Source organism: Streptomyces spiralis, assembly GCF_014654675.1.
GTDB classification, from domain to species: domain Bacteria; phylum Actinomycetota; class Actinomycetes; order Streptomycetales; family Streptomycetaceae; genus Streptomyces; species Streptomyces spiralis.
This window is the reverse complement of sequence record NZ_BNBC01000013.1, coordinates 136,832-192,115: the sequence shown is the minus strand read 5'-3', so window position 1 is coordinate 192,115 and position 55,284 is coordinate 136,832. Positions and strand designations below refer to the sequence as shown.

The window sequence follows — 55,284 nt, the reverse complement described above, 5'->3', positions numbered from 1 at the left end:
GGCTCGTACGGCTCATCGCCGATCATCGTCAGCGATCCGGTGAACCCCTGCTCGCGCAGCGTCTCCGCCGCACGCAGACCGGCCAGCGACGCACCGACCACGACAACGCGGCCCTGACGCCGCAGGACCTCGACGTCCGTGTCAGCCGACATGAGGCTGCACACCCTTGGTCGGCTCGTCGGAGTAGTCGACCAGGATGGCCTGGACCGGGCAGGCGGCAGCGGCCTTCTCCACCCGGTCCTTTTGTGCCTCGTCGAAGCGGGGCGAGAACAGCAGCGCTTCTTCCCCGTGGAGGGAGAAGACGTCCGGGGCGAGAAAGACGCACTGGGCGAATCCCTGGCACCGGTTGAGATCGACGACAAGCCTCATCAGGAACCCGCTCCCCGCGCGGGCCGCGGTCCCCGCAAGTTCCGCAGCCGTCTGCGCTCGGTCCATACGGTGGTCGGCATGCCTCTTTCAGGATGGGCCTCCGCGCAGGGCACTCGCAAGGCGAAGGCTGCCGGGCAGGCCGATGCATACCCGACCGGCCAGCCGCAGGGGAGACGAGGCCCTGTCGGCCGCTTGAACGCCGGACGGACGGGGCGCGACGCGGGCGGCCGTATGCGCCGGCTCCCCTCCGGCCGCCGCGACACCCATCGCATCTGGCAGGCTCCGGTCCCGATTGCCCGCCTCGCTGAGGTGGACGTTCTGTGGGACGGTGACGCGGGAACTCCCGGACAGGCGCCGAACGACGCCTGTCGTGACAAGCCGGCGGCTACGGGGGAGGGGCTGTGGTTGCGGGAGGGAGGGCCTGCTCGGCCCAGACGGTCTTGCCGTCGAGCGTGTAGCGGACGCCCCAGTTCTGTGCGAGTTGGGCGATGATGAACAAGCCGCGCCCGCCTTCGTCGATGGTCTTCGCGTGGCGCAGCCGTGGCGCGAGGGAATTGCTGTCATGGACTTCGCAGGTGAGGGTGCGGTCCTTGATGAGCTGCAACTGGACAGGCGGGGTGCCGTAACGGACGGCATTGGTGACCAGCTCGCTGACGATCATTTCGGTGGTGTAGGCGGTCCCCTCATCGACTCCCCAGAGAATGAGCTGGTGGCGGACGTGGGCACGCGCCGCAGCAACAGCTTGGGGATGGGCGTCGAGATACCACGCGGCGAGCCGGTCGGCGGGGAACGGGTGAGTGCGGGCGAGGAGGAGGACGACGTCGCTGTGGCGGGTGTCGGTCCGCAGCCGGTAGAGCACGTCATCGCACAGATCCTGCAGTGGCCGCTCAGGATGGGCCAGTACCCGTTGGAGGGTGCCCAGTGACGGTGAGGTGCGCAGCAATGACGCGGTGTAGAAGGCGAGGACGCTGCCGTCGGTGACAGAGACGGTGGTGGCTGCGAAGGGGGGTCCCTCGGCAGTGCCCAGAGGAGGTCCGGCCGGCAGGTCGGGCATCTCGGTGGTCCCGTCGGGATGGGCGATGACGGGTGGGGGATGGCCTGCCAGGGCGATGGTGCAGGTCTGGGCGAGCGGGTCGTGGACCGCGTACGAGCAGCTTCCGGTGAGGGGCATGGGGTCGCTGGACGGCAGGGCTGCGCGTTCCCCGGCGAGGCTTATGACGGTGTCGTTGAGGCGGGCGAGGAGCTCGTCGGGCTCCAGGTCAAGAGCGGCCAGGGAGCGGGCGGCGGTCCCTATCTGTCCCATGGTGGTGGCCGCATGGAGGCCTTGGCCGGCGACTTCGCCGACCACCAGTGCAGTGCGGGCGCCGGACAGGGCGAACGTGTCGAACCCACTGCCTCCCCCCACCTCGCCCGGCACGTGCAGGTGCGCGGTTTCCATGGTGGTCTGCGGGTCAGGGTGGGGCAGCAGCAGGTGACGCTGGACCGTCAGAGCGATGGTGTGTTCGCGGGTGTAGCGGCGGGCGTTGTCGATGCACAGCGCGGTGTGTGCGGCCACTGCGACGGCGAGGGTGACATCGCCCTTGTCGTACACGTCGGCCTGGTCGGTGCGGTACAGGCTCAGCAGTCCCAGCACGGTTCCACGCAGCGTCAACGGTGCCGTGATGAGGAGACGGGCACCGGATGCGCGGATCGCCTCGGCGCGTGGCGGGTCGGCTGCCAGCCAGGGCGTGTCGGGGCCCAGGGGGACGAGACGGGGCTTGAGGTCGGCCAGCGTCTGGGCGTAAGGCGTCGAGAACGGCAGGGCGCGCACGTCGCCCACCGGATGTGCCTCGATCTGCTCCTCGCCGCCGCTGTGACCGAAGGCGACGCGGCGCAGTGGCGCCTCCGGTCCCAGAGGGCTTGCCGGAGGTTCCTCGCCGCGCACCACGGCGTCCACCACTTCCACCACGGCGATGTCGGCGAGGTCCGGCACCACTGCCTGCACCAGTTCCTGGCAGGTGGCGACCACGTTGAGGGTCCGCCCCACGTGCTCGCGCACCGAGCCGAGGACACGTATGCGGGCGCCCACCTTTTCGCGTTCGGTGACATCGAGCATCTCCGTCAGCACTCCCCAGATCCTCCCCTGCGAGTCCTCCAGCCGAGATGCTGAGACGGAGAACAGGTACTCCGGCCCCGGCGCACCCTTCGGACGTACCGCCACGAGGCGTCCCTCTTCGTGGGCGCCGCTCTCCAGCACGCTGTGCAGCATCGCCTCCACCTCACCGGGTGCGGAGAGGTCATACACGTCGGTGACGTGTCGACCCACGATCTGTTCCGTAGGCGCCTGGTGCAGAGCCGGCCTGGTGAGATTGATCCGCAGGATGCGCAGCTCCGTGTCCAAGATCAGCAGGCCGGTGGGCGACCGGTGGAACAAAGCTTCCAGTACTGCAGCGCCCTCACCCGGCGAGACGGCTTCGTTTTGCGCCACCGCAACCCACCTCCACCATCCAGCCTGCACCTGGGCCCTGTACGCCGCTCCCCGTCTCGCGAGACGTCTCGGACGTGGCGCCGTCGTTGCGGCCCAGCCGGCGATCGTCGAACGCTCGGCGGCGCATTGCCACAGTGCAAGGGACTGGGCCTTACCGGGCTCGCGGGACATCCCAGCGGGAACGTGGTCAGGGGCCCTTCGTTTTCACCTCGCGGCATCTACGACGAGTCAAGCGGTTTCCAGGGACAACGGGCACCTCGACAGCTGCATCGATCGTGGAGGCAGCGCCGGTAGCGTGGCCCGTCGGGACCGAGCATGCCTGTGCGCTCGGACAAGGCCGGTCAAGACCGCCCGGGCTCTGCCTGGGTCGACGGCGGACGGGATGGGAGCCGGGGTGAGTGGTGGGATGGGAAGACTGGGCCGGTGACAGCCTAGGACGCGACGGGGGATGATCCGCTCATGCGCATACGACGGGAGGCTCGCTGGGTCTTGCGGGGGCTGTGGCTTGCGTGTCTGGTGTTCTCCATCTGGTTCTTCGCGGAGATGATCACGCTGTTCCTGCAGGCCGAGTCCTGGTGACGCGGCAAGATGTCGTGCCACTCCCGTGCCAGAACGGGCGGGGACTCACGGGGAATCGGGGGTCGCCATGTGCGTACCCCCCCACGCCACCCGGGGCAGGGAATCCACAGGTCACACAGGTGATCGCAGCAGACGCCTTCGCTTGGATGGACCAGCCCGCCGAGCGGAGCTGACCGTTAGGACTGGAACGGAGAACCGTCGCCCTGAGTGTCCAACTGCGTGACAACGCCGACGTACACACGCGAACAAGCGCGGACGCCTGCGGACCACCCGCCGAGGTGAGAGGCACCCCGGCCCGAGGCCGAGACCAAGCGCAAGTTGCTTCGGGACGAAGAGGTCTGATCGCCATCTGGTCCTTCAACGTCGCACAACCGTACGGACTTGCCCAGGGATCAAACCAGTAACCTCAGTTCATGGCCGACAACACACCGCACCGGCGTCGACTCGCGCCCACCGTGCTCATCGTCTGGCCGGCCCTGTCACTTGCCGGATGGGGTCTGGCCCGAGTCCTCGGAGGACCGGAGGACCTCGCCGACTCCGCCGTGAGGGTGGGCGCGCTCATCGGCGCCGTGGCGGTGGTCGAGAGGGTGCGCCAGTGGCGGAGACGCCATCGATCCAGTAGGCGCTCTGTGCAGCAAGAACCACAGCGACCCGCACCAGGTCCCTGACATCCAAGCCTGACATCGACGACACCAGACGCGGGCGCACGCGACCGTATTTATCCTGTCGCGAAGACGGCGAGTATCACCAAGCACACGGCTGCTGGATCGAACTCCTAAAGCGGGTGCCACAGGTTCGAATCCTGCCGGGGGCACCAGCCAAAGGGCCCCGAACCGATCATGGTCCGGGGCCATTGACATCTACCTCACCCAGAAGGCCCTCACCTGTTCAAGCACCCAGCACGCGTGTCACCGACGTCCCGGGACAGCACATCTAGGGCCTGCCCGTCGGTCATCACCCAACACCAAGCGGCGGCGCACCCCTCCCTGTCCGCTCATCCCCAGGGCTCGACGCTCACCACGGCCTCGACCGGCACTGCCCCGTACACGTGCGGGAACTCCTCGCCGTTCGGCGGCATGGCCTCGTACCTCAGCGGGACATCGAGCCGGGCCGGGTCCACGACCAGCACCACCAACTCGTCGGGGCCCTCATAGTCGCCGTAGAGGAAGGCCGCGATACGCGGGAGCTGGTCGCGGGTGGCGAAGTGGACGAACCCCTCCTGTTGGAGTGTGCGGCCGCGGGTGGACATCTCGTAGGTGCCGGACTCACGGGCCGTCTCCCACAGAGAGCGCTCGGTGATGTGCACGATGTGCTGAGGTTTCGGCATGCGGCCACGCTACGGACCCGGCCCTGCCATGCGCATCTGTAAATTGCGCCGGTCCGGCGCGCTGAGGGACCGAGTGACGGTCGACGCCGTCAACCAGGAAGGAGTGGGAGACGCAGAAGTGGCGTCCCCTCTCGCTTCCCGTCTCATTCACCGTCGTTCGGGGCCGACCGCGACGGTGCGCCTAGGTTGGTCAACTTCGTCGGTGGTCCGGCATGCACGCGGTGAACGGCCTCAGACATCCCACCGCAGCCCACCCACGGCTGACCTCGCTCATCAGTCCCATGCGTTGAAAATCACTCCGCCCAACGAGGCGATGCCGTAGAAGCGAATTTGGCGCCACTCGCCTTGCGTGAGCACCGAGGTGTCCAGGTCGGAAAGAGGCGTGGTGAGCCGCTGGGGATCAAGTACCACGAACCCAGCGTGCGTGAAGGTGTCGGCCCAGGGTGGCGGTGCGACGAACTCCTCGCTGTACCAGTCCCTGCGTTCCTGAGCGAACGCGATCCAGGGGTGATAAGCGTGGCAGAGGATGATGCGCTCGCCCGTGGCATCGACGACCGACGCGGTGTGGAACGTGCGAGGGTATGCCTGCGACTCAACCTGGCCCACCGTGCCTCCAGCGGCGCGAGCGGCTGCGTACAGAGCACCTCGGAAAGTCCGCAGGTCGGTTTCGGGAAGTGGACCTTCCTTCGGCCGGTAGAAGCCTGTCGCTCCCCGCGGCAGCCCGAAGCGCGTGTTCTCGTCGTCGACCATTTGGTCATATTGCCGCCTGCCGTTGACCGGCGTTCCCGTGCCTCTGTAAGGAACACAGGAGCAGCCGCAGGCTCGCCGGGCCGAAGGGGTGGGGAGCGTGCCCCTCCCGTGCCCGATCGAGCGGGAAATCACGGGGACACCGGGCGACCACGGTACGGGGACATGCAGACTGCGCCCGACCGATCCACCAGTTCAGGGGCCGTTGAGCAGGGCGGTGGGTGTGGGATTTGAACCCACGGTGGCTCGCGCCACGACGGTTTTCAAGATCAGGAAGCCGCATAGCCGGCCCGGGCCGGCCGTCGCGGTCGTCAGTGATTGGGGACCTACGGTCCAGTTTCGCCTCACCAGGTCTCCGAAACCCCAGGTCAGTGGCATGAAGCGGTTGTTCCCGTCCGAATCTGTGCCGACGGCCACAGCGAACGGGATGCACGTAGGCTCATACTGAGGCATGACAAAGCCTGCTGCGCCGAAGCGTCATCTGCCTACCAGCCCCTTCAAGGCTCCGGTCACACCGGCTCCCAAGCACTTCGCCGTGGGCGACCAAGTCACCCACGACATGTACGGCCTCGGCCGAGTCATCGGCATCGAGGACGGAATCGCGGCGCTCGTGGATTTCGGCTCGGCGCAAATGCGGATCTTGAGCCCGTACGCCAAGATGACCAGACTGTAGGACCGCTGTGCCCGGTCACGGCACACCAGGCCCCTTCAGGGACCTGTACCGAAAGAGAGTCCTCTCATCGATCTGACGTCGCTGTTTTCCGCCCCGGAAGGGCGGCCCCGCTGCTCCGCTGCAGCATCACCGCCTCCGACGACCAACCCCTTCCAGGCCCCTGACTTCGGGGAAGACGAGGCCGTGCCACTCGACGCACAGGAGTCCTCCTCGGGCCTACGCGCGGCGCGGCCCAAGGAGGCTTAGGTCCACGAGCGAGGGCGGCTCCGGCAACTGGCCGCGGGCCGTCTCCCGTGCGGCGGTGAAGACTGCGGCGGTGAAGACTGCGGCCGTCTCAGTTTCCGTCTCGTTCAGCCCCGTTCACCATCGTTCGGACGAGGCCGTATGCCAGGTCCTTCCCATAGCCGGGCCACCCATGAGCGCAGGCGAACGGCCCTGTACGCGCCCCGACCAGGCACCAACAGACTTGGAAAAGGCCTTGCGGGGCCCAGAGCTGCCAAACCGTGAACTGGTCAAGGCGCTGATGGACGAGGTAGCGCCCGCGCCCCGTCGTTCGATCACCGGACGCAGCGGAGCCAGTCCCACCATTCCATTGACCTGGCGAACAGGTGGACGGTCTTCCAGGGCCTCATTCGGGGCGAAGAGCTCGCCGTACCACTGCCGGGGGCACAGCGCATCACCGCTCCGACCCGGATATCGCTCGACGAGACAGGTGATCAGCGACCAGAAGACCGTGCGTGCTCAGGCAGTCACGCTGTCGAGCTGCCGCCTTGGCAGAGCTCCCGAGCCGTGAAACGCTCGATATGCGGCATATCTGCTTCCCGCACCCGTTCCTCCCCCGCACGCCGATCTCGAACGAGTGAGCCGGGCCTCCTGTCCCGAGTCCGTCCGGAACCATGCTCCCGTTCAGGAGTGAGGAAGAGCCATGAGGACGACCGAGCACGTGCACGACCGCGACGACCACAATGATCCCACCTTGTACCGCACTCCTGCGGATGCCGTCGCCGCGCCTCCGGAGACGCTCGCCTATGTCGTCGGATTCGACCCGACCGCACAGCGCGCGGACGCCTTGTTCACCGTTGACACCGACCCGGCGTCACCCGCATACGGCCGCGTGGTCTCGCACGCCGAGCTACCCGACCTGGGCAACGAACTGCACCACTTCGGCTGGAACGCCTGCTCGAGCGCGCTGGCGCACGCCGGCCATCACCACGCCTCGCGTCGCTACCTCATCGTCCCGGGACTGCGCTCGTCCCGGCTGCACGTCTTCGACACCGCCCCCGATCCCTCCCGCCCCCACCTGGTCAAAGTGATCGAGCCCGGGGAACTGGCCGCGAAGGCCGGATACTCGCGCCCGCACACACTGCACTGTGGTCCCGACGGAGTCTTCCTGTCCGGCCTGGGCGGCGCGGACGGTGCGGACGGGCCCGGCGGCGTCGCGCTCCTGGACCACGAAAGCTTCGAAGTCCTGCGCGCCTGGGAGAGCGACCGCGGGCCGCAGCGGTTCGCCTACGACGTCTGGTGGCATCTGCGCCAGAACATCGCCATGACCAGCGAGTGGGGGTCCCCCTCGATGATCGAGGACGGCCTCGTCCCCGAGCTGCTGTTGGGTCGCCGGTACGGCCACTGTCTGCACTTCTGGGAGCTCGACTCGGGCCGGCACCTGCAGCGTGTCGATCTGGGGGACGAGAACCAGATGGTGCTGGAACTGCGCCCCTCGCACGACCCCGAGGCGACGTGGGGGTTCACCAACACCGTGGTCAACGTGGAGGACCTGTCGGCATCGGTGTGGCTGTGGGACCGGGAGGGCGAGGACTTCGCGGTCCGCAAGGTGATCACCATCCCGGCCGAGCCCGCGCAGACGGAGGACCTGCCCCCAGCGCTGCGGCCGTTCGGCGCCGTGCCCCCGTTGATCACCGACATCGACCTGTCCGTGGACGACCACTGGCTGTACGTATCCGCGTGGGGAACCGGCGACCTGCTCCAGTACGACGTGAGCGACCCGCTCCATCCCAGGCAGACCGCGGCCGTGCGTCTCGGCGGCATCGTCGGTCCGCAGCCGCACCCCGCCGAGCCGGACGTTCCGCTGACGGGCGGAGCACAGATGGTCGAGCTCAGCCGCGACGGGCGGCGCGTGTACCTGACCAATTCCCTGTACGCCTCCTGGGACGACCAGTTCTATCCCGCGGGCATCGACCCTTGGATGGTCAAACTCGACGCCGACACCTCGCACGGAGGACTCTCCGTCGACAGCCGCTTCTTCCCGCGCGGCGCGGACTTCCTCGGCCTGCGCGTGCACCAGACGCGCCTGCAAGGCGGTGACGCCTCCTCGGATTCGTACTGCTACCGCCGCTGACCGAGCCGGTTCGCCCCGGCAACCGCCGTGGCCCTGGTGCCCCTGGCCACTGCGGTGGGCGCCTTGCCGGCGCGCCGGGGCTCGGAGCGGTCGGCACTCCTCCTGGCCGCTGTGTCAGGGATTTCGCTGATCACCGCAGGCCTCGATCTGGTCGACGCATGCCGGACAGCAGCGGGTGGCGCTCGCTCGGCTCATCGTCAAGGGGCCTGCCCTCGTGCTCGCCGACGAGCCGCCCGGCGCCCGGCGCCCGCCTCGGCCGCGCAACCTCACGACCGCTTCCCGCGCACAGCGCCGGGTCGTAGTACCCCGGTACCACCCGCCCCGTGGACTTCAGGCCCCGGTACCACCGGATCGGGCAGGTCACGGACTTAGCGTGACGGAGGAGGCGTCAGGCGCTTCGGGCGCCGGAGTCCGAAAGAGAGAACGCGAATGATCGAGGCACAGCAGCTCACCAAGAGGTACGGGGAGAAGACGGCCGTCGACGGTCTCGACTTCACCGTGAAGCCGGGTACGGTGACCGGATTTCTCGGCCCCAACGGCGCGGGCAAGTCCACGACGATGCGCATGATCGTCGGGCTCGACGCGCCGACGAGTGGGTCCGTCACGGTGAACGGACAGCATTACGCCCGACACCGGGCACCGCTCCAGGAGGTCGGGGCGCTGCTGGAGGCGAAGTCGATCCACCCGGGCCGCTCGGCCCACAACCACCTCCGGGCGCTCGCGCTGACCCACGGCATTCCGCGCCGCCGGGTCGACGAGGTCGTGGAACTCGCCGGTCTCGGCAGCGTCGCGAAGAAGCGGGCCGGCGCGTTCTCCCTCGGCATGGGCCAGCGGCTCGGCATCGCGGCGGCCCTGCTCGGCGACCCGCAGACGGTGATGCTGGACGAGCCGGTCAACGGACTGGACCCCGAGGGCGTCCTCTGGATCCGCAATCTGCTCACCTCCCTCGCGGCCGAGGGGCGCACCGTGTTCGTCTCCTCGCATCTGATGAGCGAGGTGGCGCTGGTCGCGGACCACCTGATCGTCGTGGGTCGGGGCCGGCTGCTGGCCGACACGACCGTGCGGGACCTGGTTCGCGAGGCGGGCGGCGACACCGTGAAGGTGGCCACGGACGACCCCGCGCGGCTGCGGGACGTGCTGGCCGGGCCGGGCGTGGAGGTCACCGGCCGCGTCGGATCCGAGGAGCTGCAGGTCACCGGGGTGTCCGCCCGGGAGATAGGGCTGAAGGCGGCCGAGCACGGGATCCCGCTGTTCGAGCTGACCACGAAGGCGGTGTCGCTGGAGGAGGCATTCATGGAACTGACCAGGGACGCCGTGGAGTACCACGGCTCCACGACCGGCACCGAGACCTCCAGGAGCGCGGCATGAGCACCCTGACGGCAACCCCCGACACCTCCGAGGCCGCCCTGGCCGCCCCGTCCCGGCCCGTCTACCGGGTGACCGGACGGCGCGTGCTGTCCTCGGAGTGGGCCAAACTCTGGTCCCTGCGCTCCACCTGGATCACCCTCGGCCTGGGCTTGCTGTTCCTCGTCGCCTTCGGCGTCATCGCCGCGAGCCACTACAAGTCCAACCTCGACTCCGGCCGGCACATGGACGGCGACTTCGCCTCCGCGACGGCGGTGAGCCTGTCCCTCTTCGGCACGAACTTCGCCCAGCTGGCCCTCGGTGTGCTCGGCGTGCTGGTCACGGCGGGCGAGTACTCCACCGGCATGATCCGTTCGACCCTGGCCGCGGTGCCGCGCCGACTGCCCGTGCTCTGGTCCAAGGCGGCGGTGTACGGACTGGTCGCGCTGGTGATCGCGACCGTCGGCGCGTTCGTCGCCTTCCTCGTCGGCAGCCGGATCGTCTCCGGCACGCCCGCCGCCATGGGCCTCGGCCATGCCGGCGTCGTCCGCAGTCTCCTGGGCGCCGGGCTCTACCTGGGCCTGGTCGGCGTGATCGGCGCCGCCCTGGGCGCGCTGCTGCGGTCCGTGGCCGGCGGCATCTCGGTCCTGGTCGCCGCCCTCATGCTCGTACCCGGGCTGATCTCCCTGCTGCCCAGCTCGTGGCAGGGCGACATCAGTCCTTACCTCCCCAGCCACGCGGGCGAGTCGATCTTCGCGCTGACCCATGACTCGACCACCCTGTCGCCGGGCGCCGGACTCCTGGTCTTCCTCGCCTGGACAGTCCTGGCGCTGGCCGGAGCGGCGTACCGGCTGCTGCGCAGCGACGTCTGAGCGGCAGCCACCCGCATCATGGTCCGGTGACCACCATGACCATCGAAGACCTCAGCGGGATGGGACCGCTGGTCGCCCGGCTCGGCCGGGCCGGCCAGCGGTTCCGGCATGCCGACCGGGCCCGTCCGTGGGTGCTGGACACCGCGGTGGTGGCCCTGGTCCTCCTGCTGTTCTGCCTGCCGGACCTGCTGCACGCGGTCGGCTCGATCGACGGGGACCACGAAGGCCCGCGCCGCTTCCGTCTGGTGTTCACCCGGTTGCCCGTGGCGGGCATGCTGGCGCTGCAGGCCGGGCTGGTGCTGCCGCTGCTGTGGCGGCGGCGGGCGCCCGCCGCCGCCTTCGGCGCCGTCACGGCCGTGTTCGTCCTCCAGTGGTCCCTCGGCGCCGCACTCCGTGCGGACGTCGCCCTCTTCGTCGCCCTGTACAGCCTGGCCCTGCACGGGCGGCTACGACAGCTCCCCTGGGCCTGCGCGGTCAGCGCGGGTGCGCTGGGCCTGGTCGCGGCGCGGGTGTCGGCGGCGGTGTCGGTCTGGGACGCGCTGTTCTTCCTGCTCAGCACGGCGACCGCGGCACTCGCGCTCGGCCTGGTGATCCGCATCAGGCGGGCGCAGCTGGCCGGGCTGCGCGACCGTGCTGCGCGGCTGGAGATCGAACGCGACCAGCGGGACCGACTCGCCGTCGCCGCGGAACGGGCACGAGTGGCCCGGGAGATGCACGACATCGTCGGCCACAACCTGTCCGTCATCATCACCCTCGCCGACGCGGGAGCCTATGCAGCCGGCGCCGCACCGGAACGCGGCAAAGAGGCCCTGCACCTCATCGGGGACGCCGGCCGTCAGGCCCTGGGCGAACTGCGCCGGGTGCTCGGCGTACTGCGCGAGGCGGACGGTCCGCCGGCCGAGCCAGCGCTGAGCCCGCAGCCCGGCCTCACCGACATCGACGCGCTGTGCGAGGCAGTGCGCGCCGCCGGCCTGGAGGTCGTCTACCGTACGGCCGGAGACATCGACGCCCTCGACAGCGGGGTGCAGCTCACGGTCTACCGCATCGTGCAGGAAGCACTGACGAACAGCCTGAAACACGCCGGCGCCGGCGCGCGTGCGAACCTGGCGGTCGTCGTGGAGGACACGCGGCTGACCATCACCGTCCAGGACTCCGGCCCGCCCGACCCGGCCGGCCGTCCCCGCACGGCGAACGAGGAAGGACACGGCCTGGTGGGCATGCGAGAACGAGCGGCGCTCTACGGAGGGCGCGTCAGTGCGAGCCCCGCGGGTGCCGGCTGGACGGTACGGGTCGACCTCGACCTCACTCCCCAGGACGGTGCCCGGTGACCACCGTGCTCGTCGTGGACGACCAGCCGCTCCAGCGGTACGGCTTCCGCATGCTCCTGGACTCCGTGCCCGAGACGGAGGTCGTCGGCGAGGCCGCCCACGGAGCCGAAGCCGTGCGCAAGGCCGCCGAACTGCGCCCCGACGTCGTCCTCATGGACGTACGCATGCCCGGCATGGACGGCATCGAGGCCACCCGCCGGATCGTCGCCGCCGGCGACCGCTCCCGCGTCCTCGTCCTGACCACCTTCGACATCGACGAGTACGTGTACGCGGCCCTGCGCGCCGGGGCCAGCGGCTTCCTGCTCAAGGACGTCCGCCCCGAGGAACTCCTCGCAGGCATCCGCGCGGTGGCCGCCGGAGACGCCGTGATCGCCCCCGCGCTCACCCGCCGCCTCCTCCAGGAGTTCGCCCGCCTCGTCCCACCCGCCGGCGACGGCTCCGCCCAGGACCCGCGCCTTGCCTCCCTCACCGAGCGCGAACGCGAAATCCTCGTCGCCATCGGCAAGGGCTGGAGCAACAGCGAGATCGCCGGCCATTTCGTCCTCGCCGAATCCACGGTGAAGACCCACGTCGGCCGCGTCCTGTCCAAGATCGGTGCCCGCGACCGCATCCAGGCGGTGATCTTCGCCTACGACCACGGCCTGGCCCGGCCTCATGCGGGCTGAGCCCGCGGCACCGGCGCCCCCTGGTCATGCGGCCTGCGGCCAGAGCGCTCGCCCCGGCCAGGGCGAGGCTGACCACCCTCGATTCGATCACCCTTCCTGGTCGGCGATCCGGTAGCCGATCGTGGGCGTCGTGGTGATCACCGGTGGGCTGCCGAGCTTGCGTCGCAGGCGGCCGACGGTCACTGTGACCGTGTTCGTGAACGGGTCGGCGTTCTCGTCCCACACCTGTTCCAGCAGCGTCTCCGCGCTGAGAGGGGCCGGGCTGGCCCGCAGGAGGGCCGCCAGGACCTCGAACTCCTTGACCGAGAGGTCGAGGTGGTGTCCGTCGCGGGTGGCCGTGCGGTGCACGGGGTCGAGTTCGATGCCCGCGGCGCGGAGCGTCCGGGCGCGGGCGTACGGACGGCGACGGGTCAGGGCCCGCAGACGGAGCACGAGTTCGGGGAAGTGAAAAGGCTTGACCAGGTAGTCGTCGGCGCCCAGGCTCAGGCCGCCGACGCGGTCGGCCGGCGCGTCCGCGGCGGTCAGCATCAGCACCATGGGGCGGTCGTCCCGGTCCGTGACCATCCGGCAGAGGGTGTCGCCGTGGATGCCCGGCAGGTCCCGGTCCAGGACGACTGCCTCGTACGCGTTGGTGTCCAGCTTGGCCGCGGCCTCCAGGCCGTCGTAGGCGACATCCACCGCCATGCCCTGGTCCCGCAGGCCCTCGACCAGGACGTCGGCGAGCGACCTGGCGTCTTCCACCACGAGCACCCTCATGCCACGGTCTCCGCCTCGGACGCTCCGAAGAGGGTGACCGTGGCCCGCAGGCCGCCCTCGGCACGGGCCCGCAGGTCGAGGGTGCCACCGTGTGCGTCGGCGACCGCCGCGACGATGGCCAGGCCGAGGCCCGACCCCGCGCCGATGCCACCGCCGGTCCGCTCGGCGCCGAGCCGACGGAACGGACGTACCAGATAGGCCATTTGATCCTGTGTCAGCACGGGACCTGTGTTCTCCACCACCAGCCTCACGTCCGCGCCATCGGCACTGGTGGTGACGCGGATCCAGCCGCCGGGCCGATTGTGCACGATCGCGTTGTCGAGGAGGTTCTCCACCATCCTGCGCAACAGAGTCCGGCTGCCCCGCGCCCACACGCCCGATCCCTCACGTGCACAGCCGGCATCCACGACGAGTCCCTTCGCGGAGGCCAGGGAGGCACGCTCGGCGAGCGCGGCAGTGGCGAGCACATCGAGCGGGACGGCCTCCACGTCCGGCAGCTGCACTCCGTGCTGCGCACGGGCCAGTGCCAGGAGGCCGTCCAGCAGCCGGTCGACCTGGTCCAGCTCGGTCCTGACGCGGCGCGCGAGGGCACGCGTCTGCTCGGGGACCGGGCCCGGTTTGGCGAGGGCGACGTCCATCGAGGCCCGCATGGTGGCCAGGGGGGTGCGCAGTTCGTGCGAGGCGTCGGCGACGAAGCGGCGCTGCGCGGCGAACGCCTGCTCAAGGCGCTCCAGCAGCGCGTCGATCGTTTCGCCGAGGTCCCTGAGTTCGTCGTGCGGACCCGGGACGGCGAGTCGTTCGTGCAGGCTGTCCGCGGAGATGCGACGAGTCGCCACGGTCATCGCGCGAAGCGGCCGCAGTACGCGTCCGGCGGCATACCAGCCCATCGCGACCGACAGCAGCCCCATCACCACCAACCCCACCCCCGAACCGAGCAGCAGCTGGTCCACCTGCCGGCTGTGGGCCTGGGCGAGCTGGTGCTCCAGACTGGCGATCCTCGCCTGAGCGGCGGACGAGAGCGCGCCGGGCCGGTTGTCCGGCGCCGGGGCCGCCCGGTAGGTACCGCCGGCCACCAGCCCGACCACCGCCAGCATCGCGATGGCCGAGGCAAGGAAAAGTCCGGCGTACAAGGTCGTGAAACGCCAACGAACGCTGCGGCGGTGCACCGACCGTACGGAAGACCCCAGTTCCGCTGCCATCGGTCCCCCTTCTCCCTCACTGCCCGCTCAGGCTAGGCGAGCCGGCCTAACAGCGGCATGACAGCCGCCGTTCCGCCCGCGTCAGGGCCTGGGGCGCACCGTGATGGCCGCCAGTACGGACGAGCGAGGGGCGGAGCAGCGAGGATGACGGACGACCCCAGGATCGAGGTTAAGGGCCTGCGCAAACGCTTCGGGGCGACGCAGGCGCTCGATGGCATGACCTTCACCGTCCGGCCGGGACGAGTGACCGGATTCGTGGGCCCGAACGGTGCCGGCAAGTCCACCACCATGCGGGTGGTGCTGGGCCTGGACGCTCCCGACCAGGGGCGCGCGCTGGTCGGCGGACGACCGTATCGGACTCTCGACAGCCCACTGCGCCACCTGGGCTCGCTGCTGGACGCAGGCGCCCTGCAACCCAGCCGTACCGCCCGCAACCACCTGCTGTGGCTGGCCCACTCGCAGGGCCTCCCGGCCGGCCGAGCGGACCGGGTGCTCGAACAGGTCGGGCTGGCCGAGGCGGCGCGGCGCCGGGCGGGCGGCTTCTCGCTGGGCATGCGGCAGCGGCTCGGCATCGCGGCGGCGCTCCTCGGGGATCCGCCCGCGCTGATGCTGGACGAACCGTTCAACGGGCTGGACCCCGAAGGGATCCTGTGGATCCGTGGCCTGCTGTCGTCACTGGCGGCGCAGGGCCGGACGGTGCTGGTGTCCAGTCATCTGATGAGCGAGCTGCAGGATGTCGCGGATCACCTCGTCGTCGTCGGACGCGGCCGTGTCGTCGCCGACACGGGCGTGCCGGAGTTGCTCGCGACGCTCTCCGCGAACCGCGTCACGCTGCGCACGTCCGCACCCGGCGCGGCGACGGAGGCACTGGTCCGCGCCGGCGCGGTCGTCCACGCCCAGGGGGCGGACACGCTCGGCGTCAGCGGGCTGACGGGCGAGGCCATCGTGACCGCGCTGAATGCGGACGGCGTGCCGTTCGCGGAACTGGCCACGCACCGCGCGTCCCTGGAGGAGGCGTATCTGGAGCTCACCCGGGACGCCGTGCAGTACCACGGCACCGGCGTCGAGGAGAGTGCGCGATGAGGGGGCTTCGGGTACTGCGCGCGGAGTGGACCAAGTTCCGCACCGTACGGGGCTGGGTCCTCGGCGCGTTCGGCGCAACCCTGGCGTCCGTGCTGTTCCTGCTGGTCGGAACGGCGTCGACGAACCAGTCGTCGAACCGGCACACGCAGGACGCCGTCGCGTTGCCGGTCGGCCCCGGCGGCGAGGCGGTCAACGACAGCTTCTTCTTCCTGCACGAGGCCCTGACCGGCGACGGCAGCATCACCGTCTCCGTGACCGCGCTGACCGGCGTACTGGCCCGGGAACCGGGGCGGACCTCGCCCGGGACCACTCCGTGGGCCAAGACCGGAATCCTCGTCAAGCAGAGCCTCGACCAGGGCTCCCAGTACGCCGCGATGATGGTCACCGGCGCGCACGGCGTGCGGATGCAGGACAACTTCACCCACGACCGGGCCGGCCTGCCCGGCCGCCCTTCCGCCACCTCGCCACACTGGCTGCGCCTGGTCCGCGCCGGGTCGACGGTCACCGGCTACGACTCTGCGGACGGCGCGCACTGGACCGAGCGAGGCAGCACACGCCTGGCCGGACTGCCCGCCACCGTGCAGGTGGGCCTCTTCACCGCCTCCCCGGCGGCCGTGCAGACGAGCGGCTCCCGAGGGGGTACGAGCCCTGCCGTGGCCACCGGAACCTTCGGCCAGGTAGCACTCGGTGGTTCCTGGGCCCGTGGCAGCCGACCGGACCGCTGGCGGGGTGTGCAGGTCGGCGGCGACGCCGGCACGTCCGGCAGCTACGCGGAGAACACCTCAGGCGCCTACGCGCGGACCCGCAGCGGCTTCTCCGTCACGGGTGCCGGGGACATCGCCCCCGTGGTCGGCGGCCCCTCGCTCGGCCCCGCCTACACGATCGAGAACTTCCTGGTCGGCACGTTCGCCGCACTGATCGTCCTGACGGTCGTGGCCGTGCAGTTCGTCACCGCCGAATACCGCCGCGGCCTGATCGGCACCACCCTCGCCGCGGCACCAGGACGCGGGCGGCTGCTGGCCGCAAAAGCCGCGGTCGTCGTGACGGTCGCCTTCACGGTCGGCGTGGTCGCCGCCGCCATCAGCATCCCGCTCGGACGGCAACGTGCGCACGCCACCCACTTCTTGGTGTTCACCGTGCCACGCGCGGTGGAACTGCGCGCGGTGCTCGGCACCGGGCTCCTGCTGGCCGCCACCGCCGCTTGCTCGCTGGCGCTCGGCGCGGTGCTGCGGCGCAGCGCGACGGCGATCACCGTCGTCGTCGTGACGACCGTGCTGCCCTATCTGCTCGCGGTCAGCGGCGTCCTGCCGGCCTCTGTGGCGCAGTGGCTGCTTCGCCTCACCCCGGCGGCGGGCTTCGCCGTCCAGCAGACGCTGCCGCGCTACGCCCACGTACTGACCGTCTACACGCCGTCCTCCGGCTACTTTCCGCTCTCGCCCTGGGGCGGCTACGCCGTCCTGGGCGGCTGGACCGTGCTCGCTCTGGTGGCCGCGACCCTGCTGCTGCGCCGGAGGGACGTATGAGACGTATGAGCGCCACCTGCCTGCGCCGTGCGGTCCACGCCGAGTGGACCAAGCTGCGAACCGACACAGGTCACGCATGGCTGCTGCTGGGCCTCGTCGCCGTCACGGCGTCCGTGGGCGGGGCGGTGGCGGCGACCGCCCGGTGCCCCGCGAGCGGGTGCGGCCAGGATCCCGTCAGACTGACCCTCACGGGCGTGTCACTGGGTCAGACGATCGCCGCGATCGTGGCCGTGCTGGTCGTCGGCCACGAGTACGGCACCGGTCTGATCCACACCACGCTCGCGGCGGTGCCGCGGCGCACCACCGTGCTGGCCGCCAAGGCCGCCGTGGTGAGCGGTACGGTCTTCGCCGCGGGGACCGTCGCAGTCCTGGCGTCCGTACTCGCCGGACGCGGCCTGCTGCCGGGCAACGGCTTCACACCGGCCCACGGCTACGCCGCCCTCTCCCTCACGGACGGGCCGACCCTGCGGGCAGTCTCGGGCTCGGTGATCTACCTGGTCCTGGTCGCTCTGCTCGCCCTCGGCATCGCCGCGGCGGTTCGGGACGCGGCGGTGGCGATGGGCGTCGTGCTGGGGTTGCTGTACCTCTTCCCCCTCCTCAGCCACGTGATCACCGACCCGGACCTGCGGCGGCACCTCGCGCAGGTCGGGCCGATGCCCGCGGGACTGGCCGTCCAGACCACGACGGACCTGCGCCATCTCCCCATCGGACCGTGGGCGGGCCTCGGCGTCCTGGCCCTGTGGGCGGCAGGCACACTACTGATCGGCGGCACGGTGCTCCGGTTCCGTGATGCCTGAAGGGCGCGCGGCCTCGGAACACACTGCACTCATCGAGTCATCGAGTGGACGTAGTCAGCCGGCGGCTTTGCCGACGATGCGGTCCATCTCTTCTCGGCCGAAGGCCCGAAGAGTCGTGGTGCGGACATTGCCCACCCCGCCGATCTGCAGAAACGCCGCGGTGGCCGTTTCGTCGTCGGGCGCCTCGACGACGGCCACGAGGTCGTACGGACCGACGGTCCAGTAGATGTTCAGGAGCTTCGCCCCTAGCTTCTCCACCGCTGCGCCGAAGGCCTCGGCACGTTTCGCGGTGTCCTTGTAGTTTCGGATCCCTTGATCGGTCCAGTTCAGCAACGAGACGTACGTCTGCATGTTCCATCACCTTCACGAGGAGACGCATCGCAGGGTCAAGCCTGTGCATCAGGGCCGGAGCCCGCATGAGGTACCCACCCGAACGAGTGATACGAGCGACCACAGGCGGTTGTCGAATTCTGCCGGGGACACAGGGAAACACAAGGTCAGGAGCCGTTCCGTCCGGTGGACGGGAGGGCTGCTGCGCCGGCAGCGCACACGCGGGTGAGCTCAGTCGGGGTCGGTCGAGGATTCGTCCGGGGTGCAGCAGGCGTTGACTCCGCAACAGGTGTCGGCCGGCCCGGCGGCCTTGGAGGAGGTGCCGACCGTCCTCGGCTTGGTGGCACGGACGATCGCCGAGTGCATTCCGTCCGCGACCGAATGGGTCGGGATGATCTCGATGTCCGTGAAACCGGCCGCTTCCAGGCCCGTGCGGTACTCGGCGAAGGAGAGGGCGCCGGCGATGCAGCCGACGTGGTCGCCGCGCTCGGCTCGCTGCTCGGGTGTGAGGGTGTCGTCGGCGACGACGTCGGAGACACCGATACGACCGCCCGGCTTGAGGACGCGGAAGGTCTCGTCGAAGACGGCGGACTTGTCGACGGACAGGTTGATCACGCAGTTGGAGATCACCACGTCGATGGTGTTCGCGGGCAGCGGGATGGACTCGATGGTGCCCTTCAGGAACTCGACGTTCGTCGCGCCCGCCTTCTCGGCATTGGCCAGGGCCAGGGCCAGCATCTCGTCGGTCATGTCCACCCCGTACGCCTTGCCGGTGGGGCCGACGCGGCGGGCCGAGAGCAGGACGTCGATGCCGCCGCCCGACCCCAGGTCGAGGACGCGCTCGCCCTCACGCAGTTCGGCGACGGCGGTCGGGTTGCCGCAGCCGAGTGAGGCGGCAACCGCCTCGGCGGGCAGGGCGTCGCGCTCGTCGGCGGCGTACAGCGTCGAACCGAAGTTCTCGTCGACCTCGACCTGCTGCGGCCCGCAACAGGCGGCGCCGCCCTCGGTCACCTTCACGGCTGCGGCGGCGTAGCGCCGGCGGACGGTCTCGCGCAGGTCAGTGAACTGCTCGCTCATGACTCACTCCCAGGTGACGGGGCATGGCGGTGCCCCGGAAGGGCCTGTATTGACGTTCGTTGATGCAACCTTGCGCCTTGAATCGAAAAACGTCAACATAGAGGCATGTCGAAGCAAGAGCTTGAGGTCATCGGGCAGGACGCCGCCTGCTGCGCGGGTCTGTCCGCCGCACCTCTGGGCGAGGACCGGGCGGCCGAACTGGCGAAGGTTTTCAAGGCCTTGGGCGACCCGGTCCGGCTGAGGCTGATGTCGATGATCGCCTCGCGTGGTGAGGGCGGCGAGGTCTGTGTGTGCGAGCTGACGCCGGCCTTCGAGCTGTCCCAGCCGACGATCTCCCACCACCTCAAGCTCCTCCGGCAGGCCGGGCTCATCGACTGCGAGCGGCGCGGAACGTGGGTGTACTACTGGGTGCTGCCGGGCGTCCTGGACCGACTCGCCGCCTTCCTGACCGGGCCGCAGACCGCGGGAGCCGGCGCGTGACCGCGCCCCTGGGCCGGCGCCTCGCCGCCGAGGCCGTCGGAACCGGGCTGCTGGTGGCCGTGGTGGTCGGCTCCAGCATCCAGGCCACCGAGCTGTCGCGCGACGTGGGCGTGCAGTTGCTCGCCGACTCCGTCGCCACCGTCTTCGGCCTGGGCGTGCTGATCACCGTGCTCGGGCCGGTCTCCGGCGCGCACTTCAACCCGGCCGTCACCCTGGCCGCCTGGTTCGCCGGCCGCCACAAGTCCGACGGCCTCACCCTGCGGGACGTGGCCGCGTACGTGCCCGCACAGATCGCCGGGGCAATCGGCGGGGCGATCCTGGCCGACGCGATGTTCGCCAAGCCGCTGGTCGAGTGGTCCACGCACGACCGGTCCGCCTCTCACCTGTGGCTCGGTGAGGTGGTCGCCACGGCCGGGCTGATCCTGCTGATCTTCGGCCTCGACCGCATCGGCAGTGCCTCCTTCGCACCGGTGGCCGTGGCCTCGTACATCGGGGCCGCCTACTGGTTCACCTCCTCCACCTCCTTCGCGAACCCGGCGGTGACCATCGGCCGTGCCTTCACCGACACCTTCGCCGGCATCGCCCCTGCCTCGGTCGCCCCGTTCATCGCTGCCCAACTGGCCGGAGCCGCGCTCGGGCTGGGTGCCGTCATCGCGGTGTACGGCCGGCCCGCTCCCGCCACGGACAAGGCCGTCGTCCCACACGGCGAGCCCGAACTCGCCTCGTCCTGACCCCTTCCCGCTCTCCCGAAAGGCGCCTGCCATGAGCACCGCCGCCCCGCGCCCCTCGGTCCTGTTCGTCTGTGTTCACAACGCCGGCCGTTCCCAGATGGGCGCCGCGTTCCTCACCCGCCTCGGCGGTGACCAGGTCGAGGTCCGCTCGGCCGGCTCCGCCCCCGCCGACGCGGTCAACCCCACCGTCGTCAAGGCCATGGCCGAGGTGGGCATCGACATGTCCGCCGAGACCCCCAAGGTCCTCACCACCGAGGCGGTGCGGTCCTCGGACGTGGTGATCACGATGGGCTGTGGGGACGCCTGCCCCGTCTTCCCCGGCAAGCGGTACCTGGACTGGCAGCTGGACGATCCCGCCGGGCAGGGTCTCGACGCCGTCCGGCCGATCCGGGACGCCATCGAACAGCGCGTACGAGCCCTGGTCACCGAGCTCGGGATCTCCGCGGCGGCATGACCACCACGCCCGTCGGCATGAACGCTCGGGCCCGGGTCGCGTTCCGTCAGCCCTGTGGACGGCACACGTATGGCGTGCGCGCGGAGGCGAGGAGCCGAGGGTCACCCGATTGCTGCCCATCGGTCGCCGTGGGGGGCGCGGCTGCGGAGGATGAAGCCGACCCAGCCGTCAGGAGGAACGCTTCATGACCACGGCAGCCGACATCATGCACCACGGAGCACGGTGGATCCCTGCCACCGAGACGTTGGACAGGGCCGCACAGCTCATGCGGGAGCTCGGGGTGGGCGCTCTGCCCGTGAGCGACCCGAGGGACCCCGGCGAGCGCATGTGCGGCATCATCACCGACCGCGACATCGTGGTCCGCTGTATCGCCGCGGGGCACGACCCCTCCCGCGTCACCGCCGGTGACCTGTGCCAGGGCACCCCGCGCTGGATCAGCACCGACGCGACCGTCGAGGACGTGCTCCGGGAGATGGAGAGCCACCAGATCCGCCGACTCCCGGTCATCGACGACAACAAGCGCCTGGTCGGCATGATCAGCGAGCACGACCTGGCCCTGCAGCTGAGCGACGACCAACTCGCCCAGTTCGTGGAACGCGTCTACGCCTGACCGGCGTCAGCCCCGCGCAAGCGGCGGCCTGAGGCGGCCTGGGCCGTTCTCCGATCGCTCCGCCACCCGAACCAACCGACGGCCTAGCGGCCCGTGGCTATCTCCGGTGAGACCACGGGCCGCTTGCCGTCTGCGACCGTCGACGCCAGAAGCCGTGCCTGTCGGCCCATTCCCCTGGCAAACGTTTCTGCAGGTCAGCGCGCTTATCACTTGATCACCTGTGATGGTGAATCGGCCCGGAGCCCGGCAACCGGGTGCCTCCTGCCGCAGTTGTCCCCGGTGCTCATCACTCATGGGGACCAGCAGGGGGATCACCTTGATCACACCGCGCGTCACGCGTTTCGTCACCACCCTCGCCACCGCAGGAAGCCTTGTTCTGACCGCTTCGACGAGCGCACATGCCACCGCGATCGGATCGACTCCGGTACGTACCTTCGAGTACAGCGTGGGCGGCGTGACGATGAAGGTGCCGACGGGATGCATGTTCACCCACGTCATCCGCGGCAGCGGGAGGAAGATCACGTACCAGAACGCCGGCGTCGACTGCGCCTTCGTCGGGGCGCTCAGCAGCGGCTTCTGCAACTGGCGCATCGACTTCGGCTATGCCGACACCGACAACCGCACGTACCGAACCTCCCGCGGCAGGACGCACAGCGAGTGCAAGATCGACCCGATGCGGAACAACTCTCCACAGACGTTGCCTCGTTATGGAAAGGCGTGTGCGCACCTCTACGTCAACGGGGTGCGCCGGGTGAGTCAGTGCCATCACATCACGAAGTGAGTCGGTCATGATCGAGCAGCGGCAACAGCAGTCGGACCGTGCGCGGGAAGCGCGGCAACGGCGGGCCGGGGTGGGGTGGTTCGTCGGTGGGGTGGTTACGGCGTTGTGCTTCTTCGCGTTCTTTCCGGGAATGCCGCATGTCGTCGACTGGGGTGCCGTTCTTGCCTCGCTCGGGGTGGGGGTGCTCGCTCGGTGGGGGTGTCACTCGTGGATGTCGAGGGGCGGGGGAAAGGACGACGAACGGGTCCGCGGCGGTTGACGGCGGCTTGTCCTGCTCGGTGTCACAAGGCCGCTGAGCGTGGGGAGCGGTGGGCGGTCAGGGCCCAGATGACCCAGGTGTCCAGGGCGATGGAGATGATGGCCCACAGGGGGAGGTGGGGGAGCCAGAGGAAGTTGGCGACCAGGCTGAGGGCGGCCATGAACACGCCCAGGACGCGGGCCCACAGTGCGTCCGTGAGGAGGCCGAGGCCGGTGATGACGGCGATCAGGCCGATGATCACGAGGACCCAGCCCCATCCGGTCAGGTTGAACCGGTAGACGTAGTTGTTGATGTGGGCGTAGATGTCGTCGGACGCGATGGCCGAGATGCCCTTGAGGATGTTCAGCAGGCCGTCCACCAGGAGTACGACCCCGGCGAACACCGTGCCGCCGGCCACCCACGGGCTGGTCGCGCCCTTCGCGCCGGCGTGGGCGTCAGGGGGAAGGTGTTGCGGCGTTGTCGGCTGCTGCGTCATGGCGTCGTCCTCCCTGGGGTCGGATGCGTCCACCGTGTGCGCGGGGAAGCCCCGTCACCAGCGGGAGGCGGCCGGACGGGTGAACTCCGGCGGCTGTGTCAGGGCCGCTTCCGTGCCAGGGTCATGGATTTCACGCGGCCTACGCCGAGTCGGCGGGTCGGCGCAGGGTCCGGCCGTGGTCGGCCGTGGTCGGCCGTGGTCGGCCGTGACGACGAGGCAGGTCCCTACGGCACCTGCGGGGCCGGCCGCGGTGCCGTGGCCTTCGTCCGGCGTGCGGCCGCGGCCAGTGACAGGGTCACCCCGGTCGACGCCAGCGCCATCACCATCATCGCCACCGCGGGCGAGGTGACCTGGGCCACCGAGCCCGCGAGCGAGGCGCTCACGCCCTGGAGGGTGAGCATGCCCGCGGAGTGCAACCCGAGCGCGTGGCCGCTCAGTTCACCGGGGGTCAGCGTCATCAGCCGCTCCTGCTGGACGAGGCTCGCGCCGAAGCCGGCGGAGGCGAGTGCCACCAGGCAGGCCGCCACCGGCACGGGCGGGTGCAGGACGAAGAGCAGATACGGCCCGGCGAGCAGCAACAGCAGAGGCGTGGCCGCCCGGCGGCGTACGGGGGGCGGCAGCAGGCGGCCCACCGTCAGGTCGCCGGCCAGCATCCCCAGGGCCGCGCAGGCGAACAGCGTGCCGGCCGAGCTCGGGGCGTACGACACGTACAGCGACTCGCAGCCGACGACCAGGCCGTTGGGAAGCCACAGGCCCAGATAGGTCAGCCGGCGCGGGCGGTCGGACCACAGGCGGGCATTCGCGCGCCAGGTCGCCGAGACGGACGGGCGGCCGGCGGAGCGGGGCGGGCGGCGGCTCAGGCCCAGGCGGACGACCGCCGCCGCCACCGCGAACAGCACCGCCGCGAGCAGCAGCGAGAAGCGCGGTGACAGCACCGCCACCAGTACGCCGCCCGTCGCGTACCCGGTGATCTGCATGATCCCGCTCATCATGTTGAACACCGAACGACCGAGCAGATAGCCGTCGTCGCCACCACCACCCCCACCCCCAGCCCCACTCCTACCCCCGTCGCCGTCGCCGCTGGAAAGGATCTCGTTCAGCAACCCCCACCGCACCCCTCCGCCCAGGGACGCGACCAGCCCCTGGACCAGGACGACGGCGAAGACCGCCCACACCGGCAGGCCGGGCAGCGCCAGCACCGCCGTACCGGCCGCGAAGGCCAGCGCAATGCCAGCCAGCGCCCGGCGCGGCGGCAGCCGGTCCGCACCCGAGAGGAAGAGGGTCGCGCCCAGCACCTGGGCGATCGAGGGGCCGAACATGCTCACCGCGGACAGCAGCGGCGAGTCCGTGGCCCGGTACACCAGCGTGCCGAGCGCCAGTCCGCTCACCGTCTGGGCCACGGTCTGGGCGGCGGCGGACAGGAAGAGCGGCGTGAACTCCGGGGTGCGGAACAGGTCCTGGTAGCTGCGCATGCGCCGGAGTCTCCGACCGGCGCGGCACCGGTCGTTATTGTTTCGCGCACACGCGAAAGGCGCGTTGTCGCTTCGCGTACCCGCGAAAGGTACGCAACCCGTCCGGAGGGAGGACTCGTGGGCTGGTGGCAGGTGAACGCCGACACGCTCGCCGGGAGCCGGTTCGTGCTCTCGCCGTTCGCCGAGACCTTCGCGAGCCTGAAGCTGCTGCACGTGGGCGTGGGAAGGCATCCGGGCGAGCATGCCTGGCTGCGCGCCCACCTGCCCGCCTACCGGCAGCGCCTCGCGGCCGATCCCGTCACCGCGCTGCTCGCCCGGGCCGGCATCGGCCGGGCCTGGATCGCCGACTTCCTCACGCCCACGCCACGGGACGAGGAGAGCTTCGAGGACGGTGTCGCCCGGGTGCGCGTGGCCGATCCGGCCGAGGCCCGCGCGAATCTGCGGGTCTCGCTCGCCGGGCCGCTGCCGGCCGCGCTGGAGCGGGACGACCTGCCCGAGCGCGCGGCCCGGCTCCTGGAGTACGTCTGGACGGATGCCGTACGGCCCTACTGGGACCGGCGGCGGCGCGTCCTGGAGGCCGATGTCGTCGCACGGACCGCGCAGGTGAGCCGGGGCGGCTGGGCGGCCGTCCTGGACGCGCTGCGGCCGGAGACGCGCTGGCTGGGCGAGAACCGGCTCCAGGTCAACGCGCAGGAGTATCCGCCGCGCGAGATCTCCGGCGCCCAGCTCGTCTTCGTACCCGTCACGCCGCAGACCGGCTGGGTGTCGTGGGAGGAGTCCGAGCACCGGTACGCCGTCGTCTACGGGTGCTCGGGCGCCCTCGCCGACAGCGAGGTCCGGCGGGCCGCCGTCCCGGCGGGCCTCGGCGCGCTGCTGGGCCGCGCCCGCGCCCAGGTGCTGGTCCTGCTCGACACCCCGCTGAGCACCACCCAGCTGACCGCCGTGACCGGCCAGGGCCTGGGTTCGGTGGGCCGCCACCTGAAGGTCCTGCTGGACGCGGGGCTGGTGGAACGGAGCAGGGCCGGCCGCTCGGTGCTGTACTCCCGGACGGGGCCGGGCCAGGTTCTCGTCGAGGCGGCCCGCCGGCCGGACCTCTGCCGGGGTTAGCATCCGCCCATGACGACTGCAGACAGCAACGGCGCCTCTCCCCTCGACGCGGAGATCGGCGCCCTCCAGGGCGGCCCCGCGAACCTCGCGCAGTACGCGGGCCGGGCCGTCCTCATCGTGAACGTCGCCTCCCGGTGCGGGCTGACCCCGCAGTACGCCGCCCTCGAACACCTGCACGAGAAGTACGCGGCTCGGGGCTTCACCGTGCTCGGGGTGCCGTGCAACCAGTTCATGGGGCAGGAGCCGGGCAGCGCCGAGGAGATCGCCGAGTTCTGCTCGGCGACGTACGGCGTCACCTTCCCGATGACCGAGAAGGTCGAGGTCAACGGGGACGGCCGGCACCCGCTCTACGACCGCCTGACCGGCTTCGCCGACGCCGACGGGCACAGCGGCGACATCCGCTGGAACTTCGAGAAGTTCCTGCTCGGGCGGGACGGCCGGGTCGTCGCCCGCTTCTCTCCGCAGACCGACCCGGAGGCGACCGAGATCGTCACGGCCGTCGAGGCCCAGCTGGCGGGCTGAGCCCACAGCCCACCGGGCTCGGGCCACCGGGCGCGAGCCGCCTGTCGGCCTCGCGCCCGTGACGTCACTTCAGTTCGTCCGGGCACGGCGTGCCCCGGGGAAGCTGGTACGGGGCCGCCAGGCGGTACGTGCCCGCCCGCGGCGCGAGCAGAGTCGTCCACTTGTCGCCCTTGACGTCCTCCGGGGCCTGGGCGAGGCAGCCGTTGATGTTGTCGTACGTCTTCGGGGTGCCCTGGGCGCGGTGCTTGGAGGCGTCGGTCTCCTGGGGGGCCTTGAGGCTCTTGCCGTGCTCGTCGACGAGGCTGAGCCACGGCGAGTACGGGATGCGGATGAGGATCCGGCCCGGCTCGCGCACCTCGATGGTCAGCTCGCCCTGCTCGGCGCGGTCGACGACCGCGTTGGGCTCGGCGAGCGGCTTGGGGTCGGTCACCTTGAACAGCTGCCAGTTGGCGTCGCCCCAGATCTGCCGCAGATACGGCATGCCCCGCTGCACCAGGGCGCGCTCGCGCTGCCCGCCGTCGCCGTCGGGTTCGCCCTTGGGCAGCACCACGTAGTGCACGGCCCAGCGCTGGAGCCACTCGTGGTAGTTGGCCGAGTTGAGCGTGTCGTCGTAGAAGAGCGGGTTGCGCTGCATGTCGGCCTGGCGGTTCCAGCCGCGGGCCAGGTTGACGTACGGCGCCAGCGCGGACGCCTCGCGGTGGGAGCTGGCCGGGACCACCTCCACGCGCCCCTTCTCCGCGCCGACCTTCTGCAACTGGTTGACCAGGGGCGCGAGCTCCCGCGACCAGGACGCGGCGGGTGCCGTGTGGACGATGTCGTCGACCGACTTGAAGCCGATCCAGCCGACGAAACCGACCAGGGCCAGCACGACCGCGTACCACTCGCGCGAGCGCGGGACCTTGAAGGGCAGCACCGCCACCAGCACCACCCCGGCGAACAGCATCGCCAGCCGGGTGATGTTGGAGCCGATCTGGGAGCTGACCAGCCAGACCCCGACGACCGACAGGGCGTAGACCCAGGAGGTGATCCGGACCGTCTTCCACTGCCGGGGGACGAGGACGGCGGCGAGGACGGCGTACACCAGCGGCAGGATCACCGAGCCGAACGCCATGGGCTGGGTGCCGGAGAAGGGGAACAGCAGCGCCGAGACGGCCACCACCGCGGTCGGCGCCAGGCCGAGCGCCCAGGCACCCGGGCGGCGCTTCTGCAGGAACAGGGCCACCGCGATCAGGCCCACGAACAGGCCCGCGACCGGCGAGGCCATGGTCGCGAGCGCCGCCAGCGGGGCGGCGACCAGCGCCTTCGCCCAGCGTTTGTGCCGCCAGCGGTACGGCCAGCAGAACACGGCCGCGAGGGCGCCCAGCGCGAACATCGTGCCCAGACCGAACGTCACCCGGCCCGAGATCGCGTTGCACAGCAGCCCGAAGACCCCGGCCAGCGCCGCCCACAGGGGGTTCCTGACCGCGCGGCTGCGGATGAGCACCAGCGTCAGCAGGCCCGCGGAGACCGTGCCCGCGATCATCATCGTCGTACGGACGCCGAGCACCGACATCAGATACGGCGAGACCACGCTGTACGACACCGGGTGCATGCCGCCGTACCAGGCGAGGTTGTACGCGGAGTCCGGGTGACGGCCGACGAACTCGGCCCACGCGTCCTGTGCCGCGAGGTCGCCGCCGCTGTTGGCGAACGTGAAGAACCAGACGATGTGCAGCACTCCGGCCAGGGCGGTGATCGACAGGGCGGGGCGCCGCAGCATCCGCTCCCGCAACGCCGTCACCGCGGCCCGGGCCCGGTCACGGCCGGCGTCAGTCGTGGACGAACCTATTCGCGGGCCGGCTCCCGGTCCCCGCTCGGCGTCGTCGGCGCGTGTCGGCTCCGCAGTGGCCACCTGAAGGCACTCCCCGTGTCCCGTCTCCTGTTCGCGGCCGCGCCTCGCGACCGGCGACGTGCCCCGATTCGTGACGCTAGCACGCACCCCGTCGGGGAGCTCCCGGGTGGGGCTTCTCCGACGGGGTGCGGGCTGCACCGGATGTCCGGCGCGTCAGCCGACGCGGGTCAGCTTGTCCGCGAAGCCGGGCTCGGCGAGGTCGTTCTGCAGGGCCACCGGAACCCGTACCGCTCCCTGCGCACCGTCACCGACGGTGAGCGTGCCCACCTTGGTGCCGGCCTTCGCGGAGTGCGGCAGGTGGCCGGCGGTCAGGGACAGATCGACCTTCAGCCCGGCCCAGCCGACCGCCGTGACGTCCTTGGTGATCACGACCGGGGTGTGGCCGCCGAGCTGGTCGTCGACGTACCCGACGACATCGCCCTTCTTCAGGATCTTCGCCGAGGTCAGCGCCTCCTGGGCGGCGAGCAGCGCGGTCTTGCTGACCGCGTTGGCCGTTTCGAGGATCTTCGGCTTGTGCTGGCCGAGGATGGCGCCGACGACGGTGACCGTCTGACCGCCGACCTGCTTGCGGGAGGCGAAGAGCAGATTGCCGCCGGCCGCGGTGGTGCTGCCGGTCTTGATGCCGATCGCGCCCATGCGGTACGGGAGCTCGTTGTAGTTGGTCCAGTAGTGGCCGGAGGGATCGGTCCAGCTGGCCACGCTGGTGATGGCGACCAGGGCCGGGACCTTCACGAACGCGTTGCCGAGCTTCACCTGGTCCTCGGCCGTGGAGACGGTGGTCTCCTTCAGACCCGAGGGGTCGGTGTACGTCGTGTGGGCCATCCCCAGTTCCCGGGCGGTGTCGTTCATCTTCTTGACGAACGCCGCCTCGGAGCCCGCGTCCCAACGCGCCAGCAGCCGCGCGATGTTGTTCGCGGACGGGATCATGACGGCCGACAGGGCCTGCTTCTCGGTGAGGAAGTCACCGGCCTTGACGGTGTTGAGCGTGGACTCGCCGGCCTTGTCGTAGCCGCCCTCCTTCTCCGCGGTCGCGTCGACCTGGATCTTCGGGCCTTCCTGGCCGGGCTTCAGCGGGTGGTCCCTGAGGATGATGTACGCGGTCATGGTCTTGGCGACCGAACCGATGGCCACCGGCGTCTGGTTGCCGAAGTGGTCCATCGTGCCGATGCCGACACCGTCCATCCAGCCCTGGCCCTCGCTCGGCCACGGCAGGCTCAGCCTGCCGCCGTCGAAGGTGTAGCTGTCCTTCGCGGTGAGCGCGAGAGTGGGCGACGGCAGCGGACGTACGGCCTGCACGACCGCAAAGACGATCGCGAGGAGCACGACCAGCGGCGTCCAGATCTTCACCCGGCGCGCCGCGGTGCGCAGCGGCGTCTCCGGCGGCGGCGGAGTGTTCGTCAGCTCGGCCAGCAGGTCCAGCGGCGGCTTGGGCGGCAGGGGCTGCTGGGTGGTGCGCTCCAGGCCGGTCAGACCGGCCGGACCGGTCTGCGCCGCGGGGGGCTGGGCCCCGGGCTGCGGCTTCGGCTGCGGCTTCGGCTGCGCCGGGCTGGGCGCCGCCTTCGACTGCGGTTGCGGCTTCGGAGGCGACTGCGGATGCGACTGCGACTGCGGCTTCGGCTGCGGTTTGCGGGTCTCCGGCGCGTCGAGAGGCTTGAGCGCGACGAACCTGCTGGTGCGTTCGACGTCGGACTCGCCGGTCTTGGGGGCCGGCTTCTGCTCGCCGCTCTTCTTGCCGGCCTTGGCGTCGTCCTTCTTCGCGCCGCCCAGCTTGAGCATGGTGGTGGGCTGGTCGACGGCGGGCTTGGGCCGGGGCGCCTTGAAGACCGCGGTGGGCTGGTCGACGGGGGGCTCGGGCTTGGGCTCGCCCTTGGGCGCGGGCTCGGGCGCGCGTCCGGGCTTGGGCTCGGGCGTGTCCTTGCCCTGCGCCGCGTCGTCGCCGTCCCCGGCTCCGGCTCCGGCTCCGGCCTCAGCCTCGGCTTCGGCTTCGGCTTCGGCTTCGGCTTCGGCTTCGGCTTCGGGAGCGTCCTCGGTGGACTTCGACTCGGGCTTCTCGGCCGTCTCCTCCGCCTTCTCGGCGTCGCCCGTACCCTTCTTGGCGTCCGCGGAGCCCACCCACGCGGCCACGGCCGCGCGCAGGCGGGCGTCGCCCTCCACGTCGGCCTGCTCGCCGTCGTCCGCGCCGTCCTCGCCCCTGCCGTCGCCCTCGTCCGAGGCCGCAGCCTCGTCGTCCCCGGCATCGGCGGAGTCGGCCGAGTTCCCGACCTTCTCGCCCGATTCGGGCATTTCGGCCCCTTCTGCCTTCTCGGACTTCTCGGATTTCTCAGGCTTCTCGGCCTTTGCGGCCTCCGCCGAGTCCTCCTCGCCATCCGTCTCGGCATCCGTCACCAGATCCCGCACCGAGAGCACCCGCGTGGCCGTATCCACGCCGCCGTGACCCTCGGACGTACCGGACTCCCCCGCCAGCGCGAGCCGAGGATCGCGAACATCGCGCGCCTCGCCCCTGGCCTCGGGAACCGGACCCGCGCTCCCCGACGTCGGTTCTGCCGACGACTCGCGCTGCTTCGACCTGTCGGGGGACTCGCCCGCCACCGATGCCTCCTCCATGTGCCGCACGTCCCGCGTGCCGTACCGCTGTCCGAACCATGTACCAGTGTCCTGTGTACGGGCCAAACCCACGCGGAAGACGAGAACGACATACCTACTGGTTCCACTACGAACCGGTCACGCACCCTCGACAGACCAATGTGAGAGGGGTCACCCTGTCATTCATCCACGCGGGGAGGCATGGATGGGCAGGAGCCGCAGAACACTTCCGGAGGAGCTTCTGCTGCTGGCACTGGACCCGGCCACGGGTACCACTGCACAGCCGCAGTCGCTCGACCTCGGTCTGGCCGGAGCACAGCTAGTGGAGCTGGCGCTGGCCGGACGGATAGCCCCAGACGGGGATCGTATCGCCGTGGTGGTGCCACGGCCGACAGGAGATCCGACTCTGGACTGCGCGTTGGAGTTGCTGCGAAGGCGCGGCGCTCCGGTACGGGCCGTCCACTGGATCGGCGGGCCGCGTCTCGGGCTCCGCCAGACCTATCTCTCGCATCTGGAGCGGTGCGGCATGGTGGCCGCCGTACCGGGTCAGATGTGCGGGGTGCTGCCGACCACTCGCTACCAGGCGACGGACACCGCCATCAGCCGTGAGATCAGGGCCCGGCTGGATTCCGCGATCCGCACCGGCGTGCCGCCGGACCCGCGGACGGCGGCGCTCGCCGCGCTGGCGCACGCGGTCGGTCTGGGCAAGCACCTGTATCCGGGCAACGAGGGCCGCTCGTCCCGTTCCCGGCTGCGGGACCTGATCAGGCACGACCCGATGGGCGGCCTCGTGGCGCACGCGGTGATGGACGTCCAGAACGGTGCGGCGGCCCAGCCGCGCCGCAGCCCGGGACCGGCGGGCCGTCAGGCCGCCGCCGGAGCCAGGCCCGCACAGGAACCCGCCCGGGGCGTTCCGATGCAGCCGCACCGCGGATCCATGGCGCGTGCCGTGGCCCACTGAGACCGCGCGCACGCGCACAGGGCACACGGACCGCAGCGCACGCGCACGGCGGATCACGGACGCGGCACCACAGCGCCCGAGCACCATGGCGCACAGCACGACAGAGCACAGCACGGCAGAGCACAGCAGCACGGCTCACCAGCACGACAGCGCATGAACCGCAGCGTATGAACGCCGCACCGCACGTCCCCAGACCCGGTTCGGGAGCCGCTGGTCCGAGCGGGGTGTCGAGATCGTACGGTCTCGACACCCCGCTCGACCGCTCACCGGCGCGCACCGAAGTCCGAACCGGCCCGCGGTCGCCGCATATCCGGCGTTTCCCAGCGGTAGAAAGCACCTTGGTGGCAGTCTGCTCAGCAGCAGATACGCAAAGTAGAGGCATGCAGCCGGAGGTGCACGTCCCGTGGCGTCCAATGTCAATCCCACCGTCAGGCGGCGCCGGCTGGGCCAGGAGCTGCGCAGGCTCCGCGAGCTCAAGGGCATGACGGCCGAGGAGGTGGCCGAGCGACTGCTGGTGTCGCAGTCGAAGATCAGCCGTCTGGAGAACGGCCGGCGCAGCATCAGCCAGCGCGACGTCCGTGACCTGTGCGGGGTCTACGAGGTGGAGGACCACCGGATCGTGGACTCGCTGATGCAGATGGCCAAGGACTCGCGCCAGCAGGGCTGGTGGCACTCGTTCGGCGACATCCCCTACAGCGTCTACATCGGCCTGGAGACGGACGCGGCGAGCCTTCGGGTGTACGACCCTCAGGTCGTTCCCGGCCTGCTCCAGACGCGTCAGTACGCGGAGGCCCTGATCGCCGGCGCCCTGCCGGAGACGGCGCCCGCCGACATCGACAAACGGGTCCAGGTCCGGATGCGTCGGCAGGAACGAATCTCCGCCACGGAGAACCCGCTGCGCCTGTGGCCCGTCCTCGACGAGGCCGCCCTTCGCCGGGCCGTCGGCAACCGCGCGCTGATGCGGGAGCAGTTGGAGCACCTGGTCGAGCAGTCGCAGCTGCCGCACGTGACCGTACAGGTCATCCCCTTCGACATGGGCGCGCACCCGGGCCTCAACGGCCAGTACGCCATCCTGGAGTTCCCGGACGCGGCCGACTCCAGCGTGGTCTACATCGAGGGTGTCACCAGCGACCTGTATCTGGAGAAGGCGAACGACGTCCAGAAGTACAGCGTGATGTACGAGCACCTGCGGGCGCAGGCGCTGAACGTGGAGCAGTCGCGCCAGTTCATCGCCGGCATCGCGAAGGAGTACGCGGGGTACACAGGCTGAGAGGCGGGCACCGTACACCCTCACCAGTTGGGGAGGGAAGACCCGCTGGAATATGCCATCCGGTCGAGTGAATGGCCGCCTCCGCCGCGGAGTGTGGCGGGTAGCGTCGATCACGCCATCGAGCAACACCGTTGGCGCAACCGCGCTGTGGGTTCCTGCCGAACGCGTCGTGCGGTGACAGCAACTCAACCACTCCACAGGCAATCCGGAGCAGAAATGGCAATTCGTCAGGGCGCCACGGAGACGTGGACCAAGTCCTCGTACTCCACGGGCAACGGCGCATGCGTCGAGGTCAAGTCACCGGTGGTCGCGGCCATGGCGGTCCGGGACTCCAAGGTCCCCGAGGGCCCGGTGCTCGGCTTCCCGGCCGATGCGTGGAACTCCTTCGTGGCATCGATCAAGGCGTGAACGGGGGATCTCCCTGATCCTCCCCTCGCCGCGATCACCAGACCGACAACTGAATCCGCACGGCAGGCGCTCCGGACACACCGAGCGCCTCGCCCAGAGCCCCCTCGACCAGTTCGCCGTCCTTGCCGAGGGGGCTCTCCGCGTTTCCGCGCACCTTTCGGCTCCCCCTCCCAGCCGGCTCCCCTCCTCCCACGTCAGCCATTCACTTCACCCCTGCCATCCACTCAATGCGTTCATGTAGATGAACCAAGGTCAACACGCAGAACATTTTTACTTGCTCTTGACCTTACACTTCCTTGTCGTGCCCGCGTAACCCCACCCACGATGAGCGGGCACTTCGCGGCCTTCCTCGCCCCTACCCCGCTCAGGCGAAGTGCCAACCAGCTGAGCGGAGTTCACAAGGCGGACCCTGGAAGGGGGCACATGAACAGTCTCGACTGGGCCGTGCTCATCGGCTACTTCGGCGTGATGGTCGCGATCGGCCTCTGGTCGCACAAGCGGGTGGACGACGTCAGCGACTTCTTCACCGCGGGCGGCAAGATGCCCTGGTGGCTGTCCGGCATCTCGCACCACATGTCCGGCTACAGCGCGGTGATGTTCACCGGGTACGCGGGCATCGCCTACACCTACGGCGTCACGTCCTTCATCACCTGGTCGTTCCCGATCGCGCTGGGCATCGCCATCGGCTCGAGACTGTTCGCGCCGCGCATCAACCGGCTGCGCTCCCGGCTGCACGTGGCCTCGCCGCTGGAGTACCTGAAGAACCGCTACAACCTCTCCACCCAGCAGGCGCTCGCCTGGTCCGGAATGCTGCTGAAGATCGTGGACGTGGGCGCCAAGTGGGCCGCGATCGCGACCCTGCTGTCCGTGTTCACCGGAGTGAGCCTCAACCAGGGCATCCTCATCACCGGCGCGATCACCGCCGTGTACTGCACCATCGGCGGCCTGTGGGCGGACGCGCTGACCGAACTCGGCCAGTTCGTCATCCAGTTGCTGGCCGGCCTGTCGATGTTCGTGGCGGTGGTCCTGAAGCTGAGCGACAAGGGCATCGGCTTCCTCGGCGCCTGGGACGAACCGGCCCTGCACGGCCACGGAAAGCCCCTCGTCGGCCCCTACGGCACCGTCTTCCTGCTGGCGTTCCTGTTCATCAAGCTCTTCGAGTACAACGGCGGCATGCTCAACCAGGCCCAGCGCTACATGGCGACGGGCAGCGCCCGCCAGGCCGAACGCTCGGCTCGCCTGTCGGCGATCCTGTGGCTCGTCTGGCCGGTCGTCCTCTTCTTCCCGATGTGGATGTCCCCGCTGCTGGTGCACGCGCAGAAGCCGGACGGCTCCGACTCCTACGCCCTGATGACCGAGCAGCTCCTTCCGCACGGCCTGCTGGGCCTGGTCATCGTGGGCTTCTTCTCCCACACGATGGCCATGTGCTCCTCCGACGCCAACGCCATCGCGGCCGTCTTCACCCGGGACGTGGCCCCGGTGCTGTCGCGGCGGGCGCGGGCCTGGGGCGAGCGCAGCGGTCTGGTCGCCGCCCGGGTGACGACGGTGGTCTTCCTAGGCCTGTCCATGGCGGTCGCCACCCAGGTCGACTCGCCCGCCTTCAAGGACATCATCACGGTCGTCATCAAGTGGGTGGCGGGCCTGATGGGCCCGATCGCCATCCCGATGATGCTCGGCCTGCTCCGCACCTTCCGGCGCTCCGGCCCGACGGCCGCGCTCACCAGCTGGGCCGCCGGACTGCTGGCCTTCTGGCTGGTGAACTACCCGATCAACTGGAACGTCGACGGCGGCGTACCGCTGCAGTACCAGGTGTCGGTGCCGCTCGCGGTGTCCCTGATCCTCTACATCGTCATCGGCTACGTCAGGCCGGAGGACACCCCCGAACGGCTCGCGATCATCGAGCGGGTCAACACCGACGGGGACGGCGACGGCACCTCGGCGGGCGCGGTGGCGGTCCCGGCACCGGCCGGCGCGGGCGACGACGTGGTGGGCACCCAGCCGTCGTAGGACTCTTCGGGCCCCGTGCCGCCCGGGGACCGCTCAGGCCCCGCGCGGATACCTGGCCAGCCAGCCCGGAGCCGACCCGGCGGGCCCGTGCAGCGCGGGCCCCTGGGTCATCTCCATCGCGAAGTCGTCCGCGAGGACCAGCAGGGTGGGACGGCCCTCCAGCTCGGCCAGCCAGGCCGGCGGGAGGGCCGTCTCGCCGTGCAGGGCACCGAGCAGCCCGCCGGTGAGCGCGCCCGCCGCACCCGAGGGACCGCTCTGGTTCACCGCCAGGCGCAACCCGTGCCGTACGTCCTCGCCGACGAGCGCGCAGTACACGGCGACGGCCAGCAGCCCCTCCGCCGTACCGGCCCCCGCGAGCTCCTCCACCCGCGCCGGGGTGGGCATGCCCTGGCGCACCGCGCCCAGCGCGTGCTGAAGGGCGTCCGACACCGGCTCGTGCCCGGGCCGTACGGCGAGCAGCGCCAGCGCCTTCTGCACGGCGCCGTCGAGCCCGTCACCGCGAGCGAGACCGTGCACGATCACGGCGTACGCCCCCGCCGCGAGACAGGCGGTCGGATGACCGTGGGTCTGTGCGGCGCACTCCACGGCCAGCTGCACCACGAGCTGCGGCTCCCACCCGACGAGCAGCCCGAACGGCGCGGACCGGGCGGCCGCCTCCGGTCCGGCCTCGCCTGGATTCCTGGGGACGTCCAAGGTGCCCATGGTGTCGTCCGCGAGCCCGACGAGCAGCGCCCGCGCCGGATCCCTGCGGGCGTACAGCCACTCCTCGCGGGCCAGCCATCCGTCGTCCTTGCGGCGCTCGTCGGGCCCCCAGTCCCGCTGGGTCGCCGCCCACCGCAGGTAGGCCCGGTGCAGATCGGTCGGCGGATGCCAGGCACCGGTGTCGCGCCGCACCTGCGCGCGGATCAGTCCGTCGACGGAGAAGAGTGTGAGCTGGGTGAAGTGCGTGACGGCACCGCGCCGCCCGTGCGCGGGCACCAGGTCCACGACCCCCTCGGGGCCGTGCGCCTCCCGGATCGCGTCGAGGCCCAGCCCGTCCACCGGCGACCCGAGCGCGTCGCCCAGGGCCACCCCGAGCAGCGTGCCCCGCACCCGGCTCCGGAAGTCCTGCTGCTCGCCGCGCCCCCAGACGGCACCCGACGTCGCAGTCACTCCGACCTCCCTCACGGCACCGTCGGTACGTACGACGTCCAGCACTGTAATCGAACGGGAACGGGCCGTTCGAGTGGCGGACGGGCACACCCGAGGGGACCCTCGCCGTTCACAGCGCGTAACGCGCCTGGACGGCGTCGCGGGCCGCGGCGACCGCCGACAGGCGGGGGGCGATGCGGTCGCGCTCGGCGTCCGGGCCCTGCAGCAGGTCCCGGAGGACCTGGGCGAGCTCCGCGAGGTCGTTCCACGCCGGGCCACGGGCCAGCAGTTCGGTCAGGGCCCGGTCGCCTTGCGCCCAGTCGCCCAGCCCCCAGCCCGCGAAGCACCGGCCCATGGCCTGCTGCACCACGTCCAGCCCGGAGCCCGGCAGCGACCGCGTCAGCTCCCGCCACAGCGGCGCGGCGGCCCGTACACCGTCGAACCTGCCCACCGTCACGGCCAGTTGATACGTACCGGCCAGTGGGTGCGCCGACCTGCGCAGCCGTTCCGCGTGCCGACGGGCCGCCGCCGGCCGGCCGGTGTTCCGGTACACCTCCGCCCACAGGTGGTCCAGGGGGTCGTCGTCCGGCGACGCCGACCGGCGGGCCTCGGTCAGCCGGGCCAGCGCCTCCGACCACCGCCCGCAGCGGATCAGCAGCTCGGCCGCGGACTCCCGCGCCCAGTCCGCCTCCGACTCCAGCACGACACACCGCTCCAGGTCCGCCATGGCCTGTTCGGTCCGCCCGGTCGCGAGGCAGGCGCGGGCGCGCTGTCCGTACGCCCACCCGAGGTCCGGGGCGATGGCCAGCGCGCGGTCCAGGAACCGCAAGGCCTCGGCGTGGTCGGAACGGGCGAGACGGGTCGCGCCGAGGCCGGCCAGCGCGTGGGCCTGCCGCGGCTCGTTCTCCAACAGCCCCCGGTAGAGCGCGTCGGCCTCGTCGTGCCGGTCCGTCGCCCAGTACATGTCGGCCAGTTCGAGCCGTATCCAGTCGGCGTCCGGATCCGCGTCGGCCGCGCGCCGCAGATCCTCGAACATGCCGTCCCGGTCGCCCAGCCTGCGCCGTGCCCGGGCCCGCATCGCCAGCGCCCAGGAGTAGCCGGGGGCCAGCTCCACGGCGCGGGTGAGGTCGGCCAGCGCCGCCTCGGTCCGGCCGAGTTCCAGGAGGGCGACGCCCCTGCTCGCCAGCGCGGACTCATGGCCGGGGTCGAGCGTCAGGACGCGGCCGAGTTCGGTGACGGCCTCCTCGTACCGGCCGGCGAGCCGGTAGGCGTCCCCGCGCTCGGAGGCGACCCAGGCGGAGTCGGGTGCGAGGCCGGCCGCCCGGTCCAGGTCGGCGAACGCCTCGTCCCATTCCTCCCGGACCCGGCGCAGCCGAGCCCTTCTCACCAGCGCCCACAGGTAGTCCTCGTCGAGGCTCAGCGCCTGGTCGAAGTCGGCGAGCGCGGCGTCGTACTGCTCAAGCGCGTGTTTGCACGCCGCCCGGGAGGCCAGCGGGTAGGCGTCGGTCGGGTCGAGGGCGCAGGCCCGGTCGCACTCGTGCAGCGCCTCCTGGAACCGGCCGAGGAGGCGCAGTGCCTCCCCTCGCTCGGCGATGATCCACGCCGTCTCCGGAGCCAGCTCGTCGGCGCGGTCGAAGGCGGCCAGCGCTCCGGGCAGGTCGGCCAGCAGGACGAGGGTGGCGCCCCGGCCGTAATGGGCCCGGACGAGTTCCGGGTCCAGCTCGAGCGCCCGGTCGTACTCGGCCAGTGCCCGCCGGTACTCACCGTCGTACCGCAGTTCCCTGCCCCGCACCGCGTGGGCCACCGCCCGCCCGCGAACGCCCAGACCGGGCCGCGCCAGCAGCAGGTCCATGGCCGTGAGCAGCCCGGACGTCTCGTCGGACAGGGCCTCCCCCAGGCGCCGGCCCCATTCCTCCAGAACGCCACTGTCCGTGACGTCCCCCGCGTCCTGGAGCATCCGCGCCCACCGGCCGCCGAGCACACGGTCCTCGCGGCAGGCCAGGACCAGGTCCCGCAGCGCCTCGCCGAGTGCCGTGAGCCGCCGGGCGCACAGCAGGTGGTACGTCTCCTCCAGGCGCAGCTCGCGCCAGGTCTCCTGCTCCCACTGCTCGTCGGGCCGCAGATCCCCCGCCGCCTGGGCGCGCCAGCCGCCGAAGACCTCCGCCAGCCGCTCGTGCCGTTCCGCCCAGCCGCGCGGGGAGAGCCGCCGCTGCAACCGCAGCATCGGTGCGCGTACGAGGTCGTGGTACCGCAGTCCGTCGCCCCGCTCGCTGACGAACGGCATGCCGCGCAACCATGCGAAGAGGGGTGCGGCCTCTTCCCCGGAGCAGTCCACCGCCGCCCGGAACACGTCCGCGTCCAGCCGCCGGGGCAGCGCGCCGGCGAGGGCCGCAGCCCGCCGTACGGGGTCCTCTTCCCACTTCAGGAAGCGTTCCACGGCCGTCGCGCTCGGGTCGCCCACGTCCTCGCGGCCGGTGGGCCGGGCCTCGGCGAGCGTGGAGACGAGGACCGGCAGTCCTCCGGTGAGGCGCATCACCTCCTCGACGACCGGTTCCGCCACGACGCCCTTGCCGGCGAGGAGACCTCGCGCCTCGGCGTCCGTGAACGGCCCGAGGGGCACCTCCTGGACGAAGTCGGCGAAGCCGCTCCAGCGGGCGGGATCCAGGCGGTGCTGACCGGCGGTGACCACGACGACGTTCGCGGGCAGCGACCCGGCGTACCGGTCCGTCGCCATCACGTCGTGCAGCCACCCGTCCAGGAACGGGGCCGTCACCTCGTACGTGTCGAGGACCAGGACCACCCACGGCACCTGGGAGGCGATGTCCGTCAGCTCGCCGAGCAGCACCGGGGTGAGGCTCTGCTCGGGGGACAGCACCAGTTGCACGTCGTCCTGGCTCCGGAGGCGAGCGCTCAGGCCGGCCCGTAACCGGTCCGCCCCCTGGGCGAGCCGGGCGGCGTCGACGGCCCCGACGAAGGGGCCGGCGCCGGGCAGCAGCCCGATGCCCGCCAGGCCCAGCCGTACCGCCGTCGTGCTCGCCGCGGACGGGCCCTCGGCCTGCTGTGCCAGCCCGGCCACCGCCGCCTCGGCCTCGTGCCGGCGTTCCCGGTGCGCGGCCAGCAGCCGTTCCAGTTCCTTGCACCGAAAGCCGCGGGCGGCGAGCTGGCGACCGATCGCCGCCATCGCCTCGGGCACGCTGCCGACGCTCTCGTCCACGTACGCCGTCAGGGCCCCGCGCTCCCGGGCGATCTGCTCCAACTCCCTGACCAGGAAGGTCTTTCCGACCCCGGCGTCGCCGTGCACATGGAACAGGAACCGGTGCCGCTCGTCCTCGGGCGGGAAGTCGAAGTTCTCGCGGAAGGCCGCCCGTTCGGTGTTCCGTCCCACGAACCCGGTGCGTCTGCGCTGCCGGATCAGCTCCTGCATGGACCGCCGCGCCTGCGCCATCCCCGTACGCCCCTCCCGTAGCCCGGCTCCGCCCGTCCCCGGTCATTGTGGCGCAGCGCCGCGTGATCAGTGGGTCGATGAGCGTTCCGCGCCCGCTACCGGACGACCACGACCCTCGTCCCCTTGGACGCGAACGCCCACAGCGCGGCCCCGTCGGCCTTGGGCGTGCGGATGCCGCCCGTCTTGGCGCCGGAGGCGGCGGGCGGGGGCGAGGAACCGTCCACGGCGTTGCTGAAGGCGATGAAGACGCCCGACTTGCCCGCGAAGTACGTGATGTGCTCGATGCGCACACCGTCGGACCCGGTGGTGGCGGCCACGCGCTGGGAGATCGCGTAGGCGCCGGGGTCCGGGCTGACCGTGCCCGGCCAGACCGGGAAGGTGCGGGTCGCCTTGTCGCTCGCGTCCACCAGCCACACGCGCTTCTGGCCCAGCGAGTACACGACGCGGCGGCCCGTTCCCGAGGCGGCCGGAACCGCCGGGGGCGCGGTGTGCTTGGGGGGAGCGGCCGAGTGGTGCGCGCCCGCCGAGGCCGAGGCGCGCGGGTGCGCGGCCGTGGCCACGGGGTGCGGGCCCTGGTCGGCCTGTACCGCCAGTACCGCGACCACGGCGACCGCTCCCGCGGTCAGGCCGCTGACCCAGGCCCACGAGGGTATTCGGGCAGGCATGGGCACGCATCTCCTCGGCTACTCAGCTACTCGCCCCCGCAACAGCCGGATCATCGTACTGTGAGCCGCCTCCCCCGCCGGTGCGGCGCCGTTCAGTCCAGCACCGGAAGCAGCTCCGGCAGGTGACCGTCGGACGCCGCCGCGACGCGCTGCCGCTCCTCGGGGACCTCGCCGTAGACCGTCGTCCGCGGCTTCGCGGGCCGGCCGGCCGCCGCGGCCACCGCCACCAGGTCCTTGACCGACTTGTACGAGCCGTACGACGAGCCCGCCATCCTGGAGATCGTCTCCTCCATCAGGGTGCCGCCCAGGTCGTTCGCGCCGGAGCGGAGCATCTCCGCCGCGCCCTCCGTGCCCAGTTTCACCCAGCTCGTCTGGATGTTGGGGATGTGGGGGTGCAGCAGGAGGCGGGCCATCGCGGTGACCGCGCGGTTGTCGCGCACCGTCGGGCCGGGGCGGGCGATGCCCGCGAGGTAGACGGGGGCGTTGGTGTGGATGAAGGGGAGCGTCACGAACTCCGTGAAGCCGCCGGTGCGCCGCTGGATGTCCGCGAGCGTGCGGAGGTGGCCGAGCCAGTGGCGGGGCTGGTCGACATGGCCGTACATCATCGTCGACGAGGACCTGATGCCCAGCTCGTGCGCGGTCGTCACCACCTCGATCCAGGTCGCCGTCGGCAGCTTCCCCTTGGTCAGCACCCAGCGGACCTCGTCGTCCAGGATCTCCGCCGCCGTGCCGGGGATGGTGTCCAGGCCCGCCGCCTTCGCCTCCGTCAGCCACTCGCGGATCGACATGCCAGTGCGGGTCGCGCCGTTGACCACCTCCATCGGCGAGAAGGCGTGCACATGCATGCCGGGGACGCGCTCCTTGACCGCCCTGGCGATGTCGAAGTACGCCGTGCCGGGCAGGTCCGGGTGGATGCCGCCCTGCATGCAGACCTCCACCGCGCCCACGTCCCAGGCCTGCTGCGCCCGGTCCGCGACCTGTTCCAGGGAGAGGGTGTACGCGTCGGCGTCCGTCCTGCGCTGCGCGAAGGCGCAGAAACGGCAGCCGGTGTAGCAGACGTTGGTGAAGTTGATGTTCCTGGTGACGATGTACGTCACGTCGTCGCCCACCGCCGACTTCCGTACGTCGTCCGCGACCTCGCACAGGGCGTCCAGCGCCGGGCCGTCCGCGTGCAGCAGCGCCAGGGCCTCGGCGTCGGTCAGCCGCGTCGGGTCGTCGGCCGCCGTGCGCAGCGCCTGCCGTACGTCCGTGTCGATGCGCTCCGGCGCCATGCCGGGGGCGGCCGCCTCGCGCAGGGCGTCCCAGTCGCCGTAGACCTCGTCGAAGTCGTCCCGGCGGTCGGCGGTGCGGCCCTCGGTGTCGATGGTGCGGTGCAGATCGGTGCGGCCACTCGCGGTGAAGGCCTCGTCCGGTTCCTGCCAGGGGCGGCCCTCGACGGTCGCGTCCTCGCGGGCCAGGCCCGTCTCCGGGTCCGCCAGGGCGCTCACGTGCGGGCGCAGCCTCGGGTCGAGCCAGGGTTCGCCGCGCCTGACGAACTCCGGGTAGACGCAGAGACGTTCACGCAGTGTGAACCCCGCGGCGGCCGAGCGCTCGCGCAGGAGGTCGATCTGCGGCCAGGGGCGCTCCGGGTTGACGTGGTCGATGGTGAGCGGCGAGACACCGCCCCAGTCGTCGATGCCGGCGCCGATGAGGCGCTCGTACTCCGCGTCCACCAGGTTGGGCGGGGCCTGGAGGCAGGCGCTCGGGCCCATGATGTGCCGGGCGACGGCGACGGTGGCGACGAGGTCGTCCAGCTCCGCGTCCGGCATGCCGCGCATCGCCGTGTCCGGCTTGGCACGGAAGTTCTGGATGATCAGCTCCTGGATGCCGTGGTGGGCGCGGGCGACCTTGCGGAGGGCGAAGAGGGACTCGGCGCGCTCCTCGTACGTCTCGCCGATGCCGATCAGGATCCCGGAGGTGAACGGCACGGAGGAACGGCCGGCGTCCTCCAGCACCCGCAGCCGCACGGCGGGTTCCTTGTCCGGGGAGCCGTGGTGGGGGCCGCCGGGCTCGGACCACAGGCGGGTCGCGGTCGTCTCCAGCATCATCCCCATGGAGGGGGCGACCGGCTTGAGCCGCTGGAAGTCCGTCCAGGTCATGACGCCGGGGTTGAGGTGCGGCAGGAGACCCGTCTCCTCCAGGATGCGGATGGAGACGGCGCGGACGTAGGCGATGGTGTCGTCGTAGCCGTGCGCGTCGAGCCACTCGCGCGCCTCGGGCCAGCGGTCCTCCGGCTTGTCGCCGAGGGTGATCAGGGCTTCCTTGCAGCCGAGTTCGGCGCCCCGGCGGGCGATGTCGAGGACCTCGTCGGGGGACATGAACATCCCGTGACCGGCGCGGCGCAGCTTGCCGGGGACGGTGGCGAAGGTGCAGTAGTGGCACTTGTCCCGGCACAGCCGGGTCAGCGGGATGAAGACGCTCTTGGAGTAGGTGATCACGCCGGGGCGGCCGGCCGCCTCCAGCCCCGCGTCCCGCACCCGGGCGGCGGAGGCGGCGAGGTCGTCGAGGTGCTCACCGCGGGCCTGGAGCAGCACGGCCGCCTCGGAGACGTCGAGGGCGACGCCGTCCCGGGCCCGCCTGAGGGCGCGACGGAGCGAGTTCTCGGTGGGTCCGGTTCCGGGGGCCGCGGAAGTCGTCATCCTCCGAGCATACGATCGCGGTGATCCACCGCCCGGTGTCCGCCGCTCGGCAGACGCGCTCCGCTCATGCCGGGTGCCGCCGCGGCGCTTACGTTGGAAGGCGTGACCTTCGCGAGTGGCGCCGAAGCCGCGGACGGCGAGCAGCGGACCCGGACGATCCGCGGCACCCTGCCGGCCGGCTCACCGGACTACGTGTACGTTCCCGTCGAAGTACCGCCCGGTGTACGGGAGATCCGGGTCGCCTACGCCTACGACAAGCCGTCCGTCCCGGCCGGCACCCCCGGCAACGCCCTGGACATCGGCATCTTCGACGCGCACGGCACCGGACTCGGCGGCCGTGGTTTCCGCGGCTGGTCGGGCGGGGCGCGCTCGGATTTCTTCGTCCGCGCGGACGACGCCACCCCCGGCTACCTCCCCGGGCCGGTCACCCCGGGCACCTGGCACATCGCGCTCGGTCCCTACACCGTGGCGCCGCAGGGCCTGTCGTACGAGATCACCGTCACGCTCACCCACGGCGAGCCCGGCGAGACCCCCCGCCCGGTGTACCCGCCCGTCCGGGCCGGGGGCCGGGGCCGGGCCTGGTACCGGGGCGACTGCCACCTCCACTCCTGGTACTCCGACGGCCGCCGCACCCCGGCCGAGATCGCGGCGCTGGCGCGGACGGCCGGGCTGGACTTCATCAACACCTCCGACCACAACACGAACTCCTCCCACCCGCACTGGGCCGACCGGGCGGGCGACGACCTGCTGATCCTGCTGGGCGAGGAGGTGACGACACGTAACGGCCACGTACTGGCCCTCGGCACCGAACCCGGCACCTTCGTGGACTGGCGCTACCGGGCACGCGACGACCGCTTCGGCCGCTTCGCCGACGACATCCGCCGGGCCGGCGGCCTGGTCGTCCCCGCCCATCCGCACGCCACCTGCATCGGCTGCGCGTGGAAGTTCGGCTTCGGTGAGGCGGACGCGGTGGAGGTGTGGAACGGCCCGTTCACACCCGACGACGAGATGGCGCTGGCGGCATGGGACGCGATGCTGGTGGCGTCCCTACGACAGGACCGGCGGCAGTGGCTTCCGGCGATGGGCAACAGCGACGCCCATCGCCCGCCGGACGCCGTGGGCACCCCCCAGACGGTCGTCCTGGCCGACGACCTGACCCGGGAGGCGATCCAGGAGGGGATCCGCGCGGGCCGCTCGTACGTGGCCGAGTCCCAGCACGTGTCGCTCACCTTCACCGCGAGCGGCGGCCGGGGCGAGCACGCCGGCATCGGGGAGCGGCTGCGGGTGGCCGAGGACACCCCGGTGACGGTCCGCCTGGAGGCCTCGGGTGTCCCGCGCTGTACGGCCCGCCTGGTGACCGACCAGGGCGTGCTGCTGACCAGCGACCCGTTCCCGGTCTCCGGCTCCGGGGCGGTCGAGTGGCGGACCACACCGGCGTACGCGGCGTACGTCCGGGCGGAACTGCGGCACGAGACGGCCGTGGGGCCGCTGCCCGGCGTGATGGCGGCCTTCACGAACCCGATCTTCCTGGGGCCGGAGCCGCATCGGGAGCGGCAATAGGCGGGAACGCGGGAGGTGTTGTGTGCACCGTGTGACGCCGCACCCGTCCACCTGTGATCGCTGTCTCCCACAGCTGACGCATCTGCCATGAACAAGGCAAACTGGCCTCTTGATTGTGGAAGGTTCGTCAGGGGGCCAGGGGGCAGCGATGGACGGTGTACCGCGAGTGCCTGAACAGCGGGGCCCCGGGGAATCGGCGACGCCGCGGTTCGGCGTGCTCGGGCCGGTGCGCGCCTGGCGCGGAGCGGAACCGCTGGCCACCGGATCACCCCAGCAGCGCGCCCTGCTCGCGGCGCTGCTGCTGCGCGAGGGACGTACGGCGACGGCGTCGGAGCTGATCGACGCGTTGTGGGGCGAGGAACCGCCGTCGCAGGCACTGGCGGCGCTGCGGACGTACGCCTCCCGGCTGCGCAAGGTGCTGGACCCCGGGATCCTGGCCAGCGAGTCGGGCGGCTACGCGATACGCGGCCTGCGCGAGGGTGCCCTGGACGTGACGGTGGCTCAGGACCTCGCCGCCGAGGCGGACAAGGCCCGCGCGGCGGGGGATCTGCGCCACGCGCGCGCGACGCTCGAACGCGCCCTGGCCCTGTGGGACGGCGAGACACTGGCGGGAGTGCCGGGCCCGTACGCCGAGGCGCAGCGCGCACGCCTGGAGGAGTGGCGCCTGCAACTCCTCGAGTCCCGCCTGGACATGGACCTGGAGCAGGGCTGCCACGCGGAGGCGGTCTCCGAACTCACGGCCCTGACCGCGGCGCACCCGCTGCGCGAGCGCCTGCGCGAACTGCTGATGCTCGCGCTGTACCGCAGCGGCCGCCAGGCGGAGGCGCTGGCGGTGTACGCCGACACGCGCCGGCTGCTGGCCGACGAACTGGGCGTGGACCCGCGCCCCGAGCTGCGCGAACTCCAGCAGCGGATCCTCCGGGCCGACCCGGCGCTGGCGGAACCCTCCGCACCGACCCCCGAGCCGACCGCGACCCCGGTACGTCCCGCCCAACTTCCCGCGACCGTCCCGGACTTCACGGGCCGCGCCTCCTTCGTCGTCGAACTGAGCGAGGTGCTGGCCTCGGCGGAGGGCCGCGTCATGGCGGTCTCCGCCCTGGCCGGCATCGGCGGAGTGGGGAAGACGACCCTGGCGGTGCACGTGGCGCACCAGGCGCGGAGCGCCTTCCCGGACGGCCAGTTGTACGTCGATCTTCAGGGCGCCGGCGCGAGGGCGGCCGAACCGGAGACGGTCCTTGGTTCCTTCCTGCGCGCCCTCGGTACGGCGGACTCGGCGATCCCCGACTCCCTGGAGGAACGGGCGGCCCTGTACCGCTCGGTCCTGGACGGCCGCAGGGTCCTCGTCCTGCTGGACAACGCACGCGACGCCGCCCAGGTCAGACCCCTGCTGCCGGGCACGGCGGGCTGCGCGGCCCTGATCACCTCCCGCGTCCGCATGGTCGACCTCGCGGGCGCCCACCTGGTCGACCTGGACGTGATGAGCCCGGAGGAGGCCCTGTCGCTCTTCACCAAGATCGTCGGCGAGGAGCGGGTGGCCGCGGAACGCAAGGCGGCGCTGGACGTGGTGGCGGCCTGCGGCTTCCTCCCGCTCGCGATCCGCATCGCGGCGTCCCGCCTGGCCTCGAGAAGGACGTGGACGGTCTCGGTCCTGGCGGCGAAGCTGGCCGACGAGCGCCGTCGCCTGGACGAACTCCAGGCGGGCGACCTGGCGGTCAAGGCCACCTTCGAACTGGGCTACGGCCAGCTGGAACCGCCCCAGGCCCGCGCCTTCCGCCTGCTGGGCCTGGCGGACGGCCCGGACATCTCCCTGGCGGCAGCGGCAGCGGTCCTGGACCTCCCGCTGGAGGACACCGAGGACCTCCTCGAGTCCCTGGTCGACACCTCACTGCTGGAGTCGGCGGCCCCGGGCCGCTACCGGTACCACGACCTGGTCCGCCTCTACGCGCGCGCGTGCGCCGAACGCGACGAACACCCGCCGAGCGAACGGGACGCGGCGATGTCGCGGTTGCTGGACTTCTATCTGGCCACCGTGGCGGGCGTCTACCTGATCGAACGCCCCGGCGACCGCCTGGTCGACCATCTGGAGCGCGCCGAGTACGCGGGGCTCACCTTCTCGGACCGGCACGCGGCGCGGGAGTGGCTGTATTCCGAGGCGGTCTCCCTGCTGGCGTGCGTCCGCCAGTCCGCACAGCGGCCGGAGATGCTGCGACGTGCCGTGGACGTCCTGTGGGCGGCGATCGATCTGGCCGAGTCCGGCGCCAACTCGAAGGAGTACGAGGCGGTCGCCGCACTGCTGCAGAAGGCCGCGCGGGAGGCCGGCGACCTTCGGGCGGCGGGGCGGACTCTGACGGCTCTGGCCTTCGTCCACCACATTTCCGGCAGCAGATTCGACGTCGCTCTTCAGGAGGCCGAGGCGGCAACGGAGTTGGCACGCCGGGCCGACGACCCGCTCACCGCCTGCTGGGCGTCCAACATCAGTGGCGTGGTGGCGCTGTACCAGAACCAGCACGAAGAGGGGGAAGACCACTTCACGCACGCCATCGAGAGCTTCCGCGCACTCGGGGACCGCCCGGGTGAGGCGAGCGCCCTGTGCAACCTGTCACGCATCCACCTCGCGACGGGGCGTACGGAGAGCGCGGTCTCGCTGGCCCGGCAGGGCGCGGCGATGTACGACGCCATGGGACATGCCCTGAGGGGTGCCAACGGCCGCTACGCGCTCGGCCTCGCTCTCACCCAGAGCGGACGGCACGCCGAAGCGACCGAGTGCCTGTACCAGGCCCTTCAGGTGTTCCGGGACAGTCGTCAGCGTCTCTGGGAGGGCATGACCCTGTTCCGGCTGGCCGAACTCGACCTGGCCGCGGGCCGTCCGGCTCAGGCGGCGGCGAACGCCGACACCGCTCTGACCCTGCTGCGAGGCATCGGCGGGGACTGGCGCCGCGGCAACGTCCTCACCGTTCTCGGGAGGGCTCTCCAGGGCATCGGCCAGACCGACCGGGCCCAGGTGTGCTGGACCGAGGCACTCGAGATCTTCGCCTCGCTCGACGCTCCGGAAGCGGACGAAGTGGCACGGCTGCTGCAGCCGACCGCCGCGGCCTGACGAGGGCATTCCCCCTGCCCGGTACGGACGTTCATCGTTCGTTTATCGCGACCCTGCACTCTCGACTGTGTCGAGCCGTCGTGTCGGGGGGCAGACGGAACGGCGAACGGTCGGCCCTCTAAGGTGAACCGGCCCAGCAAGGCCTCGCCCGGCAGCCCACGGGGGAGTTGCCGGGCGAGACCTGCCAATCCATCGCACAGCACTGCAGGGGAGCCAGCGAAATGAGCGACCAGAACACCACGGACAACGTCCACGCCACGGACGAGCCGACCGGCGACGCCACCACGGACAACGTGCACGCCACGTCCGAGCCCGTCACCGTCAAGAACGTCCACGCCACCAGCGAGCCGCTCAAGTTGAGCGGCGAGGACAGCACCCTCGTGACGCCGGACAACGTCCACGCCACGGACGAGAAGGCCTGAACAGGCCTTCCCCATCAGTCCTCCCTCGCGAGGACCGGCCGCGGCGGCGCGGAGGGGAGCCGCCGCGGTCGAGGCTCAGGAGCGGAGTTGGGCTTCCTCGTCCGCCTCGCAGTGGTCGACCGCGGGGACGAAGCTCTTGTCGAGCGGTACCCGCGTGGTCGCCTTGCCCCTGGCCGGTACGGAGACTTCGGGGGACGTGTCGCTCACCAGGAAGGCGCCGTCGGCGTCGTAGAAGGTGACCCAGGCCTGGAACGTGGCCTTGCGGTTGTTCGGGTTCGTGATCTCGACCGTCGCGTACGGCCTCTTCTCGGTCGCGCAGCTGATCAGCTTCGCCGTCCCCGCCGTCAGCGTCGTGCCGCTGCTCCCGCCGGAGGGTGTGGAGGTGGGGCGGTGGGTCGGGCGGTTGTAGGAGCCCCCGCTCGTGCCGCCGCTCGTGCTGCTGCCGTAACTGTCGTCGTCCGAGTCGCCGGACGAGTCGTCGTACGACCCTCCGCCCGACGTCGACGACGACGAGCTGTCGTGGTCCTGGTGGGAGCTGCTGCAACCGCCCCCGCCCCCGCCGCTGCTGTGGTGGCTGTGTCCGTGGCCGTGGCCCCGGGAGAAGCCCGTGAGTGCGAGCACCACGATCGCCAGTACCGCCGTGAATCTGAGTCTGCGCCCCCGAACCTGCATGCGATCACCATATCGGCGCACCGGATCTTCCGTCGGCGGTCGCGTGGCGGGCGGGCCGCACAGAGGGTAGCGTCCTGTGCGTGGACGGTGACGACACGAGCCGTTCACCTGGACCGACGGCCGCCGTCCGAGCCCCTTCCGTGAACCCCGTACGACGGCCGTCACCCCATATCCGCACGGAAGTTCCACATTCCGCGGGCGGGCTCAGGCCGTGCGCGCCGTGCCCGTTCCCTTCTCCGCGTCGAGGGCGTACACGCAGCGGTCCTTGCTGCAGGCGTAGACGACGCCGTCCCGGACCACCGGGGAGCCGGTGATCTCGCCGCCGGTCGCCAGCTTCCAGCGGAGGCGGCCGTCGTCGGCCTTCAACGTGTACAGGAGGTGGTCGGTGGAGCCGAAGTGGATGCGGCCCTCGGCGACCGCCGGGGAGCCGACGATCTCGCCGCCCGCCTGGAAGCGCCACTTGGGCGTGCCGGTCACCGCGTCCAGGGTGTAGAGGCCCTTGCCGCTGCCGACGTGGACGTGGCCGGCCGCGACCAGGACGGGGTCGACGGAGGCGCGGGACTCGGTGGCGATGCGCCAGCGGTCGCGGCCGTCGGTGGCGTCGAGGGCGTAGACCGTGCCGAGGTAGTCGGCCAGGTAGATCCCGCCGCCGGTCACCGACGGCCCCGGGGCGAAGGCCGGGGGGGCAGAGGAAGACCGCGGGCGCCTCGAAGTGCCAGCGGACGTGGCCGCTCGCCACGTCGACGGCCAGGATCCGGGTGCCGGCCGAGACGTAGACGTAGCCGTCCGGGGCGGGGGTGACGCGCACCGGCACGCCGCCGCAGGAGGCCGCGTCGCCGATGGGGTACGACCAGCGCTCCTCGCCGGTGCGGGCTTCCAGGGCGCGCAGCCGGGCGTCCTGCCAGACGTAGACCGTGCCGTCGTGGACGGCGGGGCCGGCCTCGGCCGACTCGAAGTCGGTCTGGCAGCCGGTGATCTCCCACAGTTTCTGGCCGCCGGCGGCCTCCCAGGCCTGGACGCCGCCGCCGCGGGTGCCGGTGACGACCGTGCCCCGGTCGGCCCGCAGCGAGTACACCCAGGCGTCCGTCTGGAGGCGCCAGAGGTCCGTGCCCTCGCGGGCGTCCAGCGCGAAGAGGGTGGGGCCGTCGGAGGCGTGGACACGGCCGTCCGCCACGGCCATCGACCAGGCGACGTCGCGGGTCTTGAAGCGGCGGCGGCCGGTGGCCACGTCCAGGGCGTGCACCTCGAAGGAGGTGACGTAGACGAGGTCGTCGGCGACGGACGGGGTGCCCCAGACGTCGTTGGACATGCGGAAGCGCCAGGGGCGCCAGCCGGTCGCGGTCTCCGGGGGCGCGGCCGGTGCGGACGGTGACGGTGATGCGGGCGACACGGCGGGGTCGGCGCCGTTGACGCCGTGGGGCGAGCCCTGGTGTCTGGTCCAGGAGGCCGCCAGGGCCGCCTCCGGCGGGGGTGCCTTGACGGCCGCGGCGGCGCGGACGTCGGCGACGCGCGGCCCGGGCCCGATGGGCACCTGGGCGCCGGCCAGCCGCACGGGGCCGGAGTCGGGTGCGCCGACGGGGGCGGGCACGGCCGGCATGGGCGGCACATGGGGGGCCGGGACGGCCGGGTCGTGCGAGGGCGGAGGCGGCGGCGCCGGGGGCCGGACGGTGCTGCGCGGGCCGGCCGAGGTGGACTGCGGGGCCGGGCGGCCGCCGCGACGGGACTCGATGAGGCCGACCGCCCGCTCGGGCAGCCAGGCCGAGGCGGTGCCGCTGTCGTCGGAGCCGGAGCCGAAGAGGTGGGGGGCGAGCTGGGCCTGGAGGTCGGCCGGGGTGGGGCGGGCCGTGGCCTCCATCTGCATGCAGGACTCGATGAGCGGGCGCAGCTCGTCCGGGAGGCCTTCGAGGTCGGGGCCCTCGCGCAGCAGCATGAAGACCGTCTCGACCGGGTTGGCGCCGTGGAAGGGGGCGTGGCCGGTGGCGGCGAAGACGAGCGTGGAGCCGAGCGAGAAGACGTCGCTGGCGCCGGTGACGCTGCGGGAGTCCTTGGCCTGCTCGGGGGACATGTACGCGGGCGTGCCGACGGCGACGTTCGTCATGGTCAGGCGGGTGTTCGAGACGCCGGACGCGATGCCGAAGTCGATCACGCGGGGCCCGTCCTCGACCACGAGCACGTTGGACGGCTTCAGGTCGCGGTGGACGAGTCCGGCGCCGTGGATGGACTGCAGCGCCTCGGCGACGCCCGCCGCGAGCCAGCGCACCGCCTGGACCGGGAGCGGTCCGCACTCGGTCACTATCTCCTCGAGGGAGGGCGCGGGGACGTAGGCGGTGGCCAGCCAGGGCACGGCGGCGCGCGGGTCGGCGTCGACGACCGCGGCCGTGTAGAAGCCGGAGACCGCCCGCGCGGCCTCGACCTCGCGGGTGAAGCGCACCCGGAACAGCTGGTCCTCGGCCAGCTCGGTGCGGACCGTCTTGATCGCCACCCGCCGGCCGGACGCCGAGCGCGCGAGATAGACCAGCCCCATGCCGCCGGCCCCCAGCCGTCCCAGCACCTCGAACGGCCCGATCCGCCGCGGATCGTGCTGCGTCAGCTGATCCACCACTTGCCTGCCACCTCCCCGTACGGGCCGCGCCACCTCCATGTGTACGCGGCCCCCGTGCAGCGTCTCACCACCGCACCGCCGCGGCGGCACGCACCCCGATTCTTCCTGGCCGGGGCGCTGGTTGCGAACCCGCCGACGAATCGGGATGTCTCGCCGCAAATCGGCCCCAACGCGGCCGCACACCGATCGCTTCCCGCCGTCGAGACGCCGGTTACCGCCCGGTATGACACCGCTCACCTCTCCAGTACGGCGAAGGATGCCCCCTGATTGTCGACCACGACGGCCACGGTCCCGTAGGACGTCTCGAAGGGTGACACCTGCGTGCGGCCGCCGAGCCGCGCGGCCGCGCCCAGCGCGGCCTCGAGGTCCGCGACCCGGAAGTGGACGAGGAAGTGGGGCGGCATCTCGGCGGGGAAGACCTCCCCGACGGCCACGCGGCCGAAGTCGGGCCGGACGTCCGCGCCGAACAGGGCCTCGTGGAAGAGGCCGCCGTAGAAGGTGTCGGCGGCCTCGGTGTCGCGGGTGTACAGCTGGACCCAGTCGAAGGTGCCGGGCTGGTGCCGCCTGCCGAAGCCAGGGCGCCGGCCGGGCTGCCACAGGCCGAAGACCGCGCCCTCCGGGTCGGCGGCCAGGGCGGTCGTCCCCGCGGGGCCGACCCTCCAGGGCCCGCCGACGACCTGGCCGCCCGCCGCCCGGATCCGCTCGCCCAGCGCCCCGGCGTCCGGGGTGGAGAAGTACACCGTCCAGACCGTGGGCATCCGGCCGTCCGTCTTCGGCGTGAGCGCCGCGACGGGCTCCCCGCCCAGCCGGGCCGGCACGGAGTCGCCGTACGCCTCCGCCACCCCGAAGGTCCACCCGAAGAGCTCACCGTAGAACCGCTTCCCCGCCTCGACGTCGGGAAGCTGCGCGTCCACCCAGCACGGGACGCCCTCTGCGTATGCGGATGCCCTGTTTTCGGCCATGTCGTCAACGTAGCGGGGCCGCCCGCACCCCGCAGACCAGGCACACCAGCCCCTCCGCACCCCCGCACCCCATTTGCAGTCGGCCGAATCGCGCTCCCATCACCCCTCGGTAAGCTGACGACATGACAGGACAAGTGCGTACCGTCGACGGCCGTGTGGCCGGGCGCCGCGGGCAGGCGACCCGGCAGAAGCTGCTCGACTGCCTCAGTGAGATGCTCAGCTCATCCCCCTACCGGGACGTCAAAGTCATCGACGTCGCCCGGAAGGCGGGCACTTCGCCCGCCACCTTCTACCAGTACTTCCCGGACGTCGAGGGCGCCGTCCTGGAGATCGCCGAGCAAATGGCCAGCGAGAGCGCCACGTTGACCGAGGTGCTCCAGGGCCGTTCATGGGTCGGCAAGGCCGGCTGGCAGACGGCCCAGGAACTCGTCGAGGGCTTCCTGGACTTCTGGCGCCGCAACGAGGCGATCCTGCGCGTGGTCGACCTCGGGGCGGCCGAGGGCGACAAGCGCTTCTACAAGCTCCGTATGAAGATCCTGAACTCGGTGAACAATTCTCTTGCGGATTCGGTTGCCGAACTCCAGTCCAAAGGCAAGGTCGACAAGGACGTGAACCCGGCCGCGATCGCCGGTTCGCTCGTCGCGATGCTCGCGGCGGTCGCCTCCCATCAGAAGGGCTTCACCTCCTGGGGCGTGAAACAGGCCGAACTGAAGCCCAATCTGGCGCTGTTGGTCCACCTGGGCGTCACGGGGAAGAAGCCGACGAGATAGCCACACCTCGGCCCGGACTCCCACGAGGACACGTCCAGGCCCCAAGTCCTGTCAGGCGGGCGGCGGTTCACTCCGGTGGACCGCCGCCTGCTGCGTTGTACGGCACCTCGTGCTACACCCCGCGATACTCGGGTCATGAACACGGATCTTGATGAGCTGCTGAGGTCGCTGCGCGTGTGGGACCCGGAGGTCACCGAGCTGCCCGGCTTCGACCCGGCCAGCGCACCCCCGGAGCCCCTCCCCCTCTTCGAGCGGTGGTTCGCTCAGGCGGTGGCGGCCGGCGAGCGCGAGCCGCACACGATGTCCCTCGCGACCTCCGACGAGGAGGGCCACCCGGACGTACGGATCGTGATGCTGCACGGCGCGGACGCGTCGGGCTGGTCCTTCGCCACCCATGCGGGCAGCCGCAAGGGCCGGCACCTGGCCGCCCACCCGCACGCGGCCCTGGCCTTCTACTGGCCGGCGCTGGGCCGCCAGGTCCGGGTCCGGGGCCCGGTCACGACGGCCCCGCCCGAGCAGGCCCGGGCGGACCTGCACGCCCGCTCCACGGGAGCGCTGGCCGCGGCCCTCACCGGCCGCCAGAGCGAGGTCCTGAACTCCCTGGAGGAGCTGACCCGGGCCTCGCAGGAGGCATGGGACCGGGCGCGGCGCGAGCCCGAGGCGGACGTCCCCACCTGGACCCTGTACCGCCTACGGCCCACCGAGGTCGAGTTCTTCCAGGGCGACCCCCGCCGCCGCCACGTACGCCTCCGCTACCACCGCACCGGCGAGGGCACCTGGTCCCACGAGCTGCTCTGGCCCTGAGCCCGCAGCCCGCAGTCCTGAGGCGCTCCTCACTCGAACTCGTACACCGCGAAGTCGCACACCGGCCGATAGCCGATCCGCTGGTACAGCGCGTTGCTGGTGGGGTTGGCGAGGTCGGTGAAGAGCAGTACCTCGGCCGCTCCGGACTCCAGCGCGGCCCGGCTGACCTCCGCCGTGACGGCTCCCGCGTATCCCCGGCCCCGCAGGTGCGCCGGCGTGTAGACCCCGAGCACGCGTGTCTGCCCGGCGACCTCCGGGGACCTCGCGGCCATGGCGACGGGCGTTCCGTCCGGCGTCTCCCAGAGTATGGCGTCACCGCGCTCGACGCGACCGTCCGCCCACTGCTCCGCGTCCCGCAGGACCGTCTCGCCCACGGCGGTGCAGAACTCCTCGTACCACCGGACGAGCAGCTTCCGGTCCTCCGCTCCCGCCACCCTCGCACGCCCCGGCGGGACCGGTTGCGGCACGGTCAGCCCGTCCAGCCGGTACAGCCGCGTCCGCCTCTGGACCACGGCCCCGGCGCCGGTGTGGCGCTGCCAGGCGGCGGCGAAGGCGGCGGCGGTGTCGCGGTCGGCGTTGACGCCGGACAGGGTCCGCCCCGTCCGGGCCAGCTGCCCCGCGAGCGCGTCGGCCTCCTCCTCGGAAAGGGCGGTGAGGACGATCGCGAAGGGCGGCGTACGGAAGAAGGCGGCGCGCACTCCCGGTGCCCCGCCTCCGCCCAGGACACCGAACTCGGGGTCCTCCTCCGTGTAGAAGTGCCCGCCGTGTGCGCGCAGGTTCTCCGTCACGGTCAGGTGCAGGGTGTGCGGCGCGGGCCGGGAGCGGAGGAACTCTCCGGCGCGGGCCAGGAATTCGTGGACGTCGTCGGTCAAGTGCCAGTCATCGGATGCCATGCTTCATGGTTCCGCCCTGGGCGCAGGGACGCCCCCGAATTACGGGCCGGTGCCCACGGCTGTCCCTCCGGCCGCGGATC

At 71.5% G+C, this 55,284-nt stretch carries 45 protein-coding genes and 2 pseudogenes (1 of these 47 running past the window's edge); 25 read left to right on the top strand and 22 right to left on the bottom strand.

The features are described 5' to 3' along the window. From IE318_RS16280 to IE318_RS16260, 5 genes and pseudogenes are all read right to left on the bottom strand, one after another. Positions 1-152: pseudogene (locus IE318_RS16280) on the bottom strand (FAD-dependent oxidoreductase); the annotation flags it as partial. Then, positions 142-369, bottom strand: a complete 228-nt coding sequence (locus IE318_RS16275) for a ferredoxin (RefSeq protein ID WP_189900947.1) — start codon at positions 367-369, stop codon at positions 142-144. The pseudogene IE318_RS16280 and the gene IE318_RS16275, both read right to left, overlap by 11 nt. A gap of 385 nt (positions 370-754) precedes the next feature. Beyond that, entirely contained in the window at positions 755-2,836 is a 2,082-nt protein-coding gene (locus tag IE318_RS16270; RefSeq protein WP_229903542.1) for a SpoIIE family protein phosphatase, read from the bottom strand. 1,573 nt (positions 2,837-4,409) lie between these two features. Continuing rightward, a complete protein-coding gene (locus IE318_RS16265) occupies positions 4,410-4,742 on the bottom strand; it encodes a DUF952 domain-containing protein (protein WP_030165291.1) in 333 nt (110 codons plus the stop codon). 273 nt (positions 4,743-5,015) lie between these two features. Then, a complete protein-coding gene (locus IE318_RS16260; RefSeq protein WP_189900943.1) occupies positions 5,016-5,492 on the bottom strand; it encodes a hypothetical protein in 477 nt (158 codons plus the stop codon). A 448-nt stretch (positions 5,493-5,940) separates the two neighbouring features. Here IE318_RS16260 and IE318_RS16255 point away from each other — a divergent pair, with 448 nt between their 5' ends. From IE318_RS16255 to IE318_RS16230, 6 genes are all read left to right on the top strand, one after another. Continuing rightward, complete coding sequence (locus IE318_RS16255) at positions 5,941-6,162, top strand: hypothetical protein (RefSeq protein ID WP_030165286.1); 222 nt, start codon at positions 5,941-5,943, stop codon at positions 6,160-6,162. A 925-nt stretch (positions 6,163-7,087) separates the two neighbouring features. Beyond that, positions 7,088-8,518: a selenium-binding protein SBP56-related protein gene (locus tag IE318_RS16250; RefSeq protein WP_189900940.1), complete on the top strand. Its 1,431-nt coding sequence runs from the start codon at positions 7,088-7,090 to the stop codon at positions 8,516-8,518. Between the two features lie 429 nt (positions 8,519-8,947). Further along, on the top strand, positions 8,948-9,886 hold the full coding sequence (locus tag IE318_RS16245) for an ATP-binding cassette domain-containing protein (protein WP_189900938.1): 939 nt from the start codon (positions 8,948-8,950) through the stop codon (positions 9,884-9,886). Further along, entirely contained in the window at positions 9,883-10,734 is an 852-nt protein-coding gene (locus IE318_RS16240) for an ABC-2 transporter permease (RefSeq protein ID WP_189900935.1), read from the top strand. Before IE318_RS16245 ends, IE318_RS16240 begins: the two co-directional genes overlap by 4 nt. A gap of 35 nt (positions 10,735-10,769) precedes the next feature. Beyond that, positions 10,770-12,062 (top strand): sensor histidine kinase, encoded by a 1,293-nt coding sequence (locus IE318_RS16235; RefSeq protein ID WP_189900969.1) that lies wholly within the window; start codon positions 10,770-10,772, stop codon positions 12,060-12,062. Next, positions 12,059-12,727, top strand: coding sequence for a response regulator (locus IE318_RS16230; RefSeq protein WP_189900933.1), 669 nt, complete (start codon positions 12,059-12,061; stop codon positions 12,725-12,727). The genes IE318_RS16235 and IE318_RS16230 overlap by 4 nt, the downstream gene beginning before the upstream one ends. An 87-nt stretch (positions 12,728-12,814) precedes the next feature. Here IE318_RS16230 and IE318_RS16225 read toward each other — a convergent pair whose 3' ends face one another. Both IE318_RS16225 and IE318_RS16220 read right to left on the bottom strand, forming a co-directional pair. Further along, on the bottom strand, positions 12,815-13,483 hold the full coding sequence (locus tag IE318_RS16225) for a response regulator transcription factor (protein WP_189900931.1): 669 nt from the start codon (positions 13,481-13,483) through the stop codon (positions 12,815-12,817). Continuing rightward, positions 13,480-14,682, bottom strand: a complete 1,203-nt coding sequence (locus tag IE318_RS16220) for a sensor histidine kinase (RefSeq protein WP_189900929.1) — start codon at positions 14,680-14,682, stop codon at positions 13,480-13,482. The genes IE318_RS16225 and IE318_RS16220 overlap by 4 nt, the downstream gene beginning before the upstream one ends. 144 nt (positions 14,683-14,826) lie before the next feature. Between IE318_RS16220 and IE318_RS16215 the strand changes: the two genes are divergently transcribed. From IE318_RS16215 to IE318_RS16205, 3 genes are read left to right on the top strand one after another with little or no spacing between them, the layout of a single operon-like run. Beyond that, on the top strand, positions 14,827-15,765 hold the full coding sequence (locus tag IE318_RS16215) for an ATP-binding cassette domain-containing protein (protein ID WP_189900927.1): 939 nt from the start codon (positions 14,827-14,829) through the stop codon (positions 15,763-15,765). Further along, positions 15,762-17,288: a DUF1349 domain-containing protein gene (locus IE318_RS16210; protein WP_189900925.1), complete on the top strand. Its 1,527-nt coding sequence runs from the start codon at positions 15,762-15,764 to the stop codon at positions 17,286-17,288. Before IE318_RS16215 ends, IE318_RS16210 begins: the two co-directional genes overlap by 4 nt. A 5-nt stretch (positions 17,289-17,293) precedes the next feature. Beyond that, entirely contained in the window at positions 17,294-18,085 is a 792-nt protein-coding gene (locus tag IE318_RS16205; protein ID WP_229903541.1) for an ABC transporter permease, read from the top strand. Between the two features lie 54 nt (positions 18,086-18,139). On the opposite strand, the gene IE318_RS16200 is transcribed toward IE318_RS16205, so the two are convergent. Both IE318_RS16200 and arsM read right to left on the bottom strand, forming a co-directional pair. Then, positions 18,140-18,436: a GYD domain-containing protein gene (locus tag IE318_RS16200; protein ID WP_030165256.1), complete on the bottom strand. Its 297-nt coding sequence runs from the start codon at positions 18,434-18,436 to the stop codon at positions 18,140-18,142. A gap of 210 nt (positions 18,437-18,646) precedes the next feature. After that, positions 18,647-19,492, bottom strand: a complete 846-nt coding sequence (gene arsM, locus IE318_RS16195; protein WP_189900923.1) for an arsenite methyltransferase — start codon at positions 19,490-19,492, stop codon at positions 18,647-18,649. A gap of 105 nt (positions 19,493-19,597) precedes the next feature. Between arsM and IE318_RS16190 the strand changes: the two genes are divergently transcribed. From IE318_RS16190 to IE318_RS44910, 5 genes are all read left to right on the top strand, one after another. After that, positions 19,598-19,972 (top strand): ArsR/SmtB family transcription factor, encoded by a 375-nt coding sequence (locus IE318_RS16190; protein ID WP_189900921.1) that lies wholly within the window; start codon positions 19,598-19,600, stop codon positions 19,970-19,972. After that, positions 19,969-20,703, top strand: coding sequence for an aquaporin (locus IE318_RS16185; protein ID WP_189900919.1), 735 nt, complete (start codon positions 19,969-19,971; stop codon positions 20,701-20,703). The genes IE318_RS16190 and IE318_RS16185 overlap by 4 nt, the downstream gene beginning before the upstream one ends. Before the next feature lie 31 nt (positions 20,704-20,734). After that, on the top strand, positions 20,735-21,157 hold the full coding sequence (locus IE318_RS16180) for an arsenate reductase ArsC (RefSeq protein WP_189900916.1): 423 nt from the start codon (positions 20,735-20,737) through the stop codon (positions 21,155-21,157). A gap of 184 nt (positions 21,158-21,341) precedes the next feature. Beyond that, positions 21,342-21,767: a CBS domain-containing protein gene (locus IE318_RS16175; protein ID WP_189900914.1), complete on the top strand. Its 426-nt coding sequence runs from the start codon at positions 21,342-21,344 to the stop codon at positions 21,765-21,767. A gap of 316 nt (positions 21,768-22,083) precedes the next feature. After that, a complete protein-coding gene (locus tag IE318_RS44910) occupies positions 22,084-22,548 on the top strand; it encodes a hypothetical protein (protein ID WP_229903540.1) in 465 nt (154 codons plus the stop codon). A gap of 281 nt (positions 22,549-22,829) precedes the next feature. On the opposite strand, the gene IE318_RS16165 is transcribed toward IE318_RS44910, so the two are convergent. Together IE318_RS16165 and IE318_RS16160 are read right to left on the bottom strand one after the other, a co-directional pair. Then, on the bottom strand, positions 22,830-23,282 hold the full coding sequence (locus tag IE318_RS16165) for a DUF7144 family membrane protein (RefSeq protein ID WP_189900912.1): 453 nt from the start codon (positions 23,280-23,282) through the stop codon (positions 22,830-22,832). 224 nt (positions 23,283-23,506) lie between these two features. Continuing rightward, a complete protein-coding gene (locus IE318_RS16160) occupies positions 23,507-24,754 on the bottom strand; it encodes an MFS transporter (protein WP_189900910.1) in 1,248 nt (415 codons plus the stop codon). A gap of 117 nt (positions 24,755-24,871) precedes the next feature. Here IE318_RS16160 and IE318_RS16155 point away from each other — a divergent pair, with 117 nt between their 5' ends. Together IE318_RS16155 and IE318_RS16150 are read left to right on the top strand one after the other, a co-directional pair. Then, positions 24,872-25,861, top strand: a complete 990-nt coding sequence (locus IE318_RS16155) for an ArsR/SmtB family transcription factor (RefSeq protein WP_189900908.1) — start codon at positions 24,872-24,874, stop codon at positions 25,859-25,861. A gap of 9 nt (positions 25,862-25,870) precedes the next feature. Continuing rightward, the gene (locus IE318_RS16150; RefSeq protein WP_189900906.1) at positions 25,871-26,383 is read left to right on the top strand and encodes a glutathione peroxidase; all 513 of its coding nucleotides are present in this window, start codon (positions 25,871-25,873) and stop codon (positions 26,381-26,383) included. A gap of 64 nt (positions 26,384-26,447) precedes the next feature. Here the strand turns inward: IE318_RS16150 and IE318_RS16145 are convergent, their stop codons facing one another. Continuing rightward, complete coding sequence (locus tag IE318_RS16145; RefSeq protein WP_189900904.1) at positions 26,448-28,274, bottom strand: DUF8823 domain-containing protein; 1,827 nt, start codon at positions 28,272-28,274, stop codon at positions 26,448-26,450. Positions 28,275-28,427: 153 nt separating this feature from the next. After that, positions 28,428-30,878 (bottom strand): D-alanyl-D-alanine carboxypeptidase family protein, encoded by a 2,451-nt coding sequence (locus tag IE318_RS16140; RefSeq protein WP_189900902.1) that lies wholly within the window; start codon positions 30,876-30,878, stop codon positions 28,428-28,430. Between the two features lie 184 nt (positions 30,879-31,062). Here IE318_RS16140 and IE318_RS16135 point away from each other — a divergent pair, with 184 nt between their 5' ends. The 4 genes from IE318_RS16135 (at position 31,063) to IE318_RS16120 (ending at position 35,503) form a co-directional block, all read left to right on the top strand. Then, entirely contained in the window at positions 31,063-31,818 is a 756-nt protein-coding gene (locus IE318_RS16135; protein WP_189900900.1) for a GOLPH3/VPS74 family protein, read from the top strand. Between the two features lie 403 nt (positions 31,819-32,221). After that, positions 32,222-33,088 carry a helix-turn-helix domain-containing protein gene (locus IE318_RS16130; protein ID WP_189900898.1) on the top strand — a complete coding sequence of 289 codons (867 nt, stop codon included), beginning with the start codon at positions 32,222-32,224 and terminating at the stop codon, positions 33,086-33,088. A gap of 216 nt (positions 33,089-33,304) precedes the next feature. Then, entirely contained in the window at positions 33,305-33,496 is a 192-nt protein-coding gene (locus IE318_RS16125; protein WP_030165206.1) for a DUF397 domain-containing protein, read from the top strand. A gap of 423 nt (positions 33,497-33,919) precedes the next feature. After that, positions 33,920-35,503: a sodium:solute symporter family protein gene (locus IE318_RS16120; RefSeq protein WP_189900896.1), complete on the top strand. Its 1,584-nt coding sequence runs from the start codon at positions 33,920-33,922 to the stop codon at positions 35,501-35,503. A 33-nt stretch (positions 35,504-35,536) separates the two neighbouring features. On the opposite strand, the gene IE318_RS16115 is transcribed toward IE318_RS16120, so the two are convergent. The 4 genes from IE318_RS16115 to IE318_RS16100 all read right to left on the bottom strand — a co-directional run bounded on the left by IE318_RS16115 (position 35,537) and on the right by IE318_RS16100 (position 43,422). Further along, the gene (locus tag IE318_RS16115) at positions 35,537-36,655 is read right to left on the bottom strand and encodes an ADP-ribosylglycohydrolase family protein (protein ID WP_189900894.1); all 1,119 of its coding nucleotides are present in this window, start codon (positions 36,653-36,655) and stop codon (positions 35,537-35,539) included. A 109-nt stretch (positions 36,656-36,764) separates the two neighbouring features. Next, a complete protein-coding gene (locus tag IE318_RS16110; protein ID WP_229903538.1) occupies positions 36,765-40,058 on the bottom strand; it encodes an ATP-binding protein in 3,294 nt (1,097 codons plus the stop codon). A 116-nt stretch (positions 40,059-40,174) separates the two neighbouring features. Further along, positions 40,175-40,744 (bottom strand): L,D-transpeptidase, encoded by a 570-nt coding sequence (locus IE318_RS16105; RefSeq protein WP_030165193.1) that lies wholly within the window; start codon positions 40,742-40,744, stop codon positions 40,175-40,177. 92 nt (positions 40,745-40,836) lie between these two features. Continuing rightward, positions 40,837-43,422 carry a bifunctional FO biosynthesis protein CofGH gene (locus IE318_RS16100; RefSeq protein WP_030165190.1) on the bottom strand — a complete coding sequence of 862 codons (2,586 nt, stop codon included), beginning with the start codon at positions 43,420-43,422 and terminating at the stop codon, positions 40,837-40,839. Positions 43,423-43,488: 66 nt separating this feature from the next. On the opposite strand from IE318_RS16100, the gene IE318_RS16095 reads away from it, so the two are divergent. The 3 genes from IE318_RS16095 to IE318_RS16085 all read left to right on the top strand — a co-directional run bounded on the left by IE318_RS16095 (position 43,489) and on the right by IE318_RS16085 (position 48,501). Continuing rightward, positions 43,489-44,982 carry a CehA/McbA family metallohydrolase gene (locus tag IE318_RS16095; RefSeq protein WP_189900890.1) on the top strand — a complete coding sequence of 498 codons (1,494 nt, stop codon included), beginning with the start codon at positions 43,489-43,491 and terminating at the stop codon, positions 44,980-44,982. A gap of 148 nt (positions 44,983-45,130) precedes the next feature. Beyond that, a complete protein-coding gene (gene afsR, locus IE318_RS16090; RefSeq protein WP_189900888.1) occupies positions 45,131-48,079 on the top strand; it encodes an SARP-family global regulator AfsR in 2,949 nt (982 codons plus the stop codon). Positions 48,080-48,300: 221 nt separating this feature from the next. After that, positions 48,301-48,501, top strand: coding sequence for a hypothetical protein (locus tag IE318_RS16085; RefSeq protein ID WP_030165179.1), 201 nt, complete (start codon positions 48,301-48,303; stop codon positions 48,499-48,501). A gap of 75 nt (positions 48,502-48,576) precedes the next feature. Here IE318_RS16085 and IE318_RS16080 read toward each other — a convergent pair whose 3' ends face one another. The 3 genes and pseudogenes from IE318_RS16080 to kbpA form a co-directional block, all read right to left on the bottom strand. Beyond that, positions 48,577-49,173 carry a hypothetical protein gene (locus tag IE318_RS16080; RefSeq protein WP_189900886.1) on the bottom strand — a complete coding sequence of 199 codons (597 nt, stop codon included), beginning with the start codon at positions 49,171-49,173 and terminating at the stop codon, positions 48,577-48,579. A 204-nt stretch (positions 49,174-49,377) separates the two neighbouring features. Beyond that, positions 49,378-51,775: pseudogene (afsK, locus tag IE318_RS16075) on the bottom strand (protein serine/threonine kinase AfsK). Positions 51,776-52,008: 233 nt separating this feature from the next. Continuing rightward, positions 52,009-52,737: an AfsK-binding protein KbpA gene (gene kbpA, locus IE318_RS16070; protein ID WP_189900884.1), complete on the bottom strand. Its 729-nt coding sequence runs from the start codon at positions 52,735-52,737 to the stop codon at positions 52,009-52,011. A gap of 134 nt (positions 52,738-52,871) precedes the next feature. Between kbpA and IE318_RS16065 the strand changes: the two genes are divergently transcribed. Continuing rightward, positions 52,872-53,507, top strand: coding sequence for a TetR family transcriptional regulator (locus IE318_RS16065; protein WP_189900963.1), 636 nt, complete (start codon positions 52,872-52,874; stop codon positions 53,505-53,507). Positions 53,508-53,642: 135 nt separating this feature from the next. Next, positions 53,643-54,311 carry a pyridoxine/pyridoxamine 5'-phosphate oxidase gene (locus tag IE318_RS16060; protein ID WP_189900882.1) on the top strand — a complete coding sequence of 223 codons (669 nt, stop codon included), beginning with the start codon at positions 53,643-53,645 and terminating at the stop codon, positions 54,309-54,311. Between the two features lie 29 nt (positions 54,312-54,340). Here the strand turns inward: IE318_RS16060 and IE318_RS16055 are convergent, their stop codons facing one another. Both IE318_RS16055 and IE318_RS16050 read right to left on the bottom strand, forming a co-directional pair. Further along, complete coding sequence (locus IE318_RS16055) at positions 54,341-55,204, bottom strand: GNAT family N-acetyltransferase (protein WP_189900880.1); 864 nt, start codon at positions 55,202-55,204, stop codon at positions 54,341-54,343. Next, a protein-coding gene (locus IE318_RS16050) for a GNAT family N-acetyltransferase (RefSeq protein ID WP_189900878.1) crosses the window boundary here: on the bottom strand, positions 55,180-55,284 show its 3' end. Its footprint extends 579 nt past the window's final position; only the last 105 of its 684 coding nucleotides appear in the window; its start codon lies off the right edge, out of view; its stop codon occupies positions 55,180-55,182. Before IE318_RS16050 ends, IE318_RS16055 begins: the two co-directional genes overlap by 25 nt.

Bases quoted from the DNA above. Each gene is read 5' to 3' on its own strand.
- IE318_RS16275 (WP_189900947.1), bottom strand. From the start codon at position 369: ATGAGGCTTGTCGTCGATCTCAACCGGTGCCAGGGATTCGCCCAGTGC.
- IE318_RS16265 (WP_030165291.1), bottom strand. From the start codon at position 4,742: ATGCCGAAACCTCAGCACATCGTGCACATCACCGAGCGCTCTCTGTGG.
- IE318_RS16260 (WP_189900943.1), bottom strand. From the start codon at position 5,492: ATGGTCGACGACGAGAACACGCGCTTCGGGCTGCCGCGGGGAGCGACA.
- IE318_RS16255 (WP_030165286.1), top strand. From the start codon at position 5,941: ATGACAAAGCCTGCTGCGCCGAAGCGTCATCTGCCTACCAGCCCCTTC.
- IE318_RS16250 (WP_189900940.1), top strand. From the start codon at position 7,088: ATGAGGACGACCGAGCACGTGCACGACCGCGACGACCACAATGATCCC.
- IE318_RS16245 (WP_189900938.1), top strand. From the start codon at position 8,948: ATGATCGAGGCACAGCAGCTCACCAAGAGGTACGGGGAGAAGACGGCC.
- IE318_RS16240 (WP_189900935.1), top strand. From the start codon at position 9,883: ATGAGCACCCTGACGGCAACCCCCGACACCTCCGAGGCCGCCCTGGCC.
- IE318_RS16235 (WP_189900969.1), top strand. From the start codon at position 10,770: ATGACCATCGAAGACCTCAGCGGGATGGGACCGCTGGTCGCCCGGCTC.
- IE318_RS16225 (WP_189900931.1), bottom strand. From the start codon at position 13,483: ATGAGGGTGCTCGTGGTGGAAGACGCCAGGTCGCTCGCCGACGTCCTG.
- IE318_RS16220 (WP_189900929.1), bottom strand. From the start codon at position 14,682: ATGGCAGCGGAACTGGGGTCTTCCGTACGGTCGGTGCACCGCCGCAGC.
- IE318_RS16215 (WP_189900927.1), top strand. From the start codon at position 14,827: ATGACGGACGACCCCAGGATCGAGGTTAAGGGCCTGCGCAAACGCTTC.
- IE318_RS16210 (WP_189900925.1), top strand. From the start codon at position 15,762: ATGAGGGGGCTTCGGGTACTGCGCGCGGAGTGGACCAAGTTCCGCACC.
- IE318_RS16205 (WP_229903541.1), top strand. From the start codon at position 17,294: ATGAGCGCCACCTGCCTGCGCCGTGCGGTCCACGCCGAGTGGACCAAG.
- IE318_RS16200 (WP_030165256.1), bottom strand. From the start codon at position 18,436: ATGCAGACGTACGTCTCGTTGCTGAACTGGACCGATCAAGGGATCCGA.
- arsM (WP_189900923.1), bottom strand. From the start codon at position 19,492: ATGAGCGAGCAGTTCACTGACCTGCGCGAGACCGTCCGCCGGCGCTAC.
- IE318_RS16190 (WP_189900921.1), top strand. From the start codon at position 19,598: ATGTCGAAGCAAGAGCTTGAGGTCATCGGGCAGGACGCCGCCTGCTGC.
- IE318_RS16180 (WP_189900916.1), top strand. From the start codon at position 20,735: ATGAGCACCGCCGCCCCGCGCCCCTCGGTCCTGTTCGTCTGTGTTCAC.
- IE318_RS16175 (WP_189900914.1), top strand. From the start codon at position 21,342: ATGACCACGGCAGCCGACATCATGCACCACGGAGCACGGTGGATCCCT.
- IE318_RS16165 (WP_189900912.1), bottom strand. From the start codon at position 23,282: ATGACGCAGCAGCCGACAACGCCGCAACACCTTCCCCCTGACGCCCAC.
- IE318_RS16160 (WP_189900910.1), bottom strand. From the start codon at position 24,754: ATGCGCAGCTACCAGGACCTGTTCCGCACCCCGGAGTTCACGCCGCTC.
- IE318_RS16150 (WP_189900906.1), top strand. From the start codon at position 25,871: ATGACGACTGCAGACAGCAACGGCGCCTCTCCCCTCGACGCGGAGATC.
- IE318_RS16140 (WP_189900902.1), bottom strand. From the start codon at position 30,878: ATGGAGGAGGCATCGGTGGCGGGCGAGTCCCCCGACAGGTCGAAGCAG.
- IE318_RS16135 (WP_189900900.1), top strand. From the start codon at position 31,063: ATGGGCAGGAGCCGCAGAACACTTCCGGAGGAGCTTCTGCTGCTGGCA.
- IE318_RS16125 (WP_030165206.1), top strand. From the start codon at position 33,305: ATGGCAATTCGTCAGGGCGCCACGGAGACGTGGACCAAGTCCTCGTAC.
- IE318_RS16120 (WP_189900896.1), top strand. From the start codon at position 33,920: ATGAACAGTCTCGACTGGGCCGTGCTCATCGGCTACTTCGGCGTGATG.
- IE318_RS16110 (WP_229903538.1), bottom strand. From the start codon at position 40,058: ATGCAGGAGCTGATCCGGCAGCGCAGACGCACCGGGTTCGTGGGACGG.
- IE318_RS16105 (WP_030165193.1), bottom strand. From the start codon at position 40,744: ATGCCTGCCCGAATACCCTCGTGGGCCTGGGTCAGCGGCCTGACCGCG.
- IE318_RS16100 (WP_030165190.1), bottom strand. From the start codon at position 43,422: ATGACGACTTCCGCGGCCCCCGGAACCGGACCCACCGAGAACTCGCTC.
- IE318_RS16095 (WP_189900890.1), top strand. From the start codon at position 43,489: ATGCCGGGTGCCGCCGCGGCGCTTACGTTGGAAGGCGTGACCTTCGCG.
- afsR (WP_189900888.1), top strand. From the start codon at position 45,131: ATGGACGGTGTACCGCGAGTGCCTGAACAGCGGGGCCCCGGGGAATCG.
- IE318_RS16085 (WP_030165179.1), top strand. From the start codon at position 48,301: ATGAGCGACCAGAACACCACGGACAACGTCCACGCCACGGACGAGCCG.
- IE318_RS16080 (WP_189900886.1), bottom strand. From the start codon at position 49,173: ATGCAGGTTCGGGGGCGCAGACTCAGATTCACGGCGGTACTGGCGATC.
- kbpA (WP_189900884.1), bottom strand. From the start codon at position 52,737: ATGGCCGAAAACAGGGCATCCGCATACGCAGAGGGCGTCCCGTGCTGG.
- IE318_RS16060 (WP_189900882.1), top strand. From the start codon at position 53,643: ATGAACACGGATCTTGATGAGCTGCTGAGGTCGCTGCGCGTGTGGGAC.
- IE318_RS16055 (WP_189900880.1), bottom strand. From the start codon at position 55,204: ATGGCATCCGATGACTGGCACTTGACCGACGACGTCCACGAATTCCTG.